This is a genomic window from Arthrobacter sp. UYEF3, assembly GCF_040546245.1.
Taxonomy (GTDB): domain Bacteria; phylum Actinomycetota; class Actinomycetes; order Actinomycetales; family Micrococcaceae; genus Arthrobacter.
Genome location: NZ_JBEPNK010000021.1, coordinates 1 through 57,671, shown reverse-complemented (window position 1 = coordinate 57,671; position 57,671 = coordinate 1). Strand labels below are relative to the sequence as shown.

37 protein-coding genes, 1 tRNA gene and 1 pseudogene are annotated in these 57,671 nt (G+C 66.4%); 13 read left to right on the top strand and 26 right to left on the bottom strand.

What is annotated here, in order from left to right; all coding sequences use genetic code 11:
* The first annotated feature begins 74 nt into the window (after window positions 1-74).
* Window positions 75-800, top strand: a complete 726-nt coding sequence (gene deoC, locus ABIB14_RS14220; protein WP_354236562.1) for a deoxyribose-phosphate aldolase — start codon at window positions 75-77, stop codon at window positions 798-800.
* A 61-nt stretch (window positions 801-861) separates the two neighbouring features.
* Window positions 862-1,086, top strand: coding sequence for a hypothetical protein (locus ABIB14_RS14215; RefSeq protein ID WP_354236561.1), 225 nt, complete (start codon window positions 862-864; stop codon window positions 1,084-1,086).
* 273 nt (window positions 1,087-1,359) lie between these two features.
* On the opposite strand, the gene ABIB14_RS14210 is transcribed toward ABIB14_RS14215, so the two are convergent.
* Together ABIB14_RS14210 and mfd are read right to left on the bottom strand one after the other, a co-directional pair.
* Window positions 1,360-2,190: a metal-dependent hydrolase gene (locus tag ABIB14_RS14210; RefSeq protein ID WP_354236560.1), complete on the bottom strand. Its 831-nt coding sequence runs from the start codon at window positions 2,188-2,190 to the stop codon at window positions 1,360-1,362.
* A 6-nt stretch (window positions 2,191-2,196) separates the two neighbouring features.
* A complete protein-coding gene (gene mfd, locus ABIB14_RS14205) occupies window positions 2,197-5,883 on the bottom strand; it encodes a transcription-repair coupling factor (protein ID WP_354236574.1) in 3,687 nt (1,228 codons plus the stop codon).
* Between the two features lie 246 nt (window positions 5,884-6,129).
* Between mfd and ABIB14_RS14200 the strand changes: the two genes are divergently transcribed.
* From ABIB14_RS14200 to ABIB14_RS14180, 5 genes are all read left to right on the top strand, one after another.
* Window positions 6,130-7,641, top strand: a complete 1,512-nt coding sequence (locus tag ABIB14_RS14200; protein WP_354236559.1) for an SDR family oxidoreductase — start codon at window positions 6,130-6,132, stop codon at window positions 7,639-7,641.
* Between the two features lie 47 nt (window positions 7,642-7,688).
* Entirely contained in the window at window positions 7,689-8,186 is a 498-nt protein-coding gene (locus ABIB14_RS14195) for a DUF2505 domain-containing protein (protein ID WP_354236558.1), read from the top strand.
* 3 nt (window positions 8,187-8,189) lie between these two features.
* Complete coding sequence (locus ABIB14_RS14190) at window positions 8,190-8,411, top strand: SCO4848 family membrane protein (RefSeq protein ID WP_354236557.1); 222 nt, start codon at window positions 8,190-8,192, stop codon at window positions 8,409-8,411.
* Between the two features lie 249 nt (window positions 8,412-8,660).
* Window positions 8,661-9,974 carry a UDP-glucose dehydrogenase family protein gene (locus ABIB14_RS14185; protein WP_354236556.1) on the top strand — a complete coding sequence of 438 codons (1,314 nt, stop codon included), beginning with the start codon at window positions 8,661-8,663 and terminating at the stop codon, window positions 9,972-9,974.
* A 696-nt stretch (window positions 9,975-10,670) separates the two neighbouring features.
* Entirely contained in the window at window positions 10,671-11,765 is a 1,095-nt protein-coding gene (locus tag ABIB14_RS14180) for a hypothetical protein (RefSeq protein ID WP_354236555.1), read from the top strand.
* 103 nt (window positions 11,766-11,868) lie between these two features.
* Here ABIB14_RS14180 and ABIB14_RS14175 read toward each other — a convergent pair whose 3' ends face one another.
* From ABIB14_RS14175 to ABIB14_RS14165, 3 genes are all read right to left on the bottom strand, one after another.
* Window positions 11,869-13,086 carry a glycosyltransferase family 2 protein gene (locus ABIB14_RS14175; protein WP_354236554.1) on the bottom strand — a complete coding sequence of 406 codons (1,218 nt, stop codon included), beginning with the start codon at window positions 13,084-13,086 and terminating at the stop codon, window positions 11,869-11,871.
* Between the two features lie 221 nt (window positions 13,087-13,307).
* The gene (locus tag ABIB14_RS14170) at window positions 13,308-15,047 is read right to left on the bottom strand and encodes a polysaccharide deacetylase family protein (RefSeq protein ID WP_354236553.1); all 1,740 of its coding nucleotides are present in this window, start codon (window positions 15,045-15,047) and stop codon (window positions 13,308-13,310) included.
* A 206-nt stretch (window positions 15,048-15,253) separates the two neighbouring features.
* The gene (locus tag ABIB14_RS14165) at window positions 15,254-16,693 is read right to left on the bottom strand and encodes a polysaccharide deacetylase family protein (protein ID WP_354236552.1); all 1,440 of its coding nucleotides are present in this window, start codon (window positions 16,691-16,693) and stop codon (window positions 15,254-15,256) included.
* A gap of 672 nt (window positions 16,694-17,365) precedes the next feature.
* On the opposite strand from ABIB14_RS14165, the gene ABIB14_RS14160 reads away from it, so the two are divergent.
* On the top strand, window positions 17,366-18,382 hold the full coding sequence (locus ABIB14_RS14160) for a chitinase (RefSeq protein ID WP_354236551.1): 1,017 nt from the start codon (window positions 17,366-17,368) through the stop codon (window positions 18,380-18,382).
* A 20-nt stretch (window positions 18,383-18,402) separates the two neighbouring features.
* On the opposite strand, the gene ABIB14_RS14155 is transcribed toward ABIB14_RS14160, so the two are convergent.
* The 14 genes from ABIB14_RS14155 to ABIB14_RS14090 all read right to left on the bottom strand — a co-directional run bounded on the left by ABIB14_RS14155 (window position 18,403) and on the right by ABIB14_RS14090 (window position 40,498).
* Window positions 18,403-19,023, bottom strand: a complete 621-nt coding sequence (locus tag ABIB14_RS14155; protein WP_354236550.1) for a hypothetical protein — start codon at window positions 19,021-19,023, stop codon at window positions 18,403-18,405.
* Window positions 19,024-19,358: 335 nt separating this feature from the next.
* Window positions 19,359-20,366, bottom strand: coding sequence for a dTDP-glucose 4,6-dehydratase (locus tag ABIB14_RS14150; protein ID WP_354236549.1), 1,008 nt, complete (start codon window positions 20,364-20,366; stop codon window positions 19,359-19,361).
* 39 nt (window positions 20,367-20,405) lie between these two features.
* Window positions 20,406-21,650, bottom strand: coding sequence for a nucleotide sugar dehydrogenase (locus ABIB14_RS14145; protein ID WP_354236548.1), 1,245 nt, complete (start codon window positions 21,648-21,650; stop codon window positions 20,406-20,408).
* Between the two features lie 841 nt (window positions 21,651-22,491).
* Window positions 22,492-22,962 carry a Fe-S cluster assembly sulfur transfer protein SufU gene (sufU, locus tag ABIB14_RS14140; protein ID WP_354236547.1) on the bottom strand — a complete coding sequence of 157 codons (471 nt, stop codon included), beginning with the start codon at window positions 22,960-22,962 and terminating at the stop codon, window positions 22,492-22,494.
* 12 nt (window positions 22,963-22,974) lie between these two features.
* Window positions 22,975-24,288: a SufS family cysteine desulfurase gene (locus tag ABIB14_RS14135; protein WP_354236573.1), complete on the bottom strand. Its 1,314-nt coding sequence runs from the start codon at window positions 24,286-24,288 to the stop codon at window positions 22,975-22,977.
* A 689-nt stretch (window positions 24,289-24,977) separates the two neighbouring features.
* Window positions 24,978-27,629 (bottom strand): LuxR C-terminal-related transcriptional regulator, encoded by a 2,652-nt coding sequence (locus tag ABIB14_RS14130; RefSeq protein ID WP_354236546.1) that lies wholly within the window; start codon window positions 27,627-27,629, stop codon window positions 24,978-24,980.
* A gap of 60 nt (window positions 27,630-27,689) precedes the next feature.
* On the bottom strand, window positions 27,690-30,425 hold the full coding sequence (locus tag ABIB14_RS14125) for a helix-turn-helix transcriptional regulator (protein WP_354236545.1): 2,736 nt from the start codon (window positions 30,423-30,425) through the stop codon (window positions 27,690-27,692).
* Between the two features lie 225 nt (window positions 30,426-30,650).
* Window positions 30,651-33,341, bottom strand: a complete 2,691-nt coding sequence (locus tag ABIB14_RS14120; RefSeq protein ID WP_354236544.1) for a helix-turn-helix transcriptional regulator — start codon at window positions 33,339-33,341, stop codon at window positions 30,651-30,653.
* Window positions 33,342-33,351: 10 nt separating this feature from the next.
* Window positions 33,352-36,093, bottom strand: coding sequence for a helix-turn-helix transcriptional regulator (locus ABIB14_RS14115; protein ID WP_354236543.1), 2,742 nt, complete (start codon window positions 36,091-36,093; stop codon window positions 33,352-33,354).
* A gap of 141 nt (window positions 36,094-36,234) precedes the next feature.
* Window positions 36,235-36,822, bottom strand: a complete 588-nt coding sequence (pth, locus tag ABIB14_RS14110) for an aminoacyl-tRNA hydrolase (RefSeq protein WP_354236542.1) — start codon at window positions 36,820-36,822, stop codon at window positions 36,235-36,237.
* A 108-nt stretch (window positions 36,823-36,930) separates the two neighbouring features.
* On the bottom strand, window positions 36,931-37,527 hold the full coding sequence (locus tag ABIB14_RS14105) for a 50S ribosomal protein L25/general stress protein Ctc (RefSeq protein WP_354236541.1): 597 nt from the start codon (window positions 37,525-37,527) through the stop codon (window positions 36,931-36,933).
* Between the two features lie 270 nt (window positions 37,528-37,797).
* Window positions 37,798-38,778 (bottom strand): ribose-phosphate diphosphokinase, encoded by a 981-nt coding sequence (locus tag ABIB14_RS14100; protein ID WP_354236540.1) that lies wholly within the window; start codon window positions 38,776-38,778, stop codon window positions 37,798-37,800.
* 5 nt (window positions 38,779-38,783) lie between these two features.
* A complete protein-coding gene (gene glmU, locus ABIB14_RS14095) occupies window positions 38,784-40,274 on the bottom strand; it encodes a bifunctional UDP-N-acetylglucosamine diphosphorylase/glucosamine-1-phosphate N-acetyltransferase GlmU (RefSeq protein WP_354236539.1) in 1,491 nt (496 codons plus the stop codon).
* A gap of 152 nt (window positions 40,275-40,426) precedes the next feature.
* Window positions 40,427-40,498, bottom strand: a tRNA-Gln gene (locus tag ABIB14_RS14090).
* Between the two features lie 296 nt (window positions 40,499-40,794).
* Between ABIB14_RS14090 and ABIB14_RS14085 the strand changes: the two are divergent.
* Window positions 40,795-41,136, top strand: a pseudogene (locus ABIB14_RS14085) (hypothetical protein).
* 427 nt (window positions 41,137-41,563) lie between these two features.
* Here ABIB14_RS14085 and ABIB14_RS14080 read toward each other — a convergent pair.
* The 5 genes from ABIB14_RS14080 to ABIB14_RS14060 all read right to left on the bottom strand — a co-directional run bounded on the left by ABIB14_RS14080 (window position 41,564) and on the right by ABIB14_RS14060 (window position 47,943).
* Complete coding sequence (locus ABIB14_RS14080; RefSeq protein ID WP_354236538.1) at window positions 41,564-43,393, bottom strand: ABC-F family ATP-binding cassette domain-containing protein; 1,830 nt, start codon at window positions 43,391-43,393, stop codon at window positions 41,564-41,566.
* 83 nt (window positions 43,394-43,476) lie between these two features.
* Window positions 43,477-44,439, bottom strand: a complete 963-nt coding sequence (locus tag ABIB14_RS14075; protein WP_354236537.1) for a 4-(cytidine 5'-diphospho)-2-C-methyl-D-erythritol kinase — start codon at window positions 44,437-44,439, stop codon at window positions 43,477-43,479.
* Between the two features lie 113 nt (window positions 44,440-44,552).
* Window positions 44,553-45,419: a 16S rRNA (adenine(1518)-N(6)/adenine(1519)-N(6))-dimethyltransferase RsmA gene (gene rsmA, locus ABIB14_RS14070; RefSeq protein ID WP_354236572.1), complete on the bottom strand. Its 867-nt coding sequence runs from the start codon at window positions 45,417-45,419 to the stop codon at window positions 44,553-44,555.
* Window positions 45,420-45,577: 158 nt separating this feature from the next.
* Window positions 45,578-46,762 (bottom strand): resuscitation-promoting factor, encoded by a 1,185-nt coding sequence (locus ABIB14_RS14065; protein ID WP_354236536.1) that lies wholly within the window; start codon window positions 46,760-46,762, stop codon window positions 45,578-45,580.
* A 278-nt stretch (window positions 46,763-47,040) separates the two neighbouring features.
* Complete coding sequence (locus tag ABIB14_RS14060; RefSeq protein ID WP_354236535.1) at window positions 47,041-47,943, bottom strand: TatD family hydrolase; 903 nt, start codon at window positions 47,941-47,943, stop codon at window positions 47,041-47,043.
* Window positions 47,944-48,106: 163 nt separating this feature from the next.
* Between ABIB14_RS14060 and ABIB14_RS14055 the strand changes: the two genes are divergently transcribed.
* From ABIB14_RS14055 to ABIB14_RS14045, 3 genes are read left to right on the top strand one after another with little or no spacing between them, the layout of a single operon-like run.
* Window positions 48,107-49,234: an AAA family ATPase gene (locus tag ABIB14_RS14055; protein ID WP_354236534.1), complete on the top strand. Its 1,128-nt coding sequence runs from the start codon at window positions 48,107-48,109 to the stop codon at window positions 49,232-49,234.
* 15 nt (window positions 49,235-49,249) lie between these two features.
* Window positions 49,250-50,629, top strand: coding sequence for a DUF58 domain-containing protein (locus tag ABIB14_RS14050; protein ID WP_354236533.1), 1,380 nt, complete (start codon window positions 49,250-49,252; stop codon window positions 50,627-50,629).
* Entirely contained in the window at window positions 50,626-53,118 is a 2,493-nt protein-coding gene (locus ABIB14_RS14045) for a transglutaminase TgpA family protein (RefSeq protein ID WP_354236532.1), read from the top strand. Before ABIB14_RS14050 ends, ABIB14_RS14045 begins: the two co-directional genes overlap by 4 nt.
* Here the strand turns inward: ABIB14_RS14045 and ABIB14_RS14040 are convergent.
* Window positions 53,115-54,614 carry an NAD-dependent succinate-semialdehyde dehydrogenase gene (locus ABIB14_RS14040; RefSeq protein WP_354236531.1) on the bottom strand — a complete coding sequence of 500 codons (1,500 nt, stop codon included), beginning with the start codon at window positions 54,612-54,614 and terminating at the stop codon, window positions 53,115-53,117. The two genes, ABIB14_RS14045 and ABIB14_RS14040, sit on opposite strands and share 4 nt — an antisense overlap.
* 227 nt (window positions 54,615-54,841) lie before the next feature.
* The gene (gene rsmI / locus ABIB14_RS14035) at window positions 54,842-55,759 is read right to left on the bottom strand and encodes a 16S rRNA (cytidine(1402)-2'-O)-methyltransferase (RefSeq protein ID WP_502909671.1); all 918 of its coding nucleotides are present in this window, start codon (window positions 55,757-55,759) and stop codon (window positions 54,842-54,844) included.
* 62 nt (window positions 55,760-55,821) lie between these two features.
* Between rsmI and ABIB14_RS14030 the strand changes: the two genes are divergently transcribed.
* Complete coding sequence (locus tag ABIB14_RS14030) at window positions 55,822-57,573, top strand: dolichyl-phosphate-mannose--protein mannosyltransferase (protein WP_354236530.1); 1,752 nt, start codon at window positions 55,822-55,824, stop codon at window positions 57,571-57,573.
* Window positions 57,574-57,671: the final 98 nt, after the last annotated feature.

The window sequence follows — 57,671 nt, the reverse complement described above, 5'->3', positions numbered from 1 at the left end:
CTGAGAAGCCACAGCTCAGGCCGTGTCAGCGGCCGGGCCGGCCATGAACCAGGCCCGCCAGGAAAGGGACCACCATGAGCAACGAAGCCACCGCGGCCGGCACGGCTGCCGCCGCCGGCACCGACCACCAGGGCACCATAGCCTCGTACATCGATCACACCTTGCTCAGGCCGGAGGCCGGCGAGGCCGAGGTCCTGAAGGTCTGCGCCGAGGCGGCCGAGTACCGTTTCAAGTCCGTCTGCGTGAACCCCATCTGGGTCAAGACGGTCAAGACCGCCCTCAGGGGCTCCGGCGTATTGACCTGCTCCGTGATCGGCTTCCCGCTCGGTGCCACCCCCAGCGATGTCAAGGCCTTCGAGGCCCGCGGCGCGGTGCTGGACGGCGCGGACGAGATCGACATGGTGATCAACATCGCCGCAGCCCGTGCCAATGACAAAGGCACCCTGGTTGACGACATCCGCGCGGTTGCCGAGTCGGTCCACACCGGCGGCGCCATCCTCAAGGTCATCATCGAGACCGCTCTGCTCGATGACGCCCAGAAGGTCCTCGCCTGCGAAGCCGCGGTGGAGGCCGGTGCCGACTTCGTGAAGACCTCCACCGGCTTCAACGGCGGCGGTGCCACGGCGGAAGACGTGGCCCTGATGCGCCGCACCGTCGGTCCGGGACTCGGCGTTAAGGCCTCGGGCGGCGTGCGTTCCTCCGCGGATGCGCAGGCTATGATTGCTGCAGGTGCAACACGTATTGGCGCCAGCTCCGGCATCGCGATCGTCAAGGGTGAACAGGGTTTGTCCGCGTACTGATCGCACCCTGCCGAAGCCGCAGCCGTCACAGTTTGAAGCCCCGCGGGGCCGAGGAGGAAGAATGTCCAGCAACACTACTCAGACCCCTAGGGGCGAGAACAGCCTGGCATCCAGCATCGCGCTGTTTGTCCCGATGATGCTTCTGTTCTTCGGCGCCTTGTACTCACTGTCTTTCCTCACCCTTGGCAACGCCTGGCCGATGGCCGTCTGCCTGGGCTTGTTTGCCTTGGCGTTCTGGATCCCGCAGACCATTACCGGCCGCTCGGATTCCGCCGGCGAGAGCTAACCGCAGGTCCTCTTTCCCGGCTGAAGCCCCGGTTCTCCGGGGCTTCAGCTGTTTAAGCTGCCTGTGCCCTAGCTACACAGCCGGACCGAAGAGCATGGCGCTGGCGGTCTGCGGTCCGGGGGAACTTTGACACGGACACGCCGCCGGGTGAAGACCGAAAGGCCGAAACAGAGGCCAGAGCCGCCCCGGACGGCGGCTGCAGTAAGACTCCGGGATTCCCGCAGCGGCCCCGCCGCCGGGCACGGCAGCCAACGCCGACGGCGCCGAGCCGCTCTACCCCCCGGCGACGGCGGCGAGCAGGCGGTCGACCAGCGCCGTCCCGAGCGCCAAGGCGGCCGGAAAGTGCCCCTTGGCCAAGGCCAGGCCGGCGGAGAACAGGCCGACCATGGCGTAGGCGCTGACCGGGATCAGCACGAACCATTCCCGCCGCGAGCCGGCCCGGCCCAGCAACGGGATGGAGAACGCCCCGTTGGCCTTCCAGACGTCTTTGACCAGCGGCAACCTGCGCAGGAATTTTGGCGGCTTGACCACGAGCGGCCAGAGCAGCGGCACTCCCCCGGTGGTTATAATGTCGCCAACGATGTGCACGAGGACGCCGGTGAGCATGGACACCGGCAGCCAGGACCACTGGTGCGGCGCAAACCAGGTCACCAAGCCGGCCATGGCCAGGGCGAAGACCCAGTTGCTGATCCAGCCGTACTTCGGAAACAGCTTCAGCGCTTTCGCGGCGATGTTGATCATGAACATGCAGAGCAGCCCGGCGCCCACGGACAGCAGACCCCAGTCCGTCTGCAGCTGGACCTGCCCGGCCAGTGCCGCGAGCAGCACGAAGAACCCCGCACCGAGCACCGAGTGGGTGCCCTGGCGGTGGCCGCCGGACACGTTCTCGATCCCCACGGCGATCAGGTTCGAGAGCGGCGGGAGGGCATGCGCCACCGTGCTTGAGCGGTGGTCCCAGTCGCAGACCAGGGCCGTACCCGCCGTCGCCATCCCGCCGATCAGAATCCCGGTGGCGTCCAGCGGGTACCAGCCGAGCGCGTATTGGCCGGTCGAGGCAATAGCCACCCACGCCGCGGCCCCGGACGCGGCGTGGTGTCCTCCCATCACGGCCTAGCCCACTGAAAGCGGGACGTCGGAGAAGATCGCCTCGATCACACCGTTGGCCCAGGCAAGGATCTCGGCGTCCTGCAGGTCGCGGCCGCCGATCCGGGCCGTCTTGGGCTTGGGGATCAGCACCGCGTCCAGGGCGGGCTTCGCCTGCGAGCCGGGGTACATCCGAGCCAGCCGCATCAGCTTGGACTCCGGCAGCTGGGCGGGCGAGAACTTAATGAAGTTGCCCTGCAGCGCAACGTCGGTGAGTCCGGCCTCGCGCGCACCGACCCGGAACCGGGCCACGGCGACAAGGTTCTGCGCCGGCAGCGGCAACTCTCCGTAGCGGTCCACCAGCTCGGCCTCGACCTCCTCGATCGCCTCGTTGCTGAGCGCGGCGGCCAGCTTCCGGTAGGCCTCCAGGCGCAGCCGTTCGCCGGGCACGTAATCGTGCGGCAGGTGCGCGTTGACCGGCAGCTCGATCTTCATCTCGGCGGCCTTCTCCTCGGCCTCGCCGCGGAAGTCCGCCACGGCCTCGCCCACCAGCCGGATGTAGAGGTCGAAGCCGACGCCCTGGATGTGGCCGGACTGCTCACCGCCCAGCAGGTTGCCGGCGCCCCGGATCTCGAGGTCCTTCATGGCCAGCTGCAAGCCGGCGCCGAGTTCGTTGTGCGTCGCGACGGCCTTGAGCCGTTCCAGCGCCACCTCGCCCAGCGGCTTCTCCGAGGGGTAGAGGAAATAGGCATAGGCCCGTTCCCGGCCGCGACCCACGCGTCCGCGCAGCTGGTGCAGCTGGGAGAGACCGTATTTGTCCGCGCCGTCCACGATCAGGGTGTTGGCGTTGGAGATGTCCAGACCGGTCTCGATGATGGTGGTGCAGACGAGGACGTCGAAGCGCTTTTCCCAGAAGTCCACGATGATCTGTTCCAGCCGGCTCTCAGACATCTGCCCGTGCGCCACCTCCACCCGGGCTTCCGGAACCAGTTCGCGGATCTTCGCCGCCGTGCGGTCGATCGTGGACACCCGGTTGTGGACGAAGAACACCTGGCCCTCGCGCATCAGCTCGCGGCGGATCGCGGCCGAGGTCTGCTTGTCCGTGTACGGGCCCACGTAGGTCAGCACCGGATGGCGTTCCTCCGGCGGGGTGGCCAGGGTGGATGTCTCGCGGATGCCGGTCAGGGACATTTCCAGGGTGCGCGGAATCGGGGTGGCGCTCATGGCCAGGACGTCCACGTTGGTGCGCATCTTCTTGAGCGCCTCCTTGTGTTCGACGCCGAAGCGCTGCTCCTCGTCCACGATCACCAGGCCGAGGTCCTTGAAGCCGAAGTCCTTGGACAGCAGCCGGTGCGTGCCGATCACAACGTCCACGGAACCGGCCTTGACGCCCTCGGCGGTTTCCTTGGCCTCCTTGGCGCTCTGGAAGCGGGACAGCGGTTTGACAACAAGCGGGAAGCCGGAGAACCGTTCGGTGAAGGTCTCGTAGTGTTGCTGCGCCAGCAGGGTGGTGGGCACCAGCACGGCCACCTGCTTGCCGTCCTGGACCGCCTTGAAGGCTGCCCGGACCGCGATTTCGGTCTTGCCGTAGCCCACGTCACCGGAAACCAGGCGGTCCATCGGGATTTCCCGTTCCATGTCCGCCTTGACTTCGTTGATGGTGGTCAGCTGGTCCGGGGTTTCGACGTAGGGGAAGGCCTCCTCGAGTTCGCGCTGCCACGGGGTGTCCGGGCCGAAGGCGTGGCCGCGGGAGGCCATCCTGGCCGAGTACAGCCGGATCAGTTCGCCGGCGATCTCCTTGACGGCCTTGCGTGCCTTGGACTTGGTGCTCGCCCAGTCCGCGCCGCCCATCTTGCTCAGCGCCGGGGTGTCCCCGCCCACGTACCGGGTGACCTGGTCCAGCTGGTCGGTGGGGACGAACAGCCGGTCGCCCGGGGCTCCGCGCTTGGACGGCGCGTATTCCAGCACGAGGTATTCGCGGACGCCGTCGCCGCCCCCGGCGACCTTACGCTGGATGAGCTCCACGAACCGGCCGATGCCGTGCTGTTCGTGGACCACGGAGTCGCCGGCCAGCAACTGCAGCGGGTCCACGGCGTTCCGCCGCTTGGACGGCATCCGGCGCATGTCCTTGGTGGAACCCGCCGAGGTGCGGCCCAGCAGGTCGGCCTCGGTCAGCAGGCCCACCTTGAGCGTTTCCATGACGAAACCGCGGCCCACGGCGGCTGTGGTCACCTCGATCAGGCCGGGCTGCGGCTCGGCGTCGAGGGATTCGACCCGCGCGCAGGGAATGTCGTTGTCGTGGAACAGCTCGGCCAGCCGCTGCGCCGGCCCGGGGCCCTCGGTGGCGACGACGATCCGCCACTGGTCTCGAACGTGCGAGCCGATGAAGTCCATCATCTCGGCCACGTCGCCCTGGTAGCCCCGCGGCTCGCGGGCCCGCAGGTTCAGCACGTCGACGTCGGGCAACAGCTCCTCGTCGCTGGCTAGCGAGGTGATAGACCACCAGGACACGCCGTGCGCCAGGGCCGTGGAGCGGGTCTCGGTCAGCGAGCGGAAGCTGGCCGAGTGCAAGGCCTCCGAGGCCGCCGAACTCAAAACAGTGTCCAGCGCCAGAGGCGCAGGGCCGCCGTCGGAGGCCGTGGACCAGGCCGCCTCCAGGAATTCCTCGTTAGTCGCGGCCAGGTCGTGCGCGCGGGTGCGCACCTTTTCAGGTTCGATCACGACCGAGATGGAGCCCTCGGGAAACTGGTCCAGGAAGGGGACCATGGAATCGACGAGCACCGGCGCGAGAGACTCCATGCCTTCGACCGCGATGCCGCCGGCGATCTTCTCCAGCATGTCCGCCGCGGCCGGCAATTGGGCCTTCAGCGTCGCGGCCCTGGACATCACCGAGGGGGTGATCAGGAGTTCACGGCAGGGCGGCGCGTGCAGCTCGGCGGGGTGGTGCACGCCGGGTGCCGTGAGTGAGCGCTGGTCAGCGACGGCGAACCAGCGCATCTGCTCGACCTCGTCGCCGAAGAACTCCACCCGGATCGGGTGGTCCTCGGTGGGAGGGAAGACATCCAGCATGCCGCCGCGGACCGCGAATTCGCCGCGGCGGGTGACCATATCCACGCGGGCGTAGGCGGCGTCGGCGAGGCTCTTCACGACCTCGCCGAACGGGGCCTCCTGGCCGACCCTGAGGGTCACCGGAACGAGGTCGCCGAGCCCCGCCACGATCGGCTGGACCACGGCGCGGACCGGGGCGACCACGACGCGCAAGGCCCCGCTGCCGGCGGTCTCTGGGTGAACGAGACGGCGCAGCACCGAGAGCCGGCGGCCCACGGTGTCCGAGCGCGGTGACAGCCGCTCGTGCGGCAGGGTCTCCCAGCTGGGGAATTCGGCGACTGTGGCCGCCGGCAGGAAGGCGCCCAGGGCCGCGGCCAGGTCTTCGGCCTCACGGCCGGTGGCGGTGACGGCCAGCACCACCGGCGGGCGGGCACCAGCGGAAGCACCGCCGTCGGCAGCACCGCCTCCATCAGACTGGGCCTCCGCCGCGAGTCCGTCGGCCATCTCGGCCAGCAGCGCGGCCCGCAGTCCTGCCGGCGCGCTGATCTGGTAGTCCTCGCTGCGCGCCGTGAACGGCCTGGACGCTTCAGCCTGAACCCGCGCGAAGGTCTTGTCTCCGGCGAGGACACGCCGCAGACCGGTGAGAGAGGGGCCGTTGAGGCTCATGGCGGGAACTCCTGAAGTGATCACGGGTTTGAGGCAACACGAATAGCCGAAATTCGCGTGAATCCCGGGTCCTTTAGCCTACCGCGACCCGGCAGCGGGGCGTCACCCAAGGCTAAGCTGGCAGGACGGGCCCCGGCCGCGCCGGAGTCGTGGCGCGGTACCGTCCCGGCGCAACAGTCCGGCGGGGCCGGCGCTCCGAATGGCTTGTAGCCGCTGGCATATATTCCCGATGAGAAGGAGCCACCCATGAACGGCACCCCCCACGCCACGAGCGGCAAGACGGTGCTCGTGACCGGAGCCACCGGATACATCGGCGGCAGGCTGGTGCCCCGGCTGTTGGCGGCCGGGCACCGGGTGAAGGTCCTGGTCCGGAGCCCGGCGAAAATCGCCGGGGTCCCGTGGCTGGACCGGGTTGAGGTGGCCGAGAGCAGCCTCGACGACGTCGGGGCGCTGCGCGAGGCGCTGGCCGGCGTCGACGTTCTCTACTACCTCGTCCACTCAATGGCGGGCGGCGCCGGCTTCGAGGCCAAGGAAAAAGCCATGGCCGAGACGGCGGCACGGGCGGCCGCCGGAGCCGGCGTCGGCCGGATCGTCTACCTCGGCGGGCTGCACCCTTCCGACGCCGAACTCTCCACGCACATGCGGTCCCGCGAAGCCGTGGGCAAGGTCTTCCTCGACGGCCCGGTCGACGCCGTCGTATTTCAGGCCGGCGTCGTGATCGGCTCCGGCTCCGCCTCTTTCGAAATGATCCGCCACCTGTCCGACACCCTCCCGGTCATGCCCGCCCCGAGTTGGGTGCGGAACAGGATTGAGGCCATCGCCGTCCGCGATGTCCTCTACTACCTCGTATCCGCCGCGTCCGTGGACGGACCGGTCAACCGCACCTTCGACATCGGTTCCCGGCAGGTGCTCACCTACGCGGACATGATGAACGAATACGCCGTGGAGGCCGGGCTGCCCAAGCGGTTCGTGCTGGCTCTTCCTGTTCCGGCACCCAAACTGGCCGGCATGTGGGTGGCCCTGACCACCCCCATTCCGCTCTCTATGTCCCTGCCGCTGGTGGAATCGCTGCAACACGACGCCGTCGCCCGCGAACACGACATCGACGCCGTCATCCCGCAGCCCGACGGCGGCTTAACCGGATTCCGGTCAGCCGTGTCGCTCGCGTTAGGAAGAGAACGCGACGGCCAGGTCACAACGGCGTGGTCCAATGCCGGAGCGGACGCCGACCCGCTGCCCAGCGACCCGGACTGGGCCGGCCACCGCGTGTACGTCGATGACCGCAGCTCCAGCAGCGACGTGGCCCCGCAGCATCTCTGGACCATCATCGAGGGCATCGGCGGGAAGAACGGCTGGTACTCGATGCCATTGGCGTGGAGCGTCCGAGGCTGGATTGACAGCATCACCGGCGGCGCCGGGCTCAGCCGCGGCCGACGGCACCCCCACCTGCTGGCCGACGGCGAGGCGGTCGACTGGTGGCGGGTCGAGCGGGTGGACCGCGGCAGCCTGCTCCGTCTCCGGGCGGAAATGAGAGTGCCGGGCCGGGCCTGGCTCGAACTTTCGGTGGAACCGGAGGGCTCCGGCAGCCGGTACCGGCAGCGGGCCATCTTCTTCCCGAAGGGCCTCAGCGGCAAGCTTTACTGGCTCGCCGTACTGCCCTTCCACAGCCTGATATTCCCCGCCATGGCGCGCAATATCGCGGCAGCCGCACGGAAGCTGCAGGACGCCGACTCGAGGGAGAACGAGCCCACCGCGTAGGATGTTGGGAGCCCAAAACGTCCAGTTCCACCCATGGAGGACCCCCAATGGCCCTGAGTGCATCCACTACCCTTCCGCATAGCGTTGAGAGCGTTACGGCAGTATTCGTCAACGAGGACTTCCTGCGCCACACCAGCGAACTCGTCGGCGGGACTCTCGAGTCCTTTACCGTCGACGGCGACACCGCCGGCGCGTTCAACACCACCACCGTCCGCACCATCCCCACGAGCCGGATGCCCGAGCTGGCCCGCAAGTTCGTCGGCGAGAGCCTCAAGGTGACGCAGTTGGAGAACTGGAGTGCCCCGGCCGCCGACGGTTCGCGGCAGAGCACCATCTCGCTGAAGGTCGCCGGCGCCCCGCTGGATGTCAACGCCGTCCAGCGCCTGGTCGCCGACGGCGGCAGCACCCGGATCGAGCTGGAGGGCACTGTGACCTCGTCCGTGCCGCTGCTGGGCGGGAAGATTGCCGATGCTGCCGAGCCGATGGTCGGCAAGGCCCTCAACATCCAGTCCACCCAGGCCCAGGCCTGGCTCGAGAGCCACTAGCCGGTGGAGCTCCCCGCGGCCCTAGCCGTCGTCCTGATCGTGGCCGGCGTGTGGTCCCTCGTTGTCTGGCCGCAGTTCCTGCGCCGCGTTAGGAAAGACCCCCGGGCGCGCGACGCCGGCGGCAAGGCCACCCGTTTCCTGACTGTCCACGTCGTGCTGGTGAGTATTTCGATGTTGCTCGGCGCTGCGACGGCGTTCATCGGGATCGCGGGCCTGTTCGGCTAAGACCTGTGCTTTCACCGGGCATACCCCTCGGACGCGGTTGCGGGTTTCGTCCCTGCGGCCGCGTCCGGTGTTTGCCGCTCTTTAGCCGCCTCTCTGGCGGCTGGAGAGGTCGGCCCGCTGGACCGGCTCGTGACGTCCCGCGCCAGAACTCGCAAAGCCGCCCTCCTGACACGGCTAAGCCGCAGGGCTGTCCGAAACCGGGCACCAGAACGTACTCTGTGATCACACCATCAGGGGCAGGATCTTAGAATGCGGATCTCAGTTGTCGGTTGCGGTTATCTGGGCGCGGTTCACGCGGCGTGCATGGCCAAGCTGGGTCATGACGTGATCGGCATCGATCTCGACAAGAATAAGGTGGACGAGCTGACCGAGGGGCGCGCTCCCTTCTACGAACCCGTGCTCGATGATCTCCTGTCCGAACTCGAAGCATCCGGCCGGCTGAGGTTCACCACCGAAATGTCCGCAGCCCGCGGATCAAAGGTTCACTTCATCTGCGTGGGCACCCCGCAGAAAAGGGGGGAAAACGGGGCGGATTTGCGCTTTGTCGATGCGGCGGTGGAGGCACTGGCCGCAGAGGTAGCCCCCGGGGACGTCATTGCCGGAAAATCCACGGTACCGGTAGGGACCGCGGCCCGGCTGGCCGAGCTGATCGCCGAGGCGGAGCCCGGCGCCACCCTGGTCTGGAATCCCGAATTCCTGCGTGAGGGCCACGCCGTCACCGACACGCTGAACCCCGACAGGTTCGTCTACGGCCTCCCCGACGGCAGTGAAGATCACCCTGCCGTTGCCGTCCTGGACCAGGTCTATGCGACGCCGCTGGCCAGCGGGACGCCGCGGCTCGTCACTGACTACGCCACGGCCGAACTCGTCAAGGCCGCCGCGAACTCATTTCTTGCCACCAAGATCTCATTCATCAACGCGATGGCCGAGGTCTGCGAGGCCACCGGCGCGGACGTCACGAGGCTTGCCGACGCGATCGGCCTCGATGATCGGATTGGCCGAAAGTTCCTCAACGCCGGGATCGGTTTCGGCGGGGGTTGCCTGCCAAAGGACATCCGTGCGTTCATGGCCCGCGCCGGCGAGCTGGGAGCGGATCAGGCCTTGACCTTCCTACGCGAGGTGGACGCGATCAATATGCGGCGCCGGACCCGCGTCGTCGAGCTCACCCGGGAACTATGCGGCGGCTCCCTGATGGGGCAGCGGATCGCGGTGCTGGGGGCGGCGTTCAAGCCCGAGAGCGACGACGTGCGGGACTCCCCGGCACTGAGCGCGGCGGCGCAGCTGCAGCTCCAGGGCGCAGTAGTGACGGTGACCGACCCGCAGGCGCTGGCTAATGCAGCCAAGCGCTTCCCGGAACTCCCGCTGGAGCCGGACCTGGAAACCACGCTGAACAGGGCCGACGCCGTGTTGCTGCTGACCGAGTGGCGGCAGTATCGCGACTTGGACCCGCACGACACCCTGGCCCTGGTGTCGGAGCCGCGCATACTCGACGGGCGGAACGTGCTGGATCCGGCCAAATGGCGCGCGGCCGGCTGGACCTACAAGGGTCTGGGCCGGCCCTGAGATACGGTTTCCGCAGCCATGGAGCTTGGAATCGCGGACCCGCTCCAGCAACCCGAGTAGGTGCCCGGACGGAATAGGTGGCTGGGGCCGATTTAGTGAGTGAATAGCACGCTGTTGCTCGCTGTCCCGAAGTCGTTGAATCGACTCATGAACATGAACGGAATGGAGCGGGTGTGGCATGGGAGCCACCGCAAGTCCGGTAGCAGGAATTGGTCCATGTATTCAGCACTGATGCTGCTAGCCCTAATTTCGTGGGTCATAGTTGTTTATCCTCACTAGCCTGGGCAATTTCTGACACCGCTATTTACAACCCCGGTCGAATTTCATTCGGCCGGGGTTTTCCTTGTTTACCGTTACGGAAACATACACGCAGCAAAGCAACGGCAGCCGCCTCTCGGCGATAGGCCCAGGTGTGACAATAATCACGGAATGCTTGAGGAGCGCCCGCGGCGCGGCAAACGAGAGCTAAGCCCCATGTATGGTGGAGCCTGCACGAATTGGTCTTTGCGTGCCACGATGGTCAACTGGCCGCTCCGGGGGGAGCCGGCCGGGATGGCTGACCGGCCTTAACCGCCGGATTACGAACAAACAGACCGAGGGCTCCTCGCGCCCGGTCTCATCGTGGCCGAATTTCAGCACGCCGTCATTGGCTCACTGCTGTCTTTTTCCATGTCCTCAACAGAATATGCACCCATAATGAAACAACTGAGTAAATTCCGCATAGCCACCCTTGTCCTATTGATCGGCGGCCTCACCTCCGGTTGCGCAGCCTCGTCGAATCCGGGCGCTGCTGCGGGCCAGTCCCCCACCACCACGACGCAGACTTCGGCACAGCCGTCCGTTGCGGCCTCGTCAGCGCCGACCGATTCGGCTCCGGCCGTGTCGGTTGCGGCAGAGTCAGTTCCGGCTAAGTCGGTTCCGGCTAAGTCGGTTCCGGCTAAGAGCGCCGTCACCGCGCCGGTAGCACCCGCGGCTCCGGCCCGGGTTGTAAAGCCGTCCCCGGCCGCGTCAACTACTGCCCCCGCTACCAGCATCTACCCCACGCACACCAATATCGTCAGCACGACCTTCTGGGTCGGCGAGATTTTTAACGCCGCCCTGGCCGACGGGTCCCAGGTCTGTTCCACCTATAGCGGCCAGTGGGCCTTCCAGCACACGGGAGTCAACCTGGGCACCACCCCGGCGACGGCATCAGGTTGCCCCGGAAGCATCTACGGCGGCTGCGACGGCGTGAGTTCCGGTTCTGGCAGCAACTTACGCTGCGCGACCGAAGCCCGCGACGCCTCCAATGGGTACTTCCCGAAGAACCAGCCCACTCCCAAAGAGAACCCCTTTTACTTGGATCTCCCCTACGACGACGTCAACGACAGCGCTGCCTTCCAGCAGCGCTGCGCAGTCATCCCCTGGGCCGGCGCGGACAACGCCACCACCGGCGTCAACCACTGCGCGGACTCCAGCTACAGCTACATGAAGAACCGTTGGGTGCAGCTCACCGGTCCTAACGGAAACGTTTGCTACGGCCAGATCGAGGACGCCGGCCCGTCCAGCGGCACCAAGTATCACGACGCCGGGTACGTCTTCGGTTCCGGCAACCTCCGCCCGGCCAACACAGACTTTTCAACCGACGCCACCCAAGGCGCGGGCATGGACGTCTCCCCCGCGCTGAACGGCTGCCTCGGGTTCGCCGAGCTGAACGGTAGCAGCGACCGCGTCTCCTGGGCCTTCGTGGACCGCGCCAAGGTTCCGGATGGACCGTGGCTCAAAGTGCAGACTACTTCCGGCGTCAGCTAACCCGCCGGTTCCGCACAGCGGCCACCGCCGCGCAGTGCTCATAAAGCACCCCTGTCGCCATCAGCGCGCCGGGGGTGCTTGCGGGTTTCCAGGCAAGTGGCCGCTAACTGCTGAGGCGCGCTCCGGGGGCCGCGGAGCTTTCGAGCGGTTCCGCGCTTGGCGGCTGAACCTGCATCCGGCGGGCAGGACTCGTCCAAACTCCAGAGGAGTGCGCCGAGAACGCTCGAGGCAGGACCATCAAGCAAATTCCTGCATCGAGAATGCGCATGAGCGGAAAAAACGGAGCCAGCAACAGGATGGAAGGACGTCGGAGGGAGACAGCTGCGACGACCGTCAGCGCCAGATCAGGCAGGAATACGCCAAGCAGGACGTCCTGGGGGCGGAGCAAACCTGCCAATGCGATCAATTCCGGGGAAGCATGGCCGATCTGAAGCTGGACGGCGGCCAGCACTGAAACAAGGAAGACCGGGACAAGCAGCACAAAGAAGAGGCAGCTGAGGATCAGCTCGACTATGTAGACCGCGAGCGCGAGCCAAAACTTGCCAGCCTGGACCCTATGACGACGGACTGTCTGCCAAAATCCGAGGCTCCAGCGGCGCACCTGCTTGGTATAGTCACTAAGGGTGTCCGGATCTTGCGTGTACGCTACGGCGGCGGCGGGATGGAAGGCGATCCTGCCGAGCTTTTTTGCATGCAGTTCGAAGGTCATGTTGAAGTCCTCAATGACCAGCCCGGGCGCCAGCACGTCAACCTTTTCGAGCGCGGTAGTCCGATACATGCTGGCAAAACCGGGCACGATCGATACGACGTTCGCCCCCTTCGCGGCCTGCCCGTACTTCAGAAGTAGTTGCACCACGATGTACAGCCGCTCGCGATACGCCACGAGGAAGCGGCCAAACCGGTTTGGTGAGGTCGGGTTCGTGATGGATCTGGCGCGGCCCGCTACGGCGGCCACTGTTGGGTCGTTGAACAACGGCAGTCCGGTTTCGAGGTAGTCCCGAGCGGGGCGGGTGTCCGCGTCCAGTAGCATCACCACTTGGTATCTTCTGCACAGCTCGAAATGTTCGATACCGGCGGCCAGGGCCCCTGCCTTGCCCCGGTTTGGAGCGAGTTCGAGCACCTTCACTCCTGCTTTGCGAGCGATTTCCGCAGTGTCGTCGGATGACATGTCCGAGATGACATACATGTTTTCCAGCGGAACTAAAGCGGCGGCGGTCCGAATAGTCTCGCTGATTACGAGCGCTTCATTGTGGGCCGCAATCAGGACGGCTACGTCAGCGGGCAGCACCCGCGCGGGTTTGGCCCTGCGCCGTCCGTGCATTCGGCGGATCCTGCCCGCGCGGCCCCGGGACGGAAGGGACGGAAAGCGTCTGGTCCCGGGGGCGAATCCATCGCGTGCCAGCCAACGCCGTCGCCCGGTAAATCCGAGCACCGGCCGGGCCGCCCTGTAGTACACGTATTGTTCCCTGACGGCCCTCGTCAAGCCGACCAGCGTCCAGAAAATGGTCGTGACACCCAGCACCAGAACCATATAGAAGACAATCACAGCGCCGGAGCTCCTACGGTGTCGTACATTGCATAGTCGTCGGTGGTAAGAGTGCCGTTACTGAAGAGGTTGAGGCCGAAGCTTATTGCTGTCGCACCTGCGGGCAGGACGGGCGTTGTGAAACTAGCCTGGACATAGCTGCCGGACGCAGCCAGCCAGGGACTGGAGGTCCAGTAGGCCCAGGTCCCCGCCGAGTTGCGGTAGTAAACGGCGAACTGTGTGACGGCCGTGGACGTGTACCAGGCTCGGAGCGAGTAGGTATGGCCGGCAATTGCAGGCGGGGCGCAGGAACCGCTGTCCAGGGTTTGAATCAGCTTGGCGTCTCCGCTTCCGTAGGCGCTGACGGACAGTCGCGCCGCGGCGGAGCCGGTGTGGGCTGCCGTCACTGTGCTGAATGCAGGAGTGTTAGTGCCGTACCCCGCGGCCTGCCAACACTGGGGCGTGCTGCCCCCGCCGGTCTCGAGACTGGCATTCTGCACCAGGTTTGTGCCTGCCGGCGGCGGTGTCGGCGACGGAGCGTTGGCCGTGTCGATCATTTCGTAGTCGTCAGTGATCAGCGTTCCGTTGCTGAACAGGTTCAGGCCGAAGCTGATTCCGCTTGCACCGCTGGGAAGCGCCGGCGTCGTCCAGCTCGCCTTTTGGAAGGTGGTCGCCGGGGCGAACCAAGGACTCGAGGTCCAGTAGACCCACGAGCCCACGCCGCTCCGGTAGTAGAGCGCGAACTGCGTACTTGCCGTCGACTTGTACCAGGCGCCGAGGTTATACGTGTGCCCTGCTTTCGCCGCGGGTGAACACCCGCCCAGGTCCAGTGCCGGCAGGAACTTAGCATCGCCGTTGGCATAACCGGTCACGACAAGGCGTTCGGCGACACTCCCTGAGTGACCGGGACTAACCACGCTGAAAGCTGCCGTGTTAGTTCCATAACCCCCTGCCTGCCAGCACTGTGGCGCTCCGCTGACGAGCGTCTCGAGGCCGGGATTCTTCACGAGGTTTCCGCTCGTCGCCGACGGCGGTACTGCGGGTCCGGCGACGACGGGTTTCACCGTGCCCCCGATGACCTGGTCCACCGTCTTCACCGAAGTAGTGGTGGGCCGCGCCTTAAGCCAGGTTGCAAACTGGGTGAGCAAACTGGGCGTGATGTTCAGCGGATCCGTGCTGCTGGCCGCAACATGGTGGAAGGTCAACTGCACCCATCCTCCGCCGGGCTCGGCCTGGGTGACCGAATTCTGGAGGTCGGCCAGCGTCCATGAGGAGTCCTCTTCATCCGGAGCGGCCGTGTTGAAAAGGTTTGCTGGCGGGATGGTCTCCGCGAGCGGGCAGCCTGGACAACTGAACCGTGTCCGAATATCGCCCAAGCCGCGGGCGCTATTGTATCCGCAGTTCTTCGCGATGGACTCGGTCGTGGCGTTTTCCGCCGCGAAGGGATAGGCGAAATTCGTTATCCGAAATCCCCAATTTGTAAGGTTGACACGATCATTGCAAATTTGCCGTGTGGCCTCATCGGTCGTTAGCGTCGTCAAATCCGGGTGGGTAACAGTGTGCCCTGCGATTTCATGGCCGGCGGCTGCCAAGCCCCGAAGATCAGCAAGTGTCATGTAGTTGGGTGTGCCGACCGCTCCGGAGGGGATAAAAAACGTACCCTTGAGTCCGTTATTGTTCAGGATCTGGGCCGCGTTCAACTGGTCCGCGTTCCCGTCGTCGAACGTCAGGGTCACAACGGTTGGTGCTGCAGCCATTGCGGGTGGAACCCCGGCCGCCAACCCGGCCACAGTCAAGGTGAAGACGCCCACCGCGGTAACTACTTTTGACCAGAAACCGGTGGGCCGCCAGCGGCCATCAGTCCGATGGGATGACATCATTCGTACGGTCTCATTCATGAGCAGATCTCGATTCCATACACTGCAGCCGGCAACGAGCTGGCGTGCACACGGGCGGGCGTGATTTATGGGGTGCCGGCATCCAACATTTCGTAATCGTCGGTGGCAAGCTGGCCGTTGCTGAACAGGTTCAGACCAAAGCTGAGCCCTACGGCGTCTGCGGGCACAGCGGGGGTTGTCCAGCGGGCCTGTTGGTAGCCAGACGTGGCTGCAAACCAGGGGCTGGCCGTCCAGTAGGTCCAGGTGCCGGCCTTGTTGCGATAGTAAAGTTCGAACTGCGTTGGCGCCGTGGAGGTGTACCAGGCGCTGACTGTGTAGGCATGTCCGGCTGCGACGCTGGGCGAGCACTCGCCGAGGTCGAGTGTGGGCAACAACTTGGCGTCTCCGGACTTGTAGCCATTGACGTCCAGTCGGCGGGCGATAGTACCGCTACGCCCCGGCGTGAGGATGCTCAGCGAGGGGTTGCTTTCGCCGTAGGAGGAGACCTGCCAGCATTGCGGCAGACCGTACCTTCCCGCGGATTCCAGCCCGGGATTCTTGACGGCGTTGACTCCCGGGGGTGCGGGAGGTGCCGAGGGGCCCGCCACGGCCGGCTTTACAGCGCCTCCGATCACCTCGTGTACGGTGCGGACAGCCGTTGACTTGCCCTCGCTACGTGGTGCCAGCCACTCCGCGAAGTCTTTAAACAGCTGCGGGGTTATTGAGCGCGGAGATCCACTGTCGTCGATGTCGTAAAAGACCAACTGCAACCAGCCGCCACTCCCCTCCGCGGCCGTCACCACCTGCTGGAGGTTGGTGAGATTCCAGGTGTTGCCGATCTCGACTACTGAACGGGTCCGGAACGGATCTGCGGGTCGGACCGATTCCGCAACATCGCAATCTGCGCATCCGAAAGGGCTCCGGATGTCTGCGCTGCTGCGTGCGCTGTTATATCCGCAGGCAGCCACTTGGTTCTCTGCCGCCGGCGTGACGGCCCCGAAAGGGTAAGCAAAGGAGGCGACCTTAAAACCGAGGTCTGCGAGGTTGCTGCGGTCTGAACAGACCTGCCGGATGGCCTCATCGCCGGTGATGATGCTCAGGTCTGCGAGCGTCACGGTGTGGCCGCCGATTTCGTTTCCATCAGCCACCAAAGTGTGGAGATCGTCGACGCCCATGTAACCGGGTTCCTGCAGAAATCCGGAGTTGACGAAAAAGGTGCCGCGCATGCCTTCCTTCTTGAGCGTCGCTGCGGCCACCAACTGGCTGGAGCGGCCGCTGTCGAAGGTGAAACTCACGGTCGTCAGCGCCGGCCCGATAGCAGGAGGAGGGCTCGCTCCCGCCTCGTTAGGCGCCGGCGACGCAGTTTGAACTGTCGGAGCAAGGAGTGCGGGAACGGTCAGGGCGGCGAGAGCCAGCAGGGAGGAGAGGACCCAGACGGTTTTGACGTCGAACTTCCGGCCGGCTGCTCCAACGCGTTGCAGGACGGCCCCCTCCGGTGACTTCTTGGCCGCCGAGTTGTTCGTCATGTCAGTTGCCCCTCTCATCGTGCCAGCCGGTCCGCGCGGCTACCCGGGTATCGTCCGATCAACCGCGATCGAGCGTGTACCGGTCCATAGGAGCGGCGAACTGTTGCGGGAAATGGGCTCTTTGACTCTTGGCTCTCCACTCAAGTGAGTTGCCTTGGAGCCTGCGTACGTGGAGGGGGCTGCCGTCCAACAGCTTGTCCGCCGAAACTCGACGCCTGGCGCGGACCCGGTCGTGAATGTCCACACCCATATTGAGACCTGCTTCTTCCCCAATTTCCTTGCAACCGACATCCAAATCGTAAAGAGCGCTTGTCTTCAGGACACGAGTGGCCTCTACCCGTATTTCGCGGGGACATATTCCGAGTACTGGACACCACTTCTAGGTAATGGCCGTTTCAGTACTCGCTCCGCACGCCAGCCACGCGCATTGCGCATATGTGTCGCGGCACCTTGGCGATCTAGGAGCAATGCCGGCCCCGTGTGGGCTCGAGACGTGATGAAATGGTGTTGTCATGACAGTGCGGCAGAGGACAGAAGGGTCGAATGACAGCGCACAGCGACCTGGATCGGGCCACGGAACCACTGACGCCCCCGCGTGCGGGTCGCAGGGTCCGCCGTCCACTGCGGTGGGAGTGGAATCATCCCAGCCGGCGCGGAATCGTCGCCGCCTCAGTGGCGCTGATCTTAGCAGCGGTGCTGATCCTGGTGTCTAAATACGGCGCAGGCCGAGACGTCACGAAACCTGCTTGGTTCGCGGGCTATGCCGACGTCACCATCAGCCCCGCGTACGCCTTCGAAACGGCCAAGCTCAAAGACGTCATGATGGCGTTCATTGTCGCCTCTCCGGGAGAGCCCTGTGCGCCCAGTTGGGGGACTCGCTACAGCCTGGACGCAGCTGACCAGGCACTGAATCTGGACAACCGAATACAATCCCTAAAATCCCGTGGCGGCCGGGTAGCGATTTCGTTCGGGGGCTCACTGAACCTCGAGCTCGCAAATTCCTGCCGCGACGAATCGGCCCTAAAGTCCGCCTACCGGCAGGTCGTAGGGCGCTATGACCCGGTTGCCCTGGATTTCGACATTGAAGGCGACAACCTCCTGGACGCAGCCGCCGGCGAACGCAGGGCAAACGTCATCCGGGAGTTGCAGCTGGAGCGCGGGTCGCACGACGGCGAGCTCGAAGTCTGGCTGACGCTGCCGGCGTCGCCCCGGGGGCTAACGGATGGGGGCGTTACCGCCGTCGACCAGATGCTCGCCGCCGGGGTCCAGCTCGCGGGAGTCAACGTGATGACAATGAACTACGGCGAGAGCCGGCAACCTTCCCAAAGCATGCTGGAGGCCTCCACATCCGCTGCCACGGCCGTCCATGACCAGCTGAGTATCGTCTACCAGCGGGCGGGAATCAACCTCAGTAGCGAGGAGCTCTGGGCAAAGCTGGGCCTCACGCCGATGATCGGTCAGAATGATCTCCCCGGTGAAGTGTTTGATCTCGCGGCCACCCAGAAGCTTCGGGATTTTGCGCTTGGGAAGGGAGTCCAACGCTTGTCGATGTGGTCGCTGAACCGCGACCTACAGTGCCCTGATGGGGCCGGCCCGGAGACTGCCAGCCATGTCTGCAGCGGAGTCAACCAGGGATCCGGGCAGTTCTCGGAGATCCTCGGGGGCGGCCTGAAGGGGCGGATGGGATAAACTGCCACTCGCCCGGCCGTCTATTGGACCGGAGTCTGTGTCTCGAGTTTCAACCATGGGCCGGCAGGCACATCCTTACGGTCCACGAACTGCCAGTCCACCTTATCGTCCTGCCCGTTCAGATCCTTGAAGCCCAGGCAACCGTTGAGTGCGGGCGAAACGTCCATCCCTGCACCGTTGAATTCCTTATTTTTGGGCCGGGCGTCGTTATGGCCGAAAACGTATTCCTTGTCCTGGTACTGGCCAGGCCCGGCATCCTCGATCTGGCCGAAGCACTCCCTGCCGTTCATGCGGATTTTAACCCATCGATTCTTCATGTAACTGACTCGCGGATTGCTGGAATGCCCGGCCGGGGACGCTTCCTTCGCCCAGGGAATGACAGCCGCTCGTTCCCCGAAAGCGGCCGAATTGTTGATGTCGTCATAGGGCAGGTCCAAATAGAATGGATTTTCCCGGGGTGTCATGCTGCTGGGAAAGTAGCCGTTTGCGCTGGTCCTGGCCTCAGTCTGACAGCCGTTTTTGACCACGCCGTCGCAACCGCCGTAGCTTTGCATCCATTGGCTGTCATAGGTGGACAACACCTGACTGCCGTCCGACGCGCTGGGGTTGAAAATTTCTCCCACCCAGAACGTGGTCGCCACAATTCCCGTGTGCCACGGGTACCCCTCTTGCGACGTGGGGCTGGGCGCAGGCTGCGGCCCGGAACAGGACACCGCCAGGACTCCCACGAGGCCTGCTACGACGATTCGCTTGACGATTGATTCCGTATGCCGATGTGCTTTTTGCTCCACTGTGTTCCGCCCAGGCCGTCGATCACCGATAGATAGCTTTGAATCGTAGAACGGCCGCGCCTCCGGATATCAGCTCCGGATGCACGGCCGTCCGCCCCCAAGTGTTGAAACTTTGCTGTGCTGGATCAGAATAGCTTGGGAAAGTTCAAGAACCACCCCCATTCGGCGCGGCACCTGTTTACGGGCTAGTTGGTAGCCATCGTCACTTTCCACTGGACGGGGCTCGTGGCATTGTGGGGCCGGTGTTCTGCTGCGACGTTGTGGATGATCTGGTCGAGTGTCGTTTTCGGGTCGAATCCGACCAACTGTCGGGCCTTGGTGTTGTCCGGCACACGCCGGCGCATGTCCTCGTAGCCTTCCGCGTAGGCCTCTTCGTAGGGGACGAAACTGATATCGCTTTGGCTGCCCAGAAGCTCCACAATCCGCTCGGCAAGCGTGAGGATCGAGATCTCATAGCTTCCCCCGAGGTTGTAAGCGTTGCCGTGAGCCGAGGTTTCCGCCGAAATCCTGGTGATCGCGGGTACGATGTCCCCCACATACGAGAAGCACCGGGTCTGTTTCCCGTCGCCGTATACCGTCAGGGGCTGACCGGAGAGGGCCTGCTTCACGAGACGCGGCACAACCATGCCATAGCGACCGGTTTGCCGCGGTCCCACCGTGTTGAAGAGCCTCACGATGGCCACTTGCAGTCCGAACTCCCGCCAGTAGGCGTGCGCGAAAGCCTCGTCTATGCCTTTGGCCGCGGCGTACGTCCACCGGGATTTCAGCGCGGAGCCGAGAATTCGGTCGGCTTCCTCGCTCAGGCTGTCCGAAGCGTTCTTTCCGTAAATCTCGCTGGTTGAAGCCAGCAGCAGCGATGCGCCGGCTTCGAGGACAGAGTCCAAGACAACTTCCGTGCCATGGATGTTCGTCCGGAGACTCTCCAGGGGATGTTCGACGATCAGGTTTACCCCGACGGCAGCCGCCAGGTGAAAGACGCGATCGGACCCGGACACCACCTTGTCCACAGCTGTTCTGTCGAGGATGTTCCCCTCGGCGAAATGAAATTTGCGGTGGCCGATAACATTTCGCAGATTCTCCAGACGACCGGTGGAGAGATTGTCGAGCACGGTTACCTCGTCGCCTGCAGCCAGCAGGTGTTCGACAAGGTGACTTCCGATGAAGCCGGCTCCCCCAGTGATTGTGGTCTTCATTGCTCCTACTTTCCTATTCTGGCTGCCGCGGCAAAACGGTCACAACCGCGTCACGTTGGCGTGGGCCGGAAGCCGATAGGTCGTGTCCAAGACAGCCGGGGCGTCCGCGAGCCAGTCCACGTTCGTGGCCGAATGCTTGGTATGCATGATCACCAAGTCGGCCTCCCAAAGGTTTGGATCAGCGAGCGACTCAAGCTTGCCTCCCTGCCCGTCCGGCGCAGTCGGGCACCACTGGTCGTGGTAGGCCACCTCCGCACCGTCAGCGATCAGCTCGGCAATGATTTCCAGCGCAGGCGATTCCCGCAGATCCTCGACATCCGGTTTGTAAGCAACGCCCAGGACGAGGATCCGGGCACCCGAAAGGCCATGATTGCGCTCGGACAGAATTTTGCGGGCCTTCTCCACCACCTGATGGGGCCTGCTCGCGATGCCCGCCATTGCATGTTCGATCACCGGGGCGTTGACGCGGGCTTTCCGCAATTGCCAGAGCAAGTAGTGCGGGTCGCACGGAATGCAATGGCCGCCAACGCCGGGTCCGGGAGTGAACGGCATGAAACCGTAGGGCTTCGTTGATGCGGCATCGATGACGTCCATGACCTCCATGCCAAGTCCTTGGCAGATGTCCGCGAACTCGTTGGCCAGTGCGATGTTGACCGCCCGAAAGGTGTTTTCCACGAGTTTGGTCATCTCGGCCACATCAGCCGAGGGGACTTTGTGTACAAGTTTGGTACTCGCACTTAGCAGCGCCGCGGCAGCCTCGCCACAGGCCTGGGTTACCCCGCCGACCACCCTGGGGACATCCTCATGCGAGAAGGCATCCACCCCCGGGTTGATGCGCTCGGGCGAAAACGCCACGTATATGTCCCGTCCCGGAATCAGGCCCTTGGCAGCCAACGGCGCGGCGAGAAGATCCCGGGTGGAGCCGACGTAGGTTGTTGAGGTCAGCATCAAGAGCTGACCGGGAACGGCAAATTCGACCACAGACGCACATGCAGCCCGGAGAATCCCCAGATCAGGAACGAGATAGGGATCCACCGGAGTAGGCACGCAGACAACTACTGCAGCGGCACGTGCCAGCAAGGAAAGATCTGTGCTGATCATGAAGGCGGGGTCACGAAGGGCGATGTTCAAACGGGCTTTGTCAGAAGCAAGCAGGTCGGCCTCCTGGGAGCGGATAACTGCCAGCCGCGCCTCCGAAACATCGAGCCCGAGAACACGCCGGCCGGACGAATTGATAGCAAGCGCCGTGGGGAGGCCGACGTAGCCCAGGCCGACGATCGCCACATCGAAGGTGAAAGCCGGCGCCGCATCTGCAGTTCCGGTGAGCGCCCCGGCCGCAACGGCCTCAACCCGTGCGGGGTTTCTCGGCATTTCATCCGGCCACTGAGGCGCCCCGTCCGGCAGCGGCGGGACTCCCGGCGCCTTGGCTCGGCGATTCTTCGTTTTAGTGTTCGGCGTCATGATTCGTCGACCTCCCGGTTTCGTGCTGTCCCGTTGAATTTCTGTGCGGCGCTGAATAGGCCGACGACGGAGAGGACTGGGTTCAACGGAAATTTCCCAACTCGCCACCGGTTCAGAACTGGATGGCTGTTTCCGATCGAATGGAGGACGCCTGACCTCGACGAAGGGGGGACACAGCTTAGCGGCCCCCGATGCCGAGAGTCAGGTGCACTTTGCATTCCCCGGGAGTCCAGTTCTTCCCCGTGTTTTCTATGCCCCAACATGATTCAGAGTAAGAACCAAGCACTACTTCAGGCACGAGTGGGGTCTACCCGTCTTTGTTGCGGTTCCACAACGAGAGTGGCGGTCGAATACCCGCATACGCATCGTGTCACCACTCGGTTGGCTACTCGTCAGAGCCGCCGCCGGAAAAGCACACAGCGTCTCTTCCGAGCCATATTTTGTGGGTCACAAACGTAGCGGAGCGGTAACTTTCAGCGCTGCATCCACGGGTGCTCCATGCCCCGGTCCAGGCCAGCGCCCCGAGGATGGCCACCTGAACGAGGGCAGAAGGGGGCACGGAGATGAACTGCCCTTCAGGCCCGACTAGCTCTGAACCGAATAACTGGCTGCTGTCGCCGCGGCCAGGCGACCACACCGCAGCGCGCGCTCAGACGCGCCGGGATTAGCTTTCTGCGGAAATATCGGCAGAGGCCTGGCCAAGTGCGTCCTCGGCCGCCACCCAGGAGAGCATGGCGCACTTTACCCGGGCGGCATAGCGGGACACGCCTTCAAAAGCGGCCGCGTCGCCCAATATCTCCGGATCAGCCGCGACCTTTCCGCGGGAGCGCAGCACCTCGCGGAAGCTGTCGATCACGTGCTGCAGTTCCGCCGGTTCCAGGCCCTCGGCAAGGTCCGCCAGCACGGAGGCGGATGCCATCGAGATGGAGCATCCCTCGCCGTCCCAGCGCAGTTCACTCACCTTTCCGCCTGCCACCGAGACGCGCAGGGTGATCTCATCTCCGCAGACGGGGTTTAGTTGATGCGACTGGCCGCTGTTGGCTCCCGCTGGCACTCCGGTGGCGGCCAGCCCGCTGCCGTGTCGCTTCTTGGAATGCTCAAGGATGATTTGCTGGTACAGCTGGTCAAGACTCATGCAATGCCGTCCTCAGGCTTGGAAGTAGCCGCGGACACCCGCGACAGCGTCGAGGAACGCGTCGACGTCGTCCGTGGTGTTGTACAGATAGGTGCTGGCCCGGGTGCTCGCAGTGAGGCCGAGCCGGCGGTGCAACGGCTGCGCGCAGTGGTGGCCCACGCGGACAGCGATGCCACGGCTGTCGAGGAACTGTCCGACGTCGTGGGCGTGCACCCCTGCGACGTCGAACGCGGCAAGGCCGATTCGTTCACGGCCCGCCGCAGGACCCAGCACGCGGATCCCGGGGATGGCCTCCAGCCCTTCCACGAGCCGCCGGCCAAGTTCGGCCTCCCACGCGTGGATCCGGGACAGGCCGGTTTCGCTCAAATAGTTGGCGGCCGCCGCCAGCGCCACGGCCTGCGAAATCTTCTGGGTGCCGGCCTCGAAGCGCTGCGGGCTGGGAAGGAAGGCAGCCCGTTCCATGGTGACTGTGGTGATCATCGAGCCGCCGGTCAGGAACGGCGGCATGGCATTGAGCAGTTCCGAGCGCCCGTACAGCCCGCCGATCCCCGTCGGACCGAGCATCTTGTGTCCAGAGAAGACGGCAAAGTCCACACCGAGGTCATTGACGTCCAGGGCTAAATGCGGGGCCGACTGGCAGGCGTCCAGCACCACGAGGGCACCAACGGCCCGGGCGAGGGAGACCAGCTCGGCCACCGGGTTGATGGTGCCGAGGACGTTGGAAGCGTGGGTGAAGGCCAGCACGCGGGTGCGTTCGCCGATCAGCCGGCCGGCGGCCTCGAGGTCCAACGCTCCGGCGTCGTCGACGGGAATGAACTTCAGCGTGGCCCCGGACCGTTCGGCCAGCTGCTGCCAGGGAATCAGGTTGGCGTGGTGCTCCATCTCGGTGACCACGATTTCGTCGCCGGCGCCGAGCGCGAAGCGGGCCGCTTCGGCCGGGGCGCCCGGCAGGGAGGCGTTCAGGAAGGAATAGCTCAGCAGGTTCAGGCCCTCGGTGGCGTTGGATGTCCAGACCAGCTCGTCCGGATCCGCACCAATGAAGGCGGCCACGGTCTCGCGCGCGTCTTCAAAGGCTTCGGTGGCCTCCACCGCAAGGTGATGCGCGCCGCGGTGTACGGCCGAGTTCCTCTGCTCGTAGAACTCCTGCTCCGCCTCCAGCACGCTGAGCGGGTTTTGCGACGTGGCACCTGAATCCAGATAGACAAGCGGATGCCCGTTGACAGACCGATTCAGGATTGGGAAATCGTTGCGGATCCTCATAACCTCCTCATTGCCCAGCGCCGTGGCAGAGCGGAGGAGATGGGCTGGTGTGGCAACCATAGGCAGAAGCTCCTGGATCGGCATTCGCCGCGGCGCAAACGGCCTGCCCGATGGGCCGGTCCTATTACGTCACGCAGATTAGACCTAATTATCCCACGTTCCCGCGAAACTGATGCGCAATGCCCGCACAGTCAGCAAAATCGGTCCCGCCCCTGGTTAAGCGGGCCTAAGCGGTTGAGTCTCGGCCGCCGCAAGGACAAATACGCTGATACCCCTGGAATGAGAAAACGCCCTGCCTGCGGGCCATAGGTCCACAGGCAGGGCGTCAACAGAATAGTGCTTTTGAACGGAGCGGATATCGGGCACCGCGCCTTCCTTGATTCCCCATCTTTCAGTGGTGCAGACCATTTAAGGGAGCCGGCGGCGGCTGGGGGGAGAGCCTCGGTCTCAGAAGGCTCTGACGCCGCCGGCTCCGTCTTTGGGGTAGGGCTGCCGGTAAAGGCGCCGTACGATTCCAATGAAGGAGTTCGGTTATGAACGGTAAAACGGTCTCCGAACTGACCTAAGTCAATCGCGCCGGCCCAACCTGCACACGAGTAGGGATTACCCGACTTCTCCTGCGCTCTTCGTTATCCCACTACTTAGGCATACTCCCGCAAGGCGGTCTTGTCACGCGGTAGTCACGCAGGCGTCCGCATCGAGCCCGCAGAAAGCACTGATTAGCGCCCCAAGCGGGCAGCCGACCGGAAGATCCACTACGCCGGCGGCAGATCGCGCTGCACGTCGACGAGCTCGGCGCGCCGGCTCACGCCGAGCTTCCCGAAAATCCGATATAGGTGCCCCTCCACGGTCCGTTGGGAAACGGTCAGCTGGGCGGCAATCTCCGCGTTCGAAGCTCCGCCTGCCACCAGCTTCAAGATCTCGGATTCCCGGGAGGTGAGGTCGGCATAGTGTTCGCCGCGGATGATATCCATGTGTCCGGACATGCCCGCCGCGACCATCCGGTGGTGCACCTTGCGTTGGACGGCGGTGAGCTTCCACTTGTCTGAGTCGCTTTCCAGCAAATGCGCGGCCTGCTGGCCGGCTTCGAGCGCCAGCAGCAGATAGCCGGCGCTCATCGCCTGGTCGCTGAGCGCCGCGAGCTCGGCCGAGTCGGAGGCGGCGACTGCGAGCGCATAGGAGCGCAGCAGTAGCGCCTCCGGACCCTCGACGGCGGCGCTGCTGGCGGCCAGAGCCTCCGCGGCTGCCGCGTCCCCGCCGCGCAGTGCGAGCCGTCGGATATCGGTCTCCACGGCGCTGAGTCCCTGCCGCTGAGCCTCCGCCGCGAGCCGTTCGAGCTCGCCCGGGGCGCCGTCACCGTTTCTGCCCCTGGCGCTGCCAGTGGCAATTTCAGCGGCGCTGCAATAGGCCTCGGCAAGGAGTCCAAGGGTCTCGGGCTCCCGGTAGACGGCACTGCGGAAAGCAACTGCCTGCTCCCTCGCCTCGTCTGTGTGTCCGAGGGTGGCCGCTGCATAGGCAGTGGCGGCGTGGGCAAACGCAAGCAGTTCCCAAGGATCGGTGATCAGGAGTTCTTCCACCCCAAGCAGCAGCTCAGCCAAACTTTCCGGGATCCTCCCCTGCCGTAGCCTGGAGTAGCCGCGCATCACATGCAGCAGCCCCCCGCTGGACAGCAGCCTCGAGGGCAGGGCGGCGGTGTAGTCGTCGAGCACCGAAGCGAGTTCTTCCCATTCCCCGGCACGGATAAGGTTCAGGCAGTGTCGCGCCAGCACATCTTCGTAGACCAGGGGAAGGGCGAGCCCGGCGCCCTGCACCCCGCGCCATGCCTCGCGGTCGATACCCAACCCTGCCAGTACCCTGCCTTGGGCAGTCCACACCCCGGCGAGGCGGGACACCGCCGGAATCCGGATTTCCGGATTCTTCTCGGTGGCGGCGACAAGGTCCTGGAGCCGTGCCTGAAGTTCCGCGATCCGGCCGTCCCAGTTGCGCACGAGGATGCTGGTGGCGAGGCCAACGCTTGGCGCTGCCCAAAGGAGCTGTTCCTGACCGTCCGGGTCCGGCACTTCGGTGCCGGCCTCAAGCGGCAGTTCGATTGCTGTTGCCGGGCTTCCGAGCCGGGCGTAGAGCAGGGCAGCGAGATAGGACGCACGCCCGTAACGGACTGGATGCGCGGCCGCAAGGTGGCCCTCCGACGCCTCGGGCCGTCCGAGGATGTAGTTGGCATAGGCGAGCTGGATTCTGGCTTCGGACAGGAAGCCCTCCTCTCGTACGGCACCCGCGGCCCGGAGCGCGGTCGCGGGATCAAGGCCGATGTTGGCAGCGGTGGCGCCCCGGATCAGGTCCGGGGATGCTAGATCTGCGCCGGTATCCAGTGACCAGCGCAGCTGGTTGAGAAGTGAATCCGGGAGGGCTGCCGCCCACGGAAGAGCCAGGAGGTCGGCCCGGAGACCGGCGCTCCGGGCGGCCGGGACGCGGCCACGGATGATTTCTCCGATGAGCGGGCTGGCCGGCCGAACGATGCGGTCGAGGTTGCGTGAGACCGTGATGATCCCGGCCATGTCGAGGGCGTCGATGGCCCGTGGACTGCTGAACCGGAGAACTTGACCGAGTGACAGCGGGCCGGCCAGGGCTACTATGTCGGCCGCGGTCTGCTCCTCCGCGGTCATGGAGCGAACCTGGTGGTCCACCAGATCCGCGGCCAGCACGCCGCCCAGATCCGGCGGCGCCAGGAGAAACCACGTCCCGCGGCGCTGGCCGATGGATCCGGTAGTCCGCGCGTGGTCGATCAAGGACAACAACATGAACGGATTGCCTTCGGTGAGGTTGGCGAACAACTCGCTAACCCACGGAGACACATCTGACTGCAGCACCTGTTCGCAGAGCTGGTGCACCTCGGCACGGCTCAGGGGCGCCAGATCGAATTTCGCGATGATTCCGTCGTCCCACAGCGCCAGGAACTCCTCGGGGATCAACGGCCCGGGGCGGCAGGTTGCAAGCAACCTGGCCGCGCCGGTGGCAACGGCCTCCGCAACGAGTTGGATGGTCCCGCGGTCCAGGCTCTGAGCATCATCAATCATGAACAGCGTCCAGGTCGGCTCGGATCTCAGGTTGGCTGTCACGGCCCCAAGTACGGCCGCATAGGAGTCGAGGTCGCGTGCCGGGAGCCCTGCCAGATACGGGGCCAGCGCACCGAACGGAACAGCCGCCAGGGCCGGGGTGGCAGCGAGTCTGACCACTGTTCCTTGCGGCTGCAGCTCAGCCAGGACTGCTTTAGCGACTGCCGTCTTCCCGGACCCCGAACTGCCGACGATCAGGGCTCCTGCCCTGCCTGCGTCGCGAAGGCAGCGGACCACGTCCCTGACGACGCCGGACCTGCCGATCAGGGCTGCCGCGTCAGTCAGATTTTCCACTCAGGTCCACTCCCACCATCGTCGACCTCCAGCGGGGTACCCGGACGGGCCCCGTACCTCTCAACCGATCCGGGCGCTGGCCGCCGGACTCGAGATGACATCTTTGAGCTCCGATCGGCTCGCAACATGGAGTTTTGCGTATACCTGGTACAGGTGGCCTTCCACGGTGCGGACGGAGACGTGCATTTGTTCGGCGATCTTGCGGTTGGAGGCCCCCGCCGCGGCGCGGACAGCCACTTCGCATTCCCTGGCCGTGAGCGTGGACGTGGTCAACGAGTGCAGGCCGTTCTTGGGACTCCCGAATTTGTCATCGAGGGACTGTTCCGTACGCTGCGAAATGCGGAGCGCTATCCGGTTTCCGGCTTCGTTGGCGCAATAGACCGCCCGACGGGCCACATCGCGGGCAAAGACAGCGTTCCCGGCACCGTCGGCGTCCTTGGCAACAGCCAACAGCTGCTCGCTCGCGAATTCCTTCACCCCATCGGCCAGGCGCAGGCACAACAGGGCGAACTGGCCAGTCACCTGCCCGGCGATGCCGTCAAGTTTCTGGCAAAGCTGCCGATCCCCCAGCCTGGCCGCCGCCGAAAGGAAGAGCAGCCCTGTGGCTGGGGCGCCGGCGTCGGCGTCGCTGTCCGCTTCGGTTGCCAGCGTACGGATCGCAGAGGCCCGCTGGCCGAGTTCCGCCAGCGAGCACAGCTCGAAGTAGCGCGTCAACCGACGCACCAGCCAGGAACCTTGGCGTTGCGGCCGCGTCACGTCGGTGAGCAACTGGGTGGCCTTTTCCTCATCGCCGGCCAGCGCGGTCGCATAGGCGCATGCCGCCGTGGCAAGACCGGACAAGGCATCCGGGTCCTGGGCCCTGAGCTGCCACATACCGGCCTCAAGCCGCGGGATGGCACCGTCAAGGTGTCCGTTGTGGAGATCGATGACGCCCTGTCCGATCTCGAACATCCCGCCAAGGCGGGCCTGCGGCTCGTCTGTGGCGGACGTGGCCGAAAGGAAAGCAGAGGCGTCGCGGAATTTGGCGGACAACAGCATCAGGAGCAGGAACCGGCCACGGATTTCGCGCATGGTGCGGTCGGCCAATGGAACAGTCGCGGCTGCTGCGATAACTTGCTTGCCCAGCGCCATGGCGTCCAGGACATCGCCGCTGACGGCCATGGCTTCGCAGAGCAGGCTCGCGGTGAGAATCCCGGTCTCGGTGGCCAGCCCCGGGTTACGATCGGGCAGGAGAGCCAGGACGTCGCTATGGCGGCCCTCGAAGGCAGCCAGTTTACCCTCGGCGAGGCATAACAGTTCGCGCGCCGCCTCCAGCGCGGCCGGGTCTTCCACGGTTGGCGCCGCGAGACGGACGCGGACCAGGTCCAGTCTGGCGCGCGCCGCGGCGGAAGCACCAGGACCGCGCTGGTCCAGCTCCGCATACAGCAACTGCAGGGCCACCCACTCGACCAGCGGCAGATCCGCGCCGCCAGTACTTTCCAGCCCGCGAAGGACCCGCCGCGCCGACTCATCGTTGTTGACCGCGATGTGAGCCTGCGCGGATTCGATGGCCACGCCGGCGGTCGCACCGACGCCGTCGATTTCGTGGACGAATCTCAGCGCCGAGGTCGGGTCCGAGGCGTTGTTGGCCAGACGGGCGGCGGTCAGCGCCGTTTCGGTGCTGATCTGCTCCCCGCAGTCCAGAGCCCACGCCACGTCGGCGGACCCGGCGGGTTCGGCCTGCTCGGTATTCGCCAGCACGGCGGTGAGCCGGCGCCGGAGTTCTGCGCTGCGCCCCGGCGGAACCACGCCGGCGACGATCGTCGCGGTCACCGGGTTAGCGACACTGACCATCGGCGGGTGGTCGTGGCTGACGTTGATGAGGCCCCGCTCCTGCAGGTTGTCCATGTCTTGCGGGTTGAAGATCCCCATCAGTGTCTGGAGCGGAACGGCACCAGCGAGCGCCAGCAGTTCAAAAACGTCCCGCTGGCCGGGGCTGAGCCTGTTCAGCCGGGCTTTGATGACGTCGCGGACTTCACCCGTCAGGGCGATTGGACGGTCATTGAGAACCCAGACGCCCCCCTGCCGCACGATCGTGCTGAGCTTGATCTGTTCGCGGGCCAGCGAGTGGAGGAACAGTGCGTTTCCGCCGCTTGCACTCCAGAGCGCGCGGGCCGCCGTGTGCGAGAAGTGACCGCCGTACTCCTGGTTGAGCGTTTCGGCCGTCTCGGCGAAGTCAAACGGCTCCAGGTCAACCCGGCGAAGCAGGTCATCCTTCCAGAGGCCCATGATGTCGCCGCCGACGTGGGGCAGGTCCACGCACGCGGCCAGCAACGTCACGTGACCCCCGGCGCTGAGCTGGGCCACCATCATGCAGGAGAGGTCGTCCAGGTCGTGGGCGTTGTCCACAAAGATGACGATGGGGCGTCCCTGGGCTTTCGTGTGGAGCAGTTGGGTGAGTCCGCGGAGCACCATCAGCGGGTGCTCGAGATGGGACGAATCGAGGTCATTGAGGAGCACGCTTAGGGCGCCATAAGGAAGTTTCGACGAAATGGAACTACCCCGGACCTGGACGACCAGGTAGTCATCGCCAAGTTGCTCCAGGGCACGTTGGGCGATAAACGACTTTCCGGCGCCGTGTTCCCCCACCAATACGACGCCGCAACCGGAACCTGACGTCATCGTGCCAACGACGTCGGAAACGACCTGCTGCCGGGTGAATGGTTTTTCCTGCCGCCCCTTCGATGGTCGTTGTGCGAGTGAAATCGTGTCTGTTTTGCCGCTGCCCGCAGGCACGCCGGCTTCTTGCTGAAACATGGGAGAGACCTTCGCAATCAATGTTTGACCAGTGATAAATCCACAGTATGGACTTGCCACAGCAATGACATCCGTAGGTAGTACTCGATTGCACGGCGCGTACTAGTCGGGCGTCTACGCGGCTGTACTCACATGAAGCCGAGCGCCACCGGGGGCGAACCAAGTAGTCGCCGACGGGCCCGCAAGTGCCCCGGCCGTAATGCGTGCAGCTGAAGCAGGGAACACCTACTCCGCTACGATTCGGCGGAGTTCCTCGCGACCCCTGACGTTCAGCTTCGCGTAGCTCCGGTACAGGTGGCCTTCCACCGTCCGTACGGAAACCTGCAGCTCAGCAGCGATCTGCCTGTCGCTCAGCCCTCGGACGGCCAGCACCACGATGTCGCGTTCCCGGCGGGTCAGGAGTCCGAGGGTATCGTCTTGCCCGGCAGGCTCCTGCCCCGGCCCGCTTTCGGCCCGGTCACGGCAGCGCTGCCGTTGGGACAGCGCCATGCGCTCCCGAAGCACGTCGCCGGACTCTCGGTAGGCGCTTGCGGCTGCGCCGTACGCCAGGGCCGCGAACCCCCAGAATTCAGTTTCCTCACACGTCTTGGCTGCTTCCATCAGCTCCCCGGGCAGTCCGGTCCCGATCGCAGCGGCGTAGCCGCAAATGGCTGCCGCCCTGCGCCCCTCCAGCTCAGGCCGCAGTTCGCGCAGTCGGGGTGCCGCGGCCGTGTCGCCGAGCGCCAGCCTGAAAGCCAGCGCATCGAACTCCAGGCCGGCATCTCGTCGGCCGACGTCGGGCCTCCCGAGCCGCCGCAGCTCGTCCGCCGCGCCGTCGTAGCCGCCCAGCCGGGCCTTTCCGTAAACTACGGCCATCGCGGATAAGGAGCGCAGGTACCGGGAGACCGGCGGCCGGGCGGATTCGTAGTCGGCGAGGAACTCCGCGGCCCTCTCATTGGCACCCGCCTCCGCGGCCGCTGCGAACGCCATCGCTGCAGTCAGGGAAAACAGCTGCTGGGGATCCGCGACGCGCAGCGATTCGAGCGCTGCCCTTAGCGTTTTCGTGGCCTGGGCCGCCTTCCCCTGATACAGCAGCATAATGCCGGTAGCAGCGTGGACCCCGCCGCCGAAGGAGATCAGACTGGGTCCGGATCCGGCCACAAACCCTTCCAGCAAGCCTTCCGCCGCCTTCCAGTCGCCCCCGTAGACCGCCGTGGCGACGGCGCGGACCACGAGGAAGTTGGGGAGGAGGTACAGTTCGTCAGGTTCAGTTCCGGCCGCGTCCAGTGCCGCAGTGGCCGCACCGTAGGCGCTCTCCGGTTTTCCCTGGACCAGCAGCTGCTCCGCCTGCAGAGCCAGCCTGAAGGCTTTTTCGACATTGCCTGCCGGCGGCTCCTCCCCGGCCGGGCTGGAAGCGCGGCCGTCGGGCGTACCCAGGGCGTCGGCGTCGCCGGCGAGGGCCAGGACCATGGTGCGGATTGTCCGGACGCGTTCCCCTAAAGCGGCCAGAATGGCTTCGGCCTCGCCCGGGTTGTCCATGGCGAGCCGCTGCCCTGCGTGCAGCAGCGCTTCGGCGCGCCCCACGATGTCGGCTGCGGGGTGTCCCAGCGCGGACAGGACGGCAGCCCACAGGAGCGACCCGGTCAGAAGGCTGGCCAGCGTGCGCCCCTGGGCGAAATCTGCCTCCAGAATATCCCGTGCGGCCGCGTAGTTTGCGGCGTTGTAGTATGTGCGTGCTACTACCGAACGCGCCACGATCTGCAGTTCAGGGTCTTTAACCTGGGAGGCCGCCTTACGGGCGAATTCGTCCTCGAAGAGCCTGCTGGCGAGCACGGCAGCGCGGAGCAACTGCCCGTCCTCGACCTCGACGCCGCATTCCATCGACCAGCTCACGTGGCGGAGCAGCCCCTCCGCCGAGGCTGGTTCCCGGTCCATCAGCCGCAATAGGCTCTGCCGGAGCTCGAGGCTGCGCGCAGGCGAAATCAGGGTCCGGAGGGTGTCACCGTAGACGGGGTGCTGCAGACGCAATTCGGCCTCAGGTGCGTCCGACACGCGGATCAGCTCCTGCTCGATCAGCCCCGTCACGGTGGGGCCGTTGACCAAGGCTTCAATCAGGAGCCTGGCCACCGGTTCGGCCAGAGCCACGAGGTTCAGGGCCTTGCTTTCTTCGGCGGAGCGGCGGAGCAGCTGGCGGCGGACGACGTCGGTCAGCCGTTCGCCGTGGCTGTTCAGCTGGCGGGTGAGCAGCCAAACCCCGTTGCGCTGGAGCAGCGTACCGTCGCTCTTCGCGTCGTCGATCAGGGAGCTCAGCAACAGCGGGTTGCCCGCAGACGCGGCCCAGAGCATCTCGGCGACGGCGGGCAGGACCTGGGGGCCTAGACGCTGAGCCAGGATTTCGGTCGTCTGTCCCCGGGTGAGGGGTCGCAAGTCATGTCGTTCCGCGATGCCCTCGAACCACAGCTGCAGGAGCGGCTCCGGCAAGCCGGGGCGGGACGCGGCACCGACGAGCAGCTTGGCCCAGCCGGCAGCAGCGAGTTCCGCCAGGACCCCCGCCGTGGCCTCATCCAGGTCGTGGGCGTCGTCGACAATGAGCAGCAGCGGCTTTTGGGTCACCCTCTGCTGCCCTTCGAGGTAATCCCAGAAGGTCCGGAGCACGACCAGCTGCGAGGTGGCGTCCTGCACTGGCAGGTCCACGATGAATGGCGCCAGCACGCCGTAGGGCACATGGCTCAGGGCCTGGCTGCCGTGCAGGCGCACTGGCGTCACCTGTCCGCGCAATTGTGCGGCAACGGCCTCCATCAGCGTCGACTTGCCGATCCCGTGCTCGCCCAACAGCAGGACGGCGACGTGTGTTACGCCCTGGAGCGCGTCCACTGCCGCGCTTAGGTCATCGGACCGCCCTGTCACACCGCGGCGCTCTTCCTCGGCGGGAGTCACCGCACGGGCCCTAGATGAGTCCAAGCAGATCACTCCGTGACGATACTCCGAACTTCGTGAACACCTGGTACAGGTGACCCTCGACGGTCCGAACCGAAATCCCCACTTCCTGGGCGATGTCTTTGTTGGAGACTCCGTTCCCTGCAAGCGCCGCGATTTGCCGCTCCCGTTCGGTCAGCAGCGGGCCCTCGTTTCGCGGAACGATGGGCAGCGCGGGCACCGACGCGGACAAGGATTCGAGCATGCTCTGCGCGGCCGCGGCGATCCCTGCCAGGCCGGCGGCCCGGGCAAAGCTGAAGGCGAGAGCGGCGCATCTGGCCTGCATGGCGTCGAGCTCAAGCCCTGCGGCGAGGTCGGCAGCTTCGAGCATGGTCGCGGCGTCCTTCTTCCGGCTGCCAACCGCGACCACCCGGGACAGTTCCGCGAGCGGGCCTTGCCGCCGCCCGGCGATCCCTTCCATGAACTGGAAGTCCTTGGCGGTGCCATTGACGGTCGCCCCGAGCATCCAAATGCCGGCCAGCGTGTAACGGCCGTCCCGGAAGTGCCGCTCAGCGGCGTGGACCAGCCGTTCTTTGGCGTCGGGGTCGCCCAGCCACCGGGAAGCCATGTCCATGCAGAACTCGGCCGAGCTGCTGACCACGAAGCGCGCTGGCCCGTCAGCGGACCGCGCGCGGTCGAGGTAGACGGTGGCCTGCACGGAGTTCCCCATCTGCGCGTAGGCAAAAGCCGCGGCGGCGTAGGCCTGCCGCAACGCATGCAGGCTGGTCCGGACTTCGAGCTGGGCGATCGAGGCGAGGAGCGGATCCAGGGCCAAATAGCCGCGCCCGGCATAGACGTAGGCGAGCCCGACGGCGAGGTCGGTGGCGGCGCTGCCCGAGTGCAGTCCGTGCCCGGCGCGTCCGCTGGCATCTTTGAGCATGTCGATGCTCTGGCGCCATTGGCCGGAGAGCAGGAGCACGTTGAACGAGCGCCAGGCAAAGTTTTCACGAATCCGCGGCACGTTGGACCATTCGCCCAGTCTTCCGGCCAGTTCGCGCATCAGTTGCCGGGCCTCGAGTTCCTTCCCGGTCATGCACAGGGCTTCCATCAGGATGATCGAGGTCCGGAATCGGTGGACCGGGTCGATGGCGTCGCTGCTGGTGGCTGCGGCGCTGAGCCGTTCCATCATCGGCTCGTACTCGCCGATGAAAGAGAGGTAGGTGAACTCGCAAAGATCAAGGCAGAGGCCGGCGCGGGCCAGCGCGTCCGCGTCGGCATGCTGGTCGCCCAGTTCGAACTCTTCCAGCCGCAGCCGGGAACGTCGAAGGAGTTCCGGGACCTTCCCGCTTTGGTCCTCCAGCCACGCCATGCAGTCGGCCCTTGCCGCGACCAGTTCGGCGAACGGCTCAGGCGCAAGCAGGTTGATCTGTACCTCGGCTATGTCGTCCAGCGAGGACATCGCTTGGAGTGGCAACCCCAGCTGCAGGTACGCGGCGGCCTTCTGCTGCTGTCCGCCGGGCCATTCGCTGTCGCTTGGGCGGATGCCGCCCGCGCACTTCAGCGCGAACTTAGGGTCGAAGAGGCCTACAGCGGCTCGGGCGGCCGCCAGCGCATGGGCCGGGGCCAACTCCGCGTGGCAGTCGTGCGTCCACGCAGCGTAGGCCAGCAGGTCCTCCACGCTGAGCTCCGCGAGTTCGTGTTCCTGATGGCCCGGAACCTTGTCGCGCAACTCCAACCGGCGCTCCACTGTGAGCCAATTCCGGACGATGTCGCCCAGGTAGCGGTCCCCGAGTGTCACGAAATGCCGGTCCGTGCGGTCGACGAGGATCTGCCCGGCGTCTTCCATGTCCGCGATGAGACCCGGGTCATACATCTTCGCAAGCCGCGACAGCGACATACTGCGGGCGCAGGACAGCACCTCGATGGCTTCCCGGGCCAGTGGGGTTTCCCGCGCGTACCGTGCCTTCACGATGTCTTCGAGGGCCGTTTTGCCGTCCAGGACTACCTCATCGACCAGGGTCCACACCGAGCCGGCCAGCACCAGGTTTCCGCGCTCCATCTGCTCCGAGACCACTGCCTGCAGGAGGGTGGGGCTGCCGCCGACCAGTTCGTGCAACTGCGAGGCCAGGGCTGTCGAAACCGTGTGCCCGAGCGCGCCCTGGAGCACCCCGCGGGTTTCAATCTCGGTCATGTTGGCGAGCCGGACCTCGGCCAGTTGCCCGGAGGTGATGAGCCAGTAAAAGTCGGGTGGGAGGTCGGTGGCGCGCTGTGCGGTGGCTACGAGGCGGCCGGTTCCGGTCTGCAACAGGTTCAACAGAACCCCGGTGCTTTGTTCGTCCAAGGAACCGGCATTGTCCAAAAGAATGACGCATTGACGCCCCGCGGCATCGTTGCGGATCAGTGAGGTGATCCCGTGCAGGATCGCCGTGGGCGAGCCAAGCGAGCTTTGCGGGAGCCGGGCGAGCGTGAACGCCAAGCATCCATACGGAGTGGACGTGCCCGACCCGGGGCTCCTCAACTGCACCGTATGGAAGTCCGGACCAAGGCCGGCGAGTGCGCTGCGTCCGACGAGGGACTTCCCCACACCGCGGTCCCCGGTAATGACGACGCCCATGCCGTCACGCGCAGCCAGGGCGGCTAGGACGCGGTCAGCGTCGGCACCGCGTGACAACCGTGCCCACGCATGCCTGTTGAGTGCCCCGGCGGCGTGTTGATCGCCAGCCAGCGCCAATGTGATGGGAACATTCCCCCAGCCCAGCGAATCCCTCGACATCTAGTTTCCTTTGCACCGCCTGGCGGCCGGCAGACCGGCACCGACCGCTTAGACGTAGCGTAACTCTATCCCCCGACAAGAGAGTAGACAGATCATAGCGGCAAGGCGGGATGATTGGAAAGGATTCGGGGCGGTGGCGGGCTAGGTGGCCTTCGCGGGGTGGAACTTTTGCTGGGCTGACTGGAGTCCGTCCCGCACGAGGGACTCCACGGCGTCGGCTGCGGTGTCGATCAGGAACGGCAGTTCCTTCTTCTCTGCGGCGGCGAAGTCCCGCAGCACGAAATCAGCGGTGTCCATCCGGCCCGGCGGCCGGCCGACGCCCACACGCACGCGCAGGTAGTCTTTGGTGGCAATTGCCTTGGAGATGTCGCGGAGCCCGTTGTGGCCGCCCTCCCCGCCGCCGAGCTTGAGTTTGACGCTCATAAAGGGAATGTCGATCTCGTCGTGGACGGCAATGACGCGGGCCGGGTCAATGTCATAGAACTTCGCTAAAGCGGAAACGGGACCACCGGAGACATTCATGTAGCTGACGGGCTTTGCCAGCACCACCCGCGGGCCGCCGACGCCCAGCCGGCCTTCAAGAACCTGGGCCCGCGCCCTATGCGACTTGAAACTGCCGCCGAGCCGGGCAGCGAGTTCATCGAGCACCATCTGGCCGACATTGTGCCGGTTGTGGGCGTACTCGGAACCCGGATTGCCAAGGCCCACTATCAGCCACGCGTCAGTCATAGTTCAATCCTTAATGGTGGGGCAGCCCGGGTCGAGCGGCAGGATGGGCGGGCGCTGCAGACGACGGAGGCCGGGCCCCGAAGGGACCCGGCCTCCAAAACGCCGGAACTACCCGGCTGAGACCGAAGAACCTTCGGTGGTCTCGGCCGATGCCTCTTCCTCGGAAACCTCGGTGGCCTCGGAGATGTGAACGACGAGGGCCTCGGCGTCGGCCAGCAGGACAGAACCCTTCGGCAGAACCAGGTCGGAAGCGTGGATGTGCTCACCGGCCTTGCGCCCCTCGATGCTGACCTCGACGGAGGTCGGCAGGTGAGTGGCCTCAGCCTCAAGGGAGACAGTGGTCATTTCCTGGTTGTACGCGTTACCCGGAGCAAGCTCGCCGGTCAGGTGAACGGGAACGTCCACGGTGACCTTCTCGCCGGTGCGGACAGTCAGGAGGTCGAGGTGCTCGATGATCTGCTTGATCGGGTTGCGCTGGATATCTTTGACGAGGGCCAGGTGCTCTTCGCCGTTGATGTCCAGGGACAGCAGTGCGTTGGCACGGCGGACGGCCAGGGTGGTGGCCTTGGCCGGCAGGGTGATATGGATGGGCTCGGCGCCGTGGCCGTAGATGACGGCCGGGATCTGGCCTGCCATGCGGGCGCGGCGGGCAAAGCCCTTGCCGAATTCGGCGCGTACTTCTGCTGCGAGCTTCTGCTCAGACATGGGTATCTCCTGTGGGATGAACGGGGTTCAGCAAGGGCGGAGGTCTGGCAACGACCTTCGACGCCGGGCGGCACGGCCGCCCTTCAGAAGGGAGATTCAGACCCAGTCGATAACGGAGACCAGCAATCGGATTTCCCGTGTAGACGGTATCCCGGTGCTCTCCCTCGCCAAGGTATCGGAATGAGTTTAGCAGTGCCGGGCCCCGTTTCGCGAAAACGGGCCCGGCGCCGGGGTCGGGGAACCCGGATGGGCGCCCGGCAGGACCGATGGTTAGGCGTTGCCGTCGAAGAGGCTGGTCACGGAGCCGTCGTCGAACACTTCGCGGATAGCACGCGCGATCAGCGGCGCGATAGACAGCACGGTGAGCTGCTCGAAGTGCTTGTTTGCGGCGATCGGCAGGGTGTTGGTGACAACTACCTCGCGGGCGCCGGACTCGGCGAGGCGCTTCGGCGCCGGGTCGGAGAACACGGCGTGCGTCGCTGCGATAATGACGTCCTTTGCACCGGCATTCTTGAGCACCTGGACCGCACCGGAAATGGTTCCGCCGGTGTCAATCATGTCGTCGATCAGTACACAGGTGCGGCCCTGGACCTGGCCCACGACGGTCTTGGAGACCGCCTGGTTGGGCACCGTGAGGTCGCGGCTCTTGTGCACGAAAGCCAGCGGAGCGCCGCCGAGGCGCTCCGCCCACTGTTCGGCGACGCGGACGCGGCCGGTGTCCGGGGAGACGACGGTGATATTGTCCGAACCCACCCGCGTGCGGATGTACTCGGCCAGGAGCGGAATGGCCATCAGGTGGTCCACGGGGCCGTCGAAGAAGCCCTGGATCTGAGAGGTGTGCAGGTCCACGCTCATGATGCGGTCCGCGCCGGCGGTCTTATAGAGGTCCGCGACCAGCCGGGCCGAGATCGGCTCGCGGCCGCGCCCCTTTTTGTCCTGTCGGGCGTACGGGTAGAACGGCGAGACCACTGTGATGCGCTTGGCGGAGGCCCGCTTGAGCGAATCGATCATGATCAGCTGTTCCATCAGCCAGTTGTTGAGCGGGGCCGGGTGGGCCTGGATGACGAAAGCGTCGGTGCCGCGGACGCTCTCGCCGGCCCGGACGTAGATCTCGCCGTTGGCGAAGTCGTAAGCGTCCAGCGGCAGCAGCTCCGTGCCCAGCTCCTTGGCGATCTCGCGCGCCAGCTCCGGGTGTGCGCGCCCGGCGGCAAGCACCAGCTTCTTTTCGCCGCGTGCCGTAATTTCGCTCATGTTTGCTAGCCCTCTTCTGTTGTTGCCGGAGTAGTGGAGGATGTGGGGGTGGCGGCAGCGGCCTCGGCCAGCGTGGCGGAGATGGAACCCGGACGGTTCGCCGCGACCCAGCCTTCGGAGTTCTGCTGCTTTGCCAGGGACAGGACCAGGGCGCCGGCGGGCACGTCGTTGCGGATCACGGCACCGGCGCCGCTGTACGCGCCGTCGCCCACGTTGACCGGAGCCACGAACACCGTGTTGGAGCCGGTGCGGACACCGGAGCCGATCACGGTGCGGTGCTTCTTCACGCCGTCGTAGTTTGCCGTGATGTTGCCGCAGCCGATGTTGGTGTCCTCGCCGATCTCCGCGTCGCCGGCGTAGCCGAGATGGGAGAGCTTTGAGCCGCGGCCGATCGTTACGTTCTTGGTTTCGTAGAACGCGCCGATCTTGCCGGATTGGCCCAGGACTGTCCCCGGGCGCAGGTAGGTGAACGGGCCGACGCTGGACCGTGCACCGATAGTGGCGCCGGATCCGTGGGTTCGGATCACAGTGGCGCCCTCCCCCACCTGGACGTTGGTCAAGGTGGTGTCCGGGCCGACGACGGCGTCGCGCGCCACCGTGGTGGCCCCGTGCAGCTGCGTGTTGGGCAGGAGCCGGACGTCCTCGTCGAGGGTCACGGTGGCATCGATCCAGGTGGTGGCGGGATCGACGACGGTGACGCCGGCGCGCATCCAGGCCTCGACGGTGCGGCGGTTGTGCTCGGCACCGAGTGCGGAAAGCTGGACGCGGTCGTTGGCACCTTCGACCTGCCAGCGGTCCTCGGTCACAACAGCGGCGACCCGGCCGCCGGCGGCCCGCGCCAGGGCCAGAACGTCTGTGAGGTACTTCTCGCCCTGGGCGTTATCGGTGGTGACGCGGGGCAGGAATTCCCGCAGTACCGCGGCGTCGAATGCGTAGATGCCGGAGTTGATTTCCCGGATTTCACGCTCCGCATCGCTGGCGTCCTTGTGTTCCCTGATGCCGGTCACGGTGCCGTCTCCGGCGCGGAGAATGCGGCCGTAGCCGGTGCTGTCGTCGAGCACCGCAGTGAGGACGGTAACGGCGTTGCCGTCCTCCTCGTGGGCGGCCACCAGATCGGAGAGCAGTTTGCCGGTGAGTAGCGGAACGTCGCCGTACGTGACGACGACCGTACCACTCAGCGGCTTCTCCGGGTGGAGGGCATCGAGGGCCTCCAGTGCGGCTTCAACGGCGCGGCCGGTGCCGGGCACGTCGTCCTGATCGACGATCAGTGCTTCCGGATCGAGTCCGGCGATGTGCGAGGCGACCAGATCGCGTTCGTGCCGGACCACGAGGGCCAGTTCGTGCGGCCGGAGGGCGCGGGCGGCGGTCAGTGCGTGGCCGACCAGGGAGCGACCGCCGATTTCGTGGAGGATCTTAGGGGTACGGGACTTCATCCGGGTACCGGCACCTGCTGCTAGGACAATGACGGCGGCGGGGCCGGTGTTCTCGGGGCTCACGTACGGGCTCTCCTTGCTCAGTGGCCTGACTCAGTGCCGGACCACGTTCCGGCCTCGGCATCCTCTTCATTCTACTGGACTGCGGCCGGCCCCGACCCGGCCGATTCCTCCGGCCACTGGCCGGTTCCCCCGACCACGACTGCCAACGGCAGTTCCGCCCATAGGACTCGAACCTATACTCCACGGCTCCAAAGGCCGGGGTGCTGCCATTACACCAGAGCGGACCGTGCCCAGGCGTCGAGCCTGAGACACAAGAGACAATTCTGCCACGAAGGATGTTACTCGTGCGACTTGATGCCCTGGCATCCCGCACTCGGCGGCCCGGGCACGGGTGCCGGAGTGCCGGCGCCGGGTGCATGACGAGGGCGGCGCGGCCAAGCTGGCGCAGCCGTAAGGCATGACGGTCAGGTGAGCGAGAGCGCGGGCGTGTCCTCGGGGCGGACCCCCGCACCAGCAGGCCGGCGCAGTTCCCGTCCACAGCCGCAGGTCCCGAACGACCGGCCCCCAGCGCCGCTCCCAGCTGATCGGCGTCGGCCGCGGGCTCTTCGCGCTCCTGGTCGAGCGGGCCGCGCTGGCCCTGCTGGGCTAAGTCGAGGACCGGACCGACGGCTTCCGCATCCTGATTCGCGACGCACCGCCGTCGCAGCCCTAAGGAGCCTTCTCCTCCCTGCTTTGGCAGGTGAGGGTGCGAGTCGAGTTCGTTCTGGCCGACGAATTCGCCCGCCGCGACTTTAGTTCCGTCGACGGCGCCATGTACGCCCAGATGCTTGTGGGCATGGTCGCGATGACCAGCCAGTGGCGGCAGGACAGCCGCACCCCGGACAAACGCCGAGTTGCCGCGCACCTGGTGAACTTCGCCTGAAAGGGCCTCACCGGGCTGCGCAAGGAACCGGAGCTCCAGAGCGGAGCCTGACGCTGTCTTGCTATGGGACCGGTAGCCATCCGGTGAGTCCGCGAAACGGTCGTCCTGCGCGTGCTCGCTCGTTCCCCGCTTCGACGCACGCTTCCCGATATCCGTTTCCCGCCGCACTCTGGGGAATTCGTTCGGGAAGGCAGCCTGACACCAATGCACCCTGACTCGCGGGACCGCTCACTGGGAAATGTCCGCGCTGCGCTGTGACAGGCCGTGGGGCATGCCCGTCCGTGGCGGCGAGGAATGGACATGCCACCAATATGCCCATCCCCGGGCCATACCGAGGGACATGTCCTGGGCCCTCGGTATAGCCCGGGAGCATACTCGTTCCTATGACCGCGCACTGGGCATGTCCAGTGGGGAGCCGGGCGGCAGCTTACTCCCCGAGGACTTCGAGTGCCTCAATCCACTCGAGCTCGAGGGCTTCGCGTTCGGCGGCGAGCCCCTGCAGTTTCGCGTTGAGGCCGGCAAGCTCGTCGAATTTGGAGGCGTCCCCGGCCCCGGCGGTCATCTGGGCGTGGACCTTGTCCTCCTGCTGCTGGAGTTTGCCCAGTTGGCGCTCGATCCGGTTCTTGGCTTTGCGGGCGTCGCGCTTTTCCGCTTCCGAGGAGCCGGAAGAGGCTGGTGTGGAACTGCCGCTTGGCCCGGTGACCGGGTTGCCGCCGCCGGTGATGGTGGATCCGGCCAATGCCGACTCGCGCAGTTCCAGGTACTGGTCCACGCCGCCGGGCAGGCCGCGGAGCTTGCCGTCGCCCAGCAGGGCCATCTGGTGGTCCGTCACGCGTTCCAGCAGGTAACGGTCGTGACTGACCACCACCAGTGTGCCCGGCCAGCCGTCAAGAACGTCTTCGACGGCGGCGAGTGTGTCAGTGTCGAGGTCGTTGGTCGGTTCGTCGAGCATCAGCACGTTGGGCTCGCCCACGAGCAGGCGCAGCAGCTGGAGCCGGCGGCGCTCACCACCGGAGAGGTCTTTGACCGGGGTCCACTGCTTCTCATTCGTGAAGCCAAGCTGTTCCACGAGCTGGCCGGCGGTGAATTCCTTGCCGCCCACGTTGAAGGAACGCTTTTCGCGTTCAATCACCTCTATCACCCGCAGGTCCGAGACGTCGTCGAGCTCCTTGACCTCCTGGGTAAGCACCGCGGTAACCACTGTCTTTCCGCGTTTGACCTTGCCGGAACTGGGCTCGATCTCACCGTTGAGCAGCTTCAGCAGGGTGGTCTTGCCGGCGCCGTTGACCCCGACCAGCCCCAGCCGCTCCCCCGGCGCGAGACGCAGCGTGATGTTGTCGAAGAGCTTCTGCCCTTCGCTCCCGCCCAGGAAATCGAGCGAGACGTTTTCCAGGTCCAGCACATCCTTGCCGAGACGTGCCGTGGCCATCTTGCTCAGCGCCGTTGAGTCGCGCGGCTCGGGGACGTCGGCGATCAGCGCGTTGGCGGCCTCGATCCGGAACTTCGGCTTGGCCGTCCGGGCCGGGGCACCGCGGCGCAGCCAGGCCAGCTCCTTCTTCACAAGTTGCTGGCGTTTGCTTTCCGTCACCGAGGCGGAGCGGTCACGCTCGGCGCGGGCCAGGACGTAGGCCGCATAGCCGCCGTCGAACGGGTCCATGATGCCGTCATGGATTTCCCAGGTCTTGTTGCAGACCTCGTCGAGGAACCAGCGGTCGTGCGTGACCACCAGGAAAGCGCCCTGGTTGGCCCGCCAGCGCGTATTCAGGTGCCGGGACAGCCAGGCGACGCCCTCGACGTCGAGGTGGTTGGTGGGCTCGTCGAGCATGATGACGTCGTGGTCCTCGATCAGCAGCTTGGCCAGCGCGACGCGGCGCTTTTGCCCGCCGGAGAGGGCATGGACGTTGGCGTGCCAGTCCACGTCGGACACCAGGCCGCCCATGACTTCACGGATCTTGGGATTGCGGGCCCATTCGTAGTCGGCCTGGTCGCCGACGATCGCAGCGCCGACGGTGAGGTCGCCGTCCAGGACGTCGCTCTGGTCCAGGTAGCCGACATTGACTTCGCTGCGCTTGGTTACCCGGCCCGAGTCCGGCGTGGAGCGCATGGCCAGCAGGCGCATCAGCGTGGATTTGCCGTCGCCGTTGCGGCCCACCATCCCGATCCGGTCGCCCTCCTCGAGTCCGAGGGTGATGCCGTCCAGGACGGTGCGCGTCGCGTACGAAACTGTGAGGTTTTCGCCGCCAAGAAGGTGTGCCACGGGGAACTGCTTTCCTAGATGTAATGATCGAGCTAAAGGCGCTTCACGCCGGGGTGTGTCCGCGGTAGATTCCGTCCACGCCACTAAAGGAGCGTATCGGAGATGATGCGGGCGCCGTGCACCGGGCCGTGGACTGCCATGGCCTCGAGGCCGTGGTGCCGGAGTTCCCCGGCAAGGCCCTCGGCGGCGGCAGGGCTGTGGGCCAGCAGGGCCACGGTGGGCCCCGATCCGGAGACGATCCCGGCAATCGCGCCGCAGGATTCGCCGAGACCCAGCACGTCGCGGAGTCCAGGCGCCAACTCAATCGAGGCGCGCTGCAGGTCATTGACGAGGACCCGGCTCAGCGCATCGGCGTCGCCGCTGCGGAGCGCTGCGAGGACCCTCGGGTCCACCGAGGCGGGCGCCTCGATCTGCGCCCCCTCGGCGGCGCGCAACCGGTCGAGGGTGCGGAAAACTTCCGGGGTGGACAGGCCGAAGTCCGCGGTGACGAGCACCCAGTCCGTCTGGGCTTTGGCCAGGGCAGGAGACAGTTCGTCGCCCACACCGAGGCCGACGGCGGTGCCTCCCAGCAGGGAAAACGGAACATCCGCGCCGAGTTCGGCCGCCAGGTGGGCAAGCTCGTCGCGCGAGAGTCCGCTATTCCAGAGGGCGTCGCAGGCCAGCAGTGTGGCCGCCGCGTCGGCCGAGCCGCCGCCCATCCCGCCGGCGACCGGGACGCGCTTGGTAATTTCCAGGTGGACGCCGGCGGCATGCTCCGAGACGTCCGCCATGATGGCCGCGGCCTTGTACGCGAGGTTGCGCTCGTCGAGCGGGATGTCGACGTCGTCAAGGTCCAGGGTGCTGGCAGGGCTGATGCCGACCGTGATTTCACCGGTGTCCGTGCTGGTGGCCGCGACCTCTTCGTAGAGTGATACCGCTAGGTAGACGCTGGCCACCGGGTGGTAGCCGTCCGCGCGCAGGGGCCCGACATCCAGCGAGACGTTTACTTTGCCGGGGGCCTTGACCCGGACAGTCCTCGCGGAAAAGCGCCCTCTCACTGCGTTCATGGCTCCACGCTATGGCATCGCACGCCGTGGCTCCAAGCAGCACCCGCACAGCCACAAAGCCGCACCGGCAGCACCCGCAGCAGCCACCGGCGCATTCCCAGCGGCCGCGGCGGTCAGGAACCGGGCTGGGCGTGTGCTTCGGCGATCCGGGCGAAGGCGGCGATATCGAGCACTTCGCCGCGGGCGGTGGGGTCGACGCCGGCGGCGCGGAGGCAGCGTTCGGCTTCGGCGGCGCTGCCGGCCCAGCCCGCCAGGGCCGCCCGGAGCGTCTTGCGCCGCTGGGCGAAGGCCGCGTCTATGACGGCGAAGACCTGTTCCCTTGTGGCTGTGGTGGCCGGCGGTTCCCGGCGGGTGAAGGCGACCAGGCCGGAGTGGATCTTGGGGGCCGGCCAAAACACGTTCATGCCGATGACGCCGGCCTTGCGCATGCCGCTGTACCAGGCCGCCTTGACCGACGGCACGCCGTAGGTCTTGGAGCCCGGGGGGGCCGCGAGCCGGTCGGCGACCTCGTCCTGGACCATCACCAGGCCGTGCCGCAGGCTCGGGAAATGCTGCAGCAGGTGCAGCACCACGGGGACGGCCACGTTGTAGGGAAGATTGGCCACCAGCGCGGTGGGCTGCACCGGCAGTTCGGTGACCTTCATCGCGTCGGCGAGGACCAGGTGGAAGTTCTCCACGGCGTCGGGGCGCCACCGGCCGACCGTCGCGGGGAGCTTGGCGGCAAGGACCGGGTCGATTTCGACGGCGACCACCGCCTTCGCGGCGTCCAGCAGGCCAAGGGTCAGCGAACCAAGCCCCGGACCCACCTCCAGGACCGTCTCCTCCGCGCCGATGTCCGCGGCGCCTACGATGCGCCGGATGGTATTTCCGTCGATAACGAAGTTCTGGCCCAGTGTCTTGGTGGGGCGGACCCCGATTTCCTCGGCCAGCCGGCGGATGTCTGACGCGCCCAGGAGCTGCGCCGGAGTGCCGGGCGGCAGCTTTCCGGATGGCTCGACGGCGGCGGAGGGGGTCGGTTCAGTCACCTAGGTATCCTATCCCGCGGCGGCAACGACAATGGCCGGCCCCGTGGGTTCCGGGACCGGCCACCTATCGGTGCCGCGGCGGTGGTCAAACACCGCGGCAGCCGTACTCGCTGTTAGCGGGACGCCGCCCAGCCGCAGCCCCAAGGACGCAGGCCTGCCTTGGCGTAGTACGCGTTTGCGACCGCGATCTGCTGCGCCTTGCTCGCCGCGGCGGCGTTGGGCGCGTATGCGCCCCCGCCGTTCGCCAGCCAGGATCCGACGTCGAACTGCAGGCCGCCGTAGTAGCCGTTCCCGGAGCTGATGGACCAGTTGCCGCCGGACTCGCACTGGGCGATCTTGTCCCACATGGCCTCGTTCATCATTGCCGGTGCTGCGGCGCCGGTGTTCGCTGCTGCGGCCGTCGGCTCGGCCTTGGGCTTCTCCTTGGTGCCGACGGCGACCTTCTGGGTCACGGGCTGCAGGGTGATGTTCTGGGACACCAGGGTCCGGGAGGCTTCGCGGCCGTCAACGAGGACCAGTTTGAAGCTCTTGCTGATACTTCCGGCAGCGCCGGCCTGGGTGACCGTCTTCTCACCCTTGAGCATCGCCGCATCTTCCGTGGTGAGGGTCTCGAACGGGACGGCCTCGGTGGCGTCCGCGGTCTGGGTGGTGTCGACCCGTGACACCTTCACGACCATGTCGTTGACGACGTGGGCGTTATCGGGCTGGGAGACGCGGTCGGTGGCGCCAACCTTGATGCCGGTGTCCGTGAGCAGCTGCCCTACGGTGGCCGACGTCGTCGTGGTCTTGGCGGCGTTGCCGTCCGCGACGATGGTCACGGTCTTCGGCGTCGAGATGCTGACGAAGGAGCCGGTAACGGCGAGCTGTGCGTCCTTCGGGGCGGAAACTTCCGAGGCGCCGGCGACGCCGAGCTCCGATACCAGACGCTCCACGGTGGGCGCTGTGGTGTTGATGGTCCGCTCTGCACCATCCAAGCTGACCTTAACGGCCTTGGCCAGGTTGACGTTGATCACGGATCCGTCCTGCACATGGGAGTCCGCCGAGGGCGAGACCTTGTCCGCGGACTGCAGCTCCACCTTGGCGCCCCGGACCACCTGGCCGACGGTGCCGCCGAACGTCTGGACGGAGCTCACTTTCCCGTCAACGTTGAGGGTGACCGTCTTGTTGTTGCCAACGAAGGCGACGAGTCCCAGCACGAGCGCCACAAGCACTACGAGTTGTGCGCCGACCTTGACGAAGCTGACCTTGCCGTCCGATGTGAAGAACTTGACCACGATTGCCCATATCTGTTGGACCATCCGGGCACGGGGAAAAGCGCACACGTCTTCCCGGCGCAAACACCCCAGGGGCAGTCCGGAACAGGTCCGGATGTTTGCGGAAAACGCGGGCACCGCCACACTTCCAAGCGAGAGCGCACACGTGGTTTCTGTACCGCGGTGCGCCCGAAGGGAGTGAAATTCTCCGAAGGCCTTCCCCGACCCCGGCTAATAGTTGACCACTGTAACCGTAGCGTTATAAACCCACCAAGATTTCATGCATACCCGGTATGTTCGCGGAACGGCCTTAAACGACGAATTCAGTCCCAGGATCCGTACGCCTGAACGGTGTTTCCGGCCAACCGGGCACACAATTCCGCGAGGTCCCGGCCTGTCAATTCGGCCATGGCACGGACCGTGTACGGAACCATGTAGCTGGCGTTCGGCCTCCCCCGGTGCGGGTGCGGGGTGAGGAACGGGGCATCGGTCTCGACGAGGAGCCGTCCGGCATCGGCAATGGCCAGGGCCGCGCGCAGGTTGGCAGCGTTTTTGAACGTCACGGTCCCGGCGAAGGACATGAACCAGCCCTCCTCGTTGCAAATCCGGGCGAGCTCTTCGCCGCCGGAGAAGCAGTGGAACACCACCTGCTCCGGGGCGCCCTCCTCACGAAGGACCTGGACCACGTCCTCGTGCGCGTCCCGGTCATGGATCTGCAGCGTCAGGCCGAGGCGCTTGGCGATGTCGATGTGGCGGCGGAAGGAGTACCGCTGCTGGACCAGCCCCTCCCCCTCGGTGCGGAAGAAGTCCAGACCGGTTTCGCCAATGGCCCGGATCCGCGGGTGCGCCGCGAGATCCTCAATCTCCGCCAGAGCTTCCTCCAGTTCCCCGCGTTCTGCGTACGCCGGGGCGTCGTTGGGGTGCAGGGCGACGGCGCCCAGCAGCCGGGAGTCCTGCTCGACTGCCCGCACGGTGAAACGGGACGACTCTAGATCACACCCCACCTGTATCGCGCCCCGGACACCCACTGCCTCGGCGGCGTCGAGGGCGTCTTTGATGCTGACCGCCGGACCGGCATCCGGAAAGTCCAGGTGGGTGTGGTTGTCCATGACCGGGACGGGAAGGGGCTCCGGCGCCGGCGGATACGCCTTCCGGCCGGACGGACCGCGCCCAGCTTCCACGCTGCCGGTCGCGCGGAAAGGAGCGGGAGTCAGCGGATTGCACATCCTTTTAGCCTAGCCGCGGCCCGGGCGGAGAATTACCCGGAACTCTCTCTATGCTTCGTCAGTTGTGTTAGTACTCTGATACCAGGGACAGGCGTGAACCAGATGCGGGTGCCGGCATACGTTGCCGCTCCGCCCGGGCTGCACCAGGGCTGAAAGGCTGCCGATGGACTATCACCGAAGCACCTCTGTAGACGAAGCGCTGCCGGAGCAGCAGGGCCACGTGCGCCCGGTGCCCACGACCGGAAGCGCCCCGATGGAGGCCGCGGCCTTCCACGCCGCCAGCGAGCGCATCCTGCGCGCCATTAACACCGTGATCGACGGCAAGGCCGACGCCGCCAAATTGGCGCTGACCGTGCTGCTGGCCCAGGGGCATCTGCTCCTGGAGGATGTTCCGGGGGTGGGCAAGACCCTGCTGGCGAAGACCCTGGCCCGGACCATCGACTGTTCGGTCAGCCGGATCCAGTTCACGCCGGATCTACTGCCCTCCGATGTCACCGGGGTGTCCATTTACAACCAGGCGTCCCGCACGTTTGAGTTCCGGCCCGGCGCAGTGTTCGCCAACATTGTGATCGGCGACGAGATCAACCGGGCATCCGCCAAGACGCAGTCGGCCCTGCTGGAGTGCATGGAGGAGCACCAGGTCACGGTGGACGGCAAATCCTACAAACTCGACGAACCTTTCATGGTGGTGGCCACCCAGAACCCGATCGAGATGGAGGGCACCTACCCGCTGCCGGAAGCGCAGCGCGACCGTTTCATGGCCCGCATCTCGATGGGCTACCCGGACCACGACGCCGAGCTGGAGATGCTCGAAACGCACCAGGCCACCTCCCCGCTGACCCGGGTGACGGCAGTGGTCACCGCGGGAGAGGTGGCGTCCATGATCGCCGCCGTCCAGCAGGTATATGTGTCCGCCTCGATCAAGGAATATACGGTGTCCCTGGGCCGCGCCACGAGGGAGAGTGCCATGCTCAGGCTGGGTGCGAGCCCCCGTTCCATGCTGCAGCTGCTGCGGGCTGCCAAGGCCACCGCCGCCTTGGAGGGCCGGGATTTCGTGCTGCCCGACGACGTCGTGAGCGTCGCCGAAGCGGTACTGGCGCACCGGATCATCCTGGACCGTAAAGCGGCCAGCACCGGCGAGACTCCGCAGAGTGTCATCCGGTCCATCCTGGCGACGGTGCCTGTCCGCCAGGAGACGTCCCAGTCGCTGGCCCGGGCCGGTGGGGACAGCGGCCGAACCGGGTCCGGCGCGCAGCTCTCGGCCCACCCCGCCCGCCCCGCCGGCCGCTAGGAGGCTGAGGCGGCCGTGGCGTGGCTGGACCGGTTCCCGAAGCACATCTTCAGCCCACGCGGCTGGGGCCTGCTGGGAGCAGGCTTGCTGTTCCTGCTGGCCGCCCAGGTGCTGGGCCGTCGTGACCTGCTGGTGCTGGCCCTCCTGCTGCTGGTCCTGCCGCTGTTGTCGCTCGCCGGGACCAGGCTGCTCAAGCCCCGGTTCCAGGTCTACCGGGAGTTCAACCCGTCGCCGGTCGAGACCTCCTCGACCACTACCGTCCGGCTCGCGGTGGCGCGCACCGGCCCGGGTACCGGGCACGCACTCATGGACGAGCAACTCCCGTCCCGCTTCGGGCAGTCCCCGGTGTTCCGTTTTCCGGCGCGCACCGCTGCCGCAGGGTCCAGCCGCTATGAGTACAAGCTCCGGAGTGCGAAACGTGGCCAGTTCCTGATCGGGCCGGTCATGGCCGAATTCAGCGACCCCTTCGGGCTTTCCGTGCACCGCCACGCGATCGACAGCGGGGACGTCCTCACCGTGACCCCCGCGGCCGTTGAACTTTCCGTGACCGGGCTGGCCGGCGCACGCGGCCACGACGGCGTCACCGCCACCCGGATCCGCGCCAACCCGAGCGACGACGACGTCATGACGCGCGAGTACCGGCACGGCGATCCGATCCGCCGCGTGCACTGGGCGGCGACGGCCCGGCACGGCTCCCTCATGGTGCGGCAGGAGGAATCAGTCACGACACCGGAAGCGACGATCATCCTGGACCATCGGTTCCTGGCGTACTCCTCCGGCTTCGTCTCCGGAGGCGACGCGGCCGACGGACACGAGCCGGTCAGCAGCGACGCGTTCGAGTGGGCCGTCACCGCCGCCATGTCCATCAGCGCCCACCTCGGCGAGCGGAACTACGCCCTGCGCTGCCTGGACCCTGCGGGTGAACCGGCCTTCCTGAATTCGCCCTCGGCGCCCGAGCCGGAGACCGACGAATATGTCGGGGTCGGCGGCCTGCAGTCCATTGCAGCGAGCCTCGCCGCGATCCAGCTGACCGGACCGCGCCGTCCCGCGGCCGAGACGGGGCAGCAGCCCTTCGACGACCGGCTGATGGACAAGCTCTCCGCGCACCGGCTGCGCGGGCCCATCCTCGCGATCCTGGGACGGCTCTCGGCGTCCGAGGCGCGCTCGCTCGCTCCGGCGGCCGGCTTCGGCGCGAATGCCTTCGCCCTCGTGGTCACCGACCGCGCGGCAGATACCGGGCCGGTCCTGGAGAGCCTGCGCCGCGGGGGGTGGCGTGCCGTAGCCGTCTCCCCCGCAACCCCGCTGCCTGCCGCATGGTCGGCCTTCGACCAGGGCGGGACCCCGGCGCTCTCGGCTGCCGCCGACGTGCGGCGCGGCTCGGGAGGCCGGCGATGACGCTGGCTCCGCAGCGCGGCACGGCCCCCGGGGCGTCCGGGCGCGACGCCGGGAAGCCTCCGGTTATCCCGCGCGGAGGCGCCGGCCGGACGAAGCTGGCGGGCTTCGAACCGTGGGTCATGGGACTCGCCGTCGCGGTCAGCGTCGCGGGGGCAGCCCTGGGGCTCAACGGCGTACTGCGCGGCTGGGCGTGGTACCCGGCCGCGCTCACCACGGTCCTCGGCGTCGCGATGACGATGGCGGCGCTCCGCGCGTTGCGGCAGCGCAGCGTCCTGGTCGGCGCCGGAGGCTTCGCGGCGTTGGCGCTGGTCCTGACGTTCACCTTTTTCCGGCAGCACAGCATCGCCGGATTCATCCCCTCCGGCGACACCATGGACCAGGTTCAGCGATACCTGCAGCGCGCCAGCGAAACCGTACTGGCCGAGACCACCCCCGTGGCGCCGAACGCCGGCATCGTGCTGCTGATCTGCGCCGTGTTGGGTCTGCTGGTGATCCTCATCGACGCCCTTTGCGTCCCGCTCGGCATGCCGGCCACCAGCGGGCTCGGGATCCTTGCCATCCTGGTGGTGCCGGCCATGGTCAAGCCGCAAAGTGTCGGCTGGTTGGGTTTCACGGGTGCCGCGATCGGCTATCTGATGGTCCTGGCCTGCAGCCACTGGTTCCAGCCGGGCTCGGGGATCCGCACGGACACGGCACCGAGCCCGGGCCAGCTCAAACGCGCCTCCGTGACCGGGGCCATGGCGTTGGCCCTCACGCTTCTGCTCCAGCTAGTGGTCCCCGGCTTCGACCAGGGCACCTTCCCACAGGGCTCACGGCTGAATCCCTGGGGCGCGTCCAACGGTCTGAACCCGATGATCAGCCTGGGCAACAGCCTACGTAGCCCCGACGGAACCGGCCGGATCACCTACGCCACCAATGCCGCCGCGGCACCCTATCTTCGCTCCGTCACGGTGGACAGCTTCGACGGCGATTCGTGGTCGCCGGACGACCGGGACGCCAGCCGCCGGGCGGTCAACGGACGGATGGACGCAGGGCTCGACTCCACCGTTCAGGAGGAGGTCCAGGTGGTCACGGCCGTTGATGCCGGCCAGTTCACGAGCCCGTACCTGCCGGTTCCCTACGCGCCCGAGGCGGTCAACGGCCTGACCGGACGGTGGAACTGGGATCCGGCGACGCTGAGTATTAAAGGGGTGGATGTGAACTCCCGCAACCAGCAGTATGTGGTGACGTCGGTGACACCGAAGCTGACCCCCGCCATGCTGGCACAGTCCTCGGACCCGGTACGTGGCGTCCCGGACACGTTCACGCGGATCCCGGCGAATGTTCCCCAAATCGTGCGGCAGACCGCCGATACAGTCACGGCAGGCAGCAACACCGGCTACGCCAAGGCCATGGCGATCCAGACGTACCTGCGGTCCCCGGAGTTCCGCTACTCGCTCCAGTCCCCCGTCCAGGGCGGCTATGACGGCAACGGGCTCTCCGTCCTGGCGGACTTCCTGACCCAAAAAAGCGGCTATTGCATTCATTTCGCCTCAGCGATGGCCGTCATGGCGCGGCTGGAAGGAATCCCCAGCCGGATCGCCGTCGGCTACGCGCCGGGCCGCGTCACCGGCGCCACGGTCTCGATTCCCGGTCAGGCGGCGCTGCCCGAGTACGAGGTCGATGCCCGTGACGCGCATGCCTGGCCCGAGCTCTACTTCCAGGGCGTCGGCTGGGTGGCTTTCGAACCGACACCGTCCCGCGGTGTGGTGCCGGGCTACGCTGCCGAGCCGGCGGCGCCCAGCGGCGCCAGTACCAACGAAAACAACGACGGACTGGTCCCCACGGGCGACCCGAAGCCCACCACGGCTCCGGCGCCGTCCCCGCTGACGCTGCCCGGACCCGGTGGTGACGGCGGCTCGGATGCCCGGTACGTGCCCCTGCTTTACGCCGCCGGCAGCCTGCTGCTGATGATGCTGCTGGCAACTCCGGCGCTGGCGCGCGGCAGTATCCGGCGGCGCCGGCTGACGGCGTCCGGAGCTGCCGGTTCAGGGAGCGCGGCGCCGGCCTGGGCCGAACTGCAGGACCTGGCCACCGACTTTCGCGTTCCGCCGCGCAGCAGCGAGTCCCCGCGGCACTTCGCCGGGCGGCTGCGCGGGTCGGGGGCGCTTGGCGAAACGGGCGGCCTGGACGCACCGGCCCACGCGGCCGTGGCGTCGCTGACCGGGGACTTCGAACGCCAGCAGTACGGCCGTCCCGACTCCGGTTCCCCGGCCGGCGGCCCGCCAGCGGACCGGATCGCACTGGTCCGCGAGACCCTGCGGGCCAACGCGTCCTGGTGGACCCGGCTGCGGGCCACCTGGGTGCCGCCCTCGCTCGCCGCCCGCTGGGGCGGCCGTGCGGCGACGCCGTTGCGCGCGCTCTCCGCCCCGGCCAAGAGTGCCCGTCGCGGTGCCGCAGAGATATGGTCCAGGATCCGCGACGCCGTGCGCAGGCTGCGGCGCGGCTAGCCGGCGTAGGGGTCGGCGATGCCGATGTACTGGGTGTAGAGGTATTCCTCGATGCCCTCGAGGCCGCCCTCGCGGCCCAGTCCGGACTGCTTGACGCCGCCGAACGGGGCGGCCGCGTTGGACACCACGCCGGCGTTCAGGCCGAGCATCCCCGTCTCCAGGCGTTCGCCCATCCGGATGCCGCGGTTCAGGTCTTTCGTGAAGACGTAGGCCACCAGACCGTACTCGGTGTTGTTGGCGAGCCGGACCGCCTCGTCCTCGGTGCCGAAGGTGATGATCGGGGCGACCGGGCCGAAGATTTCCTCCGACAGGATCCGGGCGCCCTCGGTGATGCCGGTGAGGATCGTGGGCTGGTAGAAGTAGCCGGGGCCTTCGACAGCGGAACCGCCGGTGACCGCCACCGCGCCGGCGGCGACGGCGTCGGTGACCAGTTCGTGGACCTTGTCCCGGCTCTTGGCATCGATCAGCGGGCCAAGCTTGGAGTCCGCTTCGGTGCCGCGGGCCGTCGTCATTTCCGCCATCTTCGCGGCGAACTTCGCCGCGAATTCGCCGGCGACGGACTCGTGCACGATGAACCGGTTGGCCGCGGTGCAGGCCTCACCCATGTTCCGCAGCTTCGCCAGCATCGCCCCGGCGACGGCGGCGTCGACGTCGGCGTCCTCGAACACCACGAACGGGGCGTTGCCGCCGAGCTCCATCGAGGTCCGCAGCACCGTCTCCGACGCGTCGGCAAGCAGCCGGCGGCCGACTTCGGTGGAGCCGGTGAAGGAGAGCTTGCGGAGCCGGGAATCCTTGATCAGCGGACCGGTCGTGGCACCCGCGGTGGAGGTCGGGATCAGGTTCAGCACCCCCGCCGGCAGGCCGGCTTCCAGCATGACGGCCGCGAACAGCTGAGAGGTCAGGGGGGTCAGGTTCGCGGACTTGAGCACCATGGTGCAGCCGGCGGCGACGGCAGGGGCGATCTTGCGGGTGGCCATGGCCAGCGGGAAGTTCCACGGCGTGATCAGCAGACAGGGACCCACCGGCTTCTTGGTCACCAGCAGCCGGGACTTGCCGTCCGGGGAGACCGAGTACCGCCCGGACGTGCGGACGGCTTCCTCGGAGAACCAGCGCAGGAACTCGGCGCCGTAAGTGACCTCGCCACGGGCCTCGGCCAGCGGCTTGCCCATCTCCAGAGTCATCAGCAGGGCGAAGTCTTCGGCCCGTGCGGTGACGAGTTCAAAGGCGCGGCGCAGGATTTCGCCGCGCTCCCGTGGCGGGACCTTGGCCCACGACTCCTGCGCGGCAGCCGCCGCGTCGAGGGCGGCGGCGCCGTCCTCGGGACCGGCGTCGGCGATGCTCAGCAGGACCGTGCCGGTGGCGGGATCCTCGACGTCGAAGGTCTTGCCGGACATGGCCGGACGCCACTGTCCGTCAATCAGCAGGCCTGTCGGAATCGAGGCCAGCAGGCCGGCCTCACGCTCCGCGGTCACGGTGGGCTGGGCAGTTACGGTCACAACGACTCCCTCGTACAGCAATGGGCGGGTCCCATTGGATCGCCCCGCAACAGTGCGCGGCGGGCTGGGTTTATGCCACGGTACTGCTCCATTCCGCGGGGTGTCTACGCCTGGGCGCACTAGACAGCACCGTTATTGCTGTGCAGCTGCACAAGGAAAATGGGGCACGCCTCGCCCGGCCGGAGCACCGGTCTGCGGCCGGCTCAGCGTGTGGCTCAGCGTGCGGCTCAGCGTGCGGCGAGGACGGCCGAGTAGAGTTCCCGTTTGCTGACCCTGGCGTCCTCGGCCACGGCGGCGACGGCTTCTTTCAGCCTGATGCCCTGGGCGATCAGCGCGTTCACGGCGTCGACCTGATCTTCCGGTTTGCCCGGCTCCCGTTCGGGCGCGCCGCCCACGACGACGGCGATCTCGCCGCGGACTTCGCTGGTTTCGGCCCACTCGAGGAGTTCGCGCAAGTTCCCCCGGATAACTTCCTCATAGGTCTTGGTGAGCTCCCGGCAGACGGCCGCTCGGCGATCGGCGCCGAAACGTTCGCACAGGGCACGGAGCATCGGCTCCAGCCGGTGCGGCGCCTCAAAGAACACCATGGTCCGCCGTTCGGCGTCGAGGTCCGCGAGCCGAGAAGTCCGCTCCCCCGCTTTCCGCGGCAGGAAGCCCTCGAAACAGAAGCGGTCCGTCGGCAGTCCGGAGAGGGCGAGCGCGGTCAGCACTGCCGAGGGACCGGGAACGGCGGTGACAGTGAGGCCCGCAGCGACGGCACCTTCCACCAGGCGGAAGCCCGGGTCCGAGACCGACGGCATGCCGGCGTCCGTCACCATCACCAGCGTCTTCCCGGACCGCACCTGGTCGAGGAGTTCGCCGGTCTTGGCCTCCTCGTTGTGCTCGTGGTAGCTGACTACCCGGCCGGCCACGGCGATGCCGAGGCTTTGCACCAGCCGGTGCAGCCGCCGGGTGTCCTCGGCTGCGACAATGTCCGCCGTCGTCAGCAGTTCGACCAGCCGGGCGGAGGCGTCACCGACGTTGCCGATCGGGGTTGCGGCCAGCACGATCCGGCCTGGACCGGGGGCCGTTCCCGCTGCCGGGACGGCGTCGGCGGGGGCGGGTGACGGTGACGTGCCTTGGGAAGTGCTTCGCTCGGGATCCACCCCCCAAGCCTACTGCCGGCGGGCGGCGCGCGGGACCGAAGATCCCGGCCGCGAAAGGTAGCATGGGCAACGTGACGCAGACCCCCATGCGGCCTGCCGAGGCCGGTTCAACCGCGTCGGTGCGCGCCGATCCCCGCCCGGACAGCATCGACACCGGCCGCCGCGGCGCCGCCGGAACCGGCCGCAACCTTGAGGGGCACCGCTGGATCAGCCGGCCCGCTGAGGCATTCACCACCGAAGCGCTCACGGAGCGGCTGGTCGGCAGCATCCGCAGCTGGCGGGACTATCCGCCGTCGCTGCGCCTGTGGTTCTGGCTCATTCCGGCCCTGACCGCGGTGCTCGGCGGGATCCTGCGTTTCGTCCGGCTGGACACCCCGCACAACCTGGTCTTCGACGAAACCTATTACGTCAAGGACGCTTACTCCCTCTTGGTCAGCGGCTACGAACGCGCGTGGCCGGACAAGGCCAACGACGCCTTCATCGCCGGCAACCCCGGGGTGCTGCTGGACAGCCCGGAGTACGTGGTCCATCCGCCGGTGGGCAAGTGGATGATCGCCGCCGGCATGTGGCTGTTCGGGCCGGAGAGCTCCTTCGGCTGGCGTTTTGGTGCGGCCCTGACCGGCACGCTCTCAATCTTCCTGCTAGCCCTGATCGCGCAGAAGCTGTTCCGCTCGCTCACCCTGGGCGCCGTGGCCGGGGTGCTCCTGGCGGTGGACGGCCATCACCTCGTCATGTCGCGCACCTCGCTGCTGGACATCTTCCTGATGTTCTGGATCCTGGCCGCGTTCGGCGCATTGTTGATGGACCGCGACGACGGCCGCCGCCGGCTCGCGGCCCGGCTCGGCAGGCAGGCCAGGGAATCCGCTGGCGGCATCCCGTCGCGGTTGCAGCTCGCCGCGGGCCCCTGGCTGGGAATCCGCTGGTGGCGGCTGGCCGCCGGGGCCTGCCTTGGGCTGGCGGTCGGCACCAAATGGTCGGCGCTGTTCTTCCTGGCCGGCTTCGGGCTGTTGACAGTCCTCTGGGACCTCAGCGCGCGCCGCATCGCCGGCGTCCATGGCTGGATCACCGGCGGCATCATCAAGGACGGCATCGCCGCCTTCCTGAGCATTGTTCCCGTCGCAACCCTGGTCTACACGGCCACCTGGACCGGCTGGTTCCGCTCCAGCAACGCCTACTACCGGCACTGGGCCGAAAACAATCCCTCGGCGCAGTGGGGCTGGATTCCCGACTCGCTCCGCTCGCTGGCGCACTACCACCTCGAGGCCTACAACTTCCATCAGGGCCTGAGCGCGGACCACCCCTATGCGGCGAGCGCTTGGAGCTGGCTGGTCATGGGGCGGCCGACGTCGTTTTTCTATGAGTCGCCCAAGCAGGGCACGGCGGGCTGTGAGCTGCCCAGCTGCACCTCGGCGATCCTCTCTGTCGGCAACCCGCTGATCTGGTGGAGCGCGGCAATCTGCCTCGGCGTCCTGCTGTTCTGGTGGCTGGGCCGCCGTGACTGGCGCGCCGGGGCCGTCCTGGCCGGTGTGGGCGCCGGCTACCTGCCGTGGTTTATGTACCCGCAACGCACCACGTTCTTCTTCTATGCGGTCTCCTTCGAACCGTTCCTGGTGCTCGCCCTCGTCTACTGCCTGGGGCTGGTCCTGGGCCGGCGCACGGACCCGCTCTGGCGGCGCCGCTCCGGCTTCTACCTCGTGGCGCTCTTCGTCGTGGCGGCCGTGCTGCTCTCGGCATTCTTCTACCCGGTGTGGACCGCGGAAGTGATTTCGTACCAGGACTGGCGGTTCCGGATGTGGATGCCGTCCTGGATCTAGGGCCAATGCCGTTTACTTTGTGTTTTTTGGTGTTTTCTTGAGTGGCCAGTTGGACATTTTGCGTTTGACGGCGCGGGGGACGGTGCGTTGCCGGCGTG

Excerpts from the sequence above, each read along its gene's own strand:
- mfd (WP_354236574.1), bottom strand. The coding sequence starts at position 5,883 with ATGAGCCTCAACGGCCCCTCTCTCACCGGTCTGCGGCGTGTCCTCGCC.
- ABIB14_RS14180 (WP_354236555.1), top strand. The coding sequence starts at position 10,671 with ATGAAACAACTGAGTAAATTCCGCATAGCCACCCTTGTCCTATTGATC.
- ABIB14_RS14150 (WP_354236549.1), bottom strand. The coding sequence starts at position 20,366 with ATGAAGACCACAATCACTGGGGGAGCCGGCTTCATCGGAAGTCACCTT.
- ABIB14_RS14065 (WP_354236536.1), bottom strand. The coding sequence starts at position 46,762 with ATGGTCCAACAGATATGGGCAATCGTGGTCAAGTTCTTCACATCGGAC.
- ABIB14_RS14030 (WP_354236530.1), top strand. The coding sequence starts at position 55,822 with ATGGGCAACGTGACGCAGACCCCCATGCGGCCTGCCGAGGCCGGTTCA.
- ABIB14_RS14200 (WP_354236559.1), top strand. The coding sequence starts at position 6,130 with ATGAACGGCACCCCCCACGCCACGAGCGGCAAGACGGTGCTCGTGACC.
- ABIB14_RS14100 (WP_354236540.1), bottom strand. The coding sequence starts at position 38,778 with ATGAGCGAAATTACGGCACGCGGCGAAAAGAAGCTGGTGCTTGCCGCC.
- ABIB14_RS14195 (WP_354236558.1), top strand. The coding sequence starts at position 7,689 with ATGGCCCTGAGTGCATCCACTACCCTTCCGCATAGCGTTGAGAGCGTT.
- ABIB14_RS14210 (WP_354236560.1), bottom strand. The coding sequence starts at position 2,190 with ATGGGAGGACACCACGCCGCGTCCGGGGCCGCGGCGTGGGTGGCTATT.
- deoC (WP_354236562.1), top strand. The coding sequence starts at position 75 with ATGAGCAACGAAGCCACCGCGGCCGGCACGGCTGCCGCCGCCGGCACC.
- ABIB14_RS14185 (WP_354236556.1), top strand. The coding sequence starts at position 8,661 with ATGCGGATCTCAGTTGTCGGTTGCGGTTATCTGGGCGCGGTTCACGCG.
- sufU (WP_354236547.1), bottom strand. The coding sequence starts at position 22,962 with ATGAGTCTTGACCAGCTGTACCAGCAAATCATCCTTGAGCATTCCAAG.
- ABIB14_RS14125 (WP_354236545.1), bottom strand. The coding sequence starts at position 30,425 with ATGTTTCAGCAAGAAGCCGGCGTGCCTGCGGGCAGCGGCAAAACAGAC.
- ABIB14_RS14175 (WP_354236554.1), bottom strand. The coding sequence starts at position 13,086 with ATGCACGGACGGCGCAGGGCCAAACCCGCGCGGGTGCTGCCCGCTGAC.
- ABIB14_RS14115 (WP_354236543.1), bottom strand. The coding sequence starts at position 36,093 with ATGTCGAGGGATTCGCTGGGCTGGGGGAATGTTCCCATCACATTGGCG.
- ABIB14_RS14105 (WP_354236541.1), bottom strand. The coding sequence starts at position 37,527 with ATGTCTGAGCAGAAGCTCGCAGCAGAAGTACGCGCCGAATTCGGCAAG.
- ABIB14_RS14055 (WP_354236534.1), top strand. The coding sequence starts at position 48,107 with ATGGACTATCACCGAAGCACCTCTGTAGACGAAGCGCTGCCGGAGCAG.
- ABIB14_RS14165 (WP_354236552.1), bottom strand. The coding sequence starts at position 16,693 with ATGACGAACAACTCGGCGGCCAAGAAGTCACCGGAGGGGGCCGTCCTG.
- ABIB14_RS14045 (WP_354236532.1), top strand. The coding sequence starts at position 50,626 with ATGACGCTGGCTCCGCAGCGCGGCACGGCCCCCGGGGCGTCCGGGCGC.
- ABIB14_RS14170 (WP_354236553.1), bottom strand. The coding sequence starts at position 15,047 with ATGGCTGCAGCACCAACCGTTGTGACCCTGACGTTCGACGACGGGAAC.
- pth (WP_354236542.1), bottom strand. The coding sequence starts at position 36,822 with ATGACTGACGCGTGGCTGATAGTGGGCCTTGGCAATCCGGGTTCCGAG.
- ABIB14_RS14215 (WP_354236561.1), top strand. The coding sequence starts at position 862 with ATGTCCAGCAACACTACTCAGACCCCTAGGGGCGAGAACAGCCTGGCA.
- ABIB14_RS14075 (WP_354236537.1), bottom strand. The coding sequence starts at position 44,439 with ATGAACGCAGTGAGAGGGCGCTTTTCCGCGAGGACTGTCCGGGTCAAG.
- ABIB14_RS14060 (WP_354236535.1), bottom strand. The coding sequence starts at position 47,943 with ATGTGCAATCCGCTGACTCCCGCTCCTTTCCGCGCGACCGGCAGCGTG.